Annotated in this window: 54 protein-coding genes and 1 tRNA gene; all 55 read right to left on the bottom strand. The window is 39.2% G+C overall.

From position 1 onward, the window contains the following. Positions 1–1,667: hypothetical protein (locus DXD92_RS03435; protein ID WP_199696569.1), on the bottom strand; the 1,667-nt coding region annotated here is incomplete at its 3' end. A gap of 23 nt (positions 1,668–1,690) precedes the next feature. Then, positions 1,691–4,825 carry a hypothetical protein gene (locus DXD92_RS03430; protein ID WP_243104831.1) on the bottom strand — a complete coding sequence of 1,045 codons (3,135 nt, stop codon included), beginning with the start codon at positions 4,823–4,825 and terminating at the stop codon, positions 1,691–1,693. 6 nt (positions 4,826–4,831) lie between these two features. Next, positions 4,832–5,890 (bottom strand): hypothetical protein, encoded by a 1,059-nt coding sequence (locus DXD92_RS03420; RefSeq protein WP_118640076.1) that lies wholly within the window; start codon positions 5,888–5,890, stop codon positions 4,832–4,834. Between the two features lie 2 nt (positions 5,891–5,892). Continuing rightward, positions 5,893–8,556, bottom strand: a complete 2,664-nt coding sequence (locus DXD92_RS18445; protein WP_158581756.1) for a LysM peptidoglycan-binding domain-containing protein — start codon at positions 8,554–8,556, stop codon at positions 5,893–5,895. A 1-nt stretch (position 8,557) separates the two neighbouring features. Then, complete coding sequence (locus DXD92_RS03410) at positions 8,558–15,868, bottom strand: tape measure protein (RefSeq protein WP_118640075.1); 7,311 nt, start codon at positions 15,866–15,868, stop codon at positions 8,558–8,560. Beyond that, positions 15,865–16,242 (bottom strand): HK97 gp10 family phage protein, encoded by a 378-nt coding sequence (locus DXD92_RS03405; protein WP_118640074.1) that lies wholly within the window; start codon positions 16,240–16,242, stop codon positions 15,865–15,867. Before DXD92_RS03405 ends, DXD92_RS03410 begins: the two co-directional genes overlap by 4 nt. 17 nt (positions 16,243–16,259) lie before the next feature. Continuing rightward, positions 16,260–17,225 carry an N-acetylmuramoyl-L-alanine amidase gene (locus DXD92_RS03400; protein WP_118640073.1) on the bottom strand — a complete coding sequence of 322 codons (966 nt, stop codon included), beginning with the start codon at positions 17,223–17,225 and terminating at the stop codon, positions 16,260–16,262. A gap of 6 nt (positions 17,226–17,231) precedes the next feature. After that, positions 17,232–17,798, bottom strand: a complete 567-nt coding sequence (locus DXD92_RS03395) for a hypothetical protein (RefSeq protein WP_118640072.1) — start codon at positions 17,796–17,798, stop codon at positions 17,232–17,234. Between the two features lie 23 nt (positions 17,799–17,821). After that, positions 17,822–18,226 carry a hypothetical protein gene (locus DXD92_RS03390; RefSeq protein WP_118640071.1) on the bottom strand — a complete coding sequence of 135 codons (405 nt, stop codon included), beginning with the start codon at positions 18,224–18,226 and terminating at the stop codon, positions 17,822–17,824. A 112-nt stretch (positions 18,227–18,338) separates the two neighbouring features. Beyond that, positions 18,339–19,004 carry a hypothetical protein gene (locus DXD92_RS03385; protein ID WP_118640070.1) on the bottom strand — a complete coding sequence of 222 codons (666 nt, stop codon included), beginning with the start codon at positions 19,002–19,004 and terminating at the stop codon, positions 18,339–18,341. 397 nt (positions 19,005–19,401) lie between these two features. Next, positions 19,402–19,719 (bottom strand): DUF7253 family protein, encoded by a 318-nt coding sequence (locus tag DXD92_RS03375; protein ID WP_118640068.1) that lies wholly within the window; start codon positions 19,717–19,719, stop codon positions 19,402–19,404. 35 nt (positions 19,720–19,754) lie between these two features. Beyond that, positions 19,755–21,635 carry a phage major capsid family protein gene (locus tag DXD92_RS03370; RefSeq protein WP_118640067.1) on the bottom strand — a complete coding sequence of 627 codons (1,881 nt, stop codon included), beginning with the start codon at positions 21,633–21,635 and terminating at the stop codon, positions 19,755–19,757. A gap of 20 nt (positions 21,636–21,655) precedes the next feature. Next, on the bottom strand, positions 21,656–22,954 hold the full coding sequence (locus DXD92_RS03365) for a phage portal protein (RefSeq protein WP_118640066.1): 1,299 nt from the start codon (positions 22,952–22,954) through the stop codon (positions 21,656–21,658). A gap of 18 nt (positions 22,955–22,972) precedes the next feature. Continuing rightward, positions 22,973–23,476, bottom strand: a complete 504-nt coding sequence (locus DXD92_RS03360; RefSeq protein WP_118640065.1) for a DUF7211 domain-containing protein — start codon at positions 23,474–23,476, stop codon at positions 22,973–22,975. Positions 23,477–23,504: 28 nt separating this feature from the next. Next, positions 23,505–23,759: a hypothetical protein gene (locus tag DXD92_RS03355; RefSeq protein ID WP_118640064.1), complete on the bottom strand. Its 255-nt coding sequence runs from the start codon at positions 23,757–23,759 to the stop codon at positions 23,505–23,507. Positions 23,760–23,770: 11 nt separating this feature from the next. Beyond that, entirely contained in the window at positions 23,771–24,016 is a 246-nt protein-coding gene (locus tag DXD92_RS03350; RefSeq protein ID WP_118640063.1) for a crAss001_48 related protein, read from the bottom strand. 8 nt (positions 24,017–24,024) lie between these two features. Then, positions 24,025–25,758: a terminase TerL endonuclease subunit gene (locus DXD92_RS03345; protein ID WP_118640062.1), complete on the bottom strand. Its 1,734-nt coding sequence runs from the start codon at positions 25,756–25,758 to the stop codon at positions 24,025–24,027. Positions 25,759–25,819: 61 nt separating this feature from the next. Then, entirely contained in the window at positions 25,820–26,878 is a 1,059-nt protein-coding gene (locus DXD92_RS03340; RefSeq protein ID WP_118640061.1) for a hypothetical protein, read from the bottom strand. A 6-nt stretch (positions 26,879–26,884) separates the two neighbouring features. After that, on the bottom strand, positions 26,885–27,427 hold the full coding sequence (locus DXD92_RS03335) for a DUF7211 domain-containing protein (protein WP_118640060.1): 543 nt from the start codon (positions 27,425–27,427) through the stop codon (positions 26,885–26,887). Beyond that, positions 27,420–27,776 (bottom strand): phage head-tail connector protein, encoded by a 357-nt coding sequence (locus DXD92_RS03330; RefSeq protein WP_118640059.1) that lies wholly within the window; start codon positions 27,774–27,776, stop codon positions 27,420–27,422. The genes DXD92_RS03335 and DXD92_RS03330 overlap by 8 nt, the downstream gene beginning before the upstream one ends. A 15-nt stretch (positions 27,777–27,791) precedes the next feature. Then, positions 27,792–28,229: a hypothetical protein gene (locus DXD92_RS03325; protein WP_243104830.1), complete on the bottom strand. Its 438-nt coding sequence runs from the start codon at positions 28,227–28,229 to the stop codon at positions 27,792–27,794. Further along, the gene (locus DXD92_RS03320; RefSeq protein ID WP_330427563.1) at positions 28,213–28,554 is read right to left on the bottom strand and encodes a hypothetical protein; all 342 of its coding nucleotides are present in this window, start codon (positions 28,552–28,554) and stop codon (positions 28,213–28,215) included. Before DXD92_RS03320 ends, DXD92_RS03325 begins: the two co-directional genes overlap by 17 nt. Positions 28,555–28,856: 302 nt before the next feature. Beyond that, positions 28,857–29,114, bottom strand: coding sequence for a hypothetical protein (locus tag DXD92_RS03315; protein ID WP_118640058.1), 258 nt, complete (start codon positions 29,112–29,114; stop codon positions 28,857–28,859). A 3-nt stretch (positions 29,115–29,117) separates the two neighbouring features. Continuing rightward, on the bottom strand, positions 29,118–32,195 hold the full coding sequence (locus DXD92_RS03310; RefSeq protein WP_118640057.1) for a helix-turn-helix transcriptional regulator: 3,078 nt from the start codon (positions 32,193–32,195) through the stop codon (positions 29,118–29,120). A gap of 1 nt (position 32,196) precedes the next feature. After that, positions 32,197–32,826 carry a DUF2800 domain-containing protein gene (locus DXD92_RS03305; RefSeq protein ID WP_118640056.1) on the bottom strand — a complete coding sequence of 210 codons (630 nt, stop codon included), beginning with the start codon at positions 32,824–32,826 and terminating at the stop codon, positions 32,197–32,199. 15 nt (positions 32,827–32,841) lie between these two features. Further along, positions 32,842–33,132: a hypothetical protein gene (locus DXD92_RS03300; RefSeq protein ID WP_118640055.1), complete on the bottom strand. Its 291-nt coding sequence runs from the start codon at positions 33,130–33,132 to the stop codon at positions 32,842–32,844. Positions 33,133–33,155: 23 nt separating this feature from the next. Further along, a tRNA-Ile gene (locus DXD92_RS03295) sits at positions 33,156–33,229 on the bottom strand. 241 nt (positions 33,230–33,470) lie between these two features. Continuing rightward, positions 33,471–33,917 (bottom strand): NUMOD4 domain-containing protein, encoded by a 447-nt coding sequence (locus DXD92_RS03290; RefSeq protein WP_158581755.1) that lies wholly within the window; start codon positions 33,915–33,917, stop codon positions 33,471–33,473. 615 nt (positions 33,918–34,532) lie between these two features. Continuing rightward, positions 34,533–34,967, bottom strand: coding sequence for a helix-turn-helix domain-containing protein (locus tag DXD92_RS03280; protein ID WP_118640052.1), 435 nt, complete (start codon positions 34,965–34,967; stop codon positions 34,533–34,535). A gap of 241 nt (positions 34,968–35,208) precedes the next feature. Continuing rightward, the gene (locus DXD92_RS03275) at positions 35,209–35,478 is read right to left on the bottom strand and encodes a hypothetical protein (protein WP_147399283.1); all 270 of its coding nucleotides are present in this window, start codon (positions 35,476–35,478) and stop codon (positions 35,209–35,211) included. After that, on the bottom strand, positions 35,450–35,779 hold the full coding sequence (locus tag DXD92_RS03270; protein WP_118640050.1) for a hypothetical protein: 330 nt from the start codon (positions 35,777–35,779) through the stop codon (positions 35,450–35,452). Before DXD92_RS03270 ends, DXD92_RS03275 begins: the two co-directional genes overlap by 29 nt. Before the next feature lie 173 nt (positions 35,780–35,952). Then, positions 35,953–36,336, bottom strand: coding sequence for a hypothetical protein (locus DXD92_RS03265; RefSeq protein ID WP_118640049.1), 384 nt, complete (start codon positions 36,334–36,336; stop codon positions 35,953–35,955). Positions 36,337–36,338: 2 nt separating this feature from the next. After that, on the bottom strand, positions 36,339–36,755 hold the full coding sequence (locus tag DXD92_RS03260; protein ID WP_118640048.1) for a hypothetical protein: 417 nt from the start codon (positions 36,753–36,755) through the stop codon (positions 36,339–36,341). 15 nt (positions 36,756–36,770) lie between these two features. Continuing rightward, on the bottom strand, positions 36,771–37,403 hold the full coding sequence (locus DXD92_RS03255) for a hypothetical protein (protein ID WP_118640047.1): 633 nt from the start codon (positions 37,401–37,403) through the stop codon (positions 36,771–36,773). Positions 37,404–37,470: 67 nt separating this feature from the next. Then, the gene (locus DXD92_RS03250; RefSeq protein WP_118640046.1) at positions 37,471–37,830 is read right to left on the bottom strand and encodes a hypothetical protein; all 360 of its coding nucleotides are present in this window, start codon (positions 37,828–37,830) and stop codon (positions 37,471–37,473) included. Between the two features lie 392 nt (positions 37,831–38,222). Further along, positions 38,223–38,567 carry a hypothetical protein gene (locus DXD92_RS03240; protein WP_118640044.1) on the bottom strand — a complete coding sequence of 115 codons (345 nt, stop codon included), beginning with the start codon at positions 38,565–38,567 and terminating at the stop codon, positions 38,223–38,225. 4 nt (positions 38,568–38,571) lie between these two features. Continuing rightward, complete coding sequence (locus tag DXD92_RS03235; RefSeq protein WP_118640043.1) at positions 38,572–38,850, bottom strand: hypothetical protein; 279 nt, start codon at positions 38,848–38,850, stop codon at positions 38,572–38,574. After that, the gene (locus DXD92_RS03230) at positions 38,847–39,068 is read right to left on the bottom strand and encodes a THUMP domain-containing protein (RefSeq protein ID WP_118640042.1); all 222 of its coding nucleotides are present in this window, start codon (positions 39,066–39,068) and stop codon (positions 38,847–38,849) included. Before DXD92_RS03230 ends, DXD92_RS03235 begins: the two co-directional genes overlap by 4 nt. A gap of 6 nt (positions 39,069–39,074) precedes the next feature. Continuing rightward, a complete protein-coding gene (locus DXD92_RS03225) occupies positions 39,075–39,257 on the bottom strand; it encodes a hypothetical protein (RefSeq protein WP_118640041.1) in 183 nt (60 codons plus the stop codon). 189 nt (positions 39,258–39,446) lie between these two features. Continuing rightward, positions 39,447–39,755, bottom strand: a complete 309-nt coding sequence (locus DXD92_RS03215) for a hypothetical protein (protein ID WP_118640039.1) — start codon at positions 39,753–39,755, stop codon at positions 39,447–39,449. 269 nt (positions 39,756–40,024) lie between these two features. Beyond that, positions 40,025–40,315 (bottom strand): DUF3307 domain-containing protein, encoded by a 291-nt coding sequence (locus DXD92_RS03210; RefSeq protein WP_243104829.1) that lies wholly within the window; start codon positions 40,313–40,315, stop codon positions 40,025–40,027. 24 nt (positions 40,316–40,339) lie between these two features. Next, positions 40,340–40,561, bottom strand: coding sequence for a hypothetical protein (locus tag DXD92_RS03205; protein ID WP_118640038.1), 222 nt, complete (start codon positions 40,559–40,561; stop codon positions 40,340–40,342). Between the two features lie 123 nt (positions 40,562–40,684). Continuing rightward, positions 40,685–40,969, bottom strand: coding sequence for a hypothetical protein (locus DXD92_RS03200; RefSeq protein WP_118640037.1), 285 nt, complete (start codon positions 40,967–40,969; stop codon positions 40,685–40,687). A gap of 66 nt (positions 40,970–41,035) precedes the next feature. Then, positions 41,036–41,665 (bottom strand): DUF5052 family protein, encoded by a 630-nt coding sequence (locus DXD92_RS03195; protein ID WP_118640036.1) that lies wholly within the window; start codon positions 41,663–41,665, stop codon positions 41,036–41,038. Positions 41,666–41,837: 172 nt separating this feature from the next. Beyond that, positions 41,838–41,981: a hypothetical protein gene (locus tag DXD92_RS18440; RefSeq protein ID WP_158581754.1), complete on the bottom strand. Its 144-nt coding sequence runs from the start codon at positions 41,979–41,981 to the stop codon at positions 41,838–41,840. Then, on the bottom strand, positions 41,978–42,235 hold the full coding sequence (locus DXD92_RS03190) for a hypothetical protein (RefSeq protein WP_118640035.1): 258 nt from the start codon (positions 42,233–42,235) through the stop codon (positions 41,978–41,980). Before DXD92_RS03190 ends, DXD92_RS18440 begins: the two co-directional genes overlap by 4 nt. A 263-nt stretch (positions 42,236–42,498) precedes the next feature. Further along, the gene (locus tag DXD92_RS03185) at positions 42,499–42,753 is read right to left on the bottom strand and encodes a DUF6440 family protein (protein WP_158581752.1); all 255 of its coding nucleotides are present in this window, start codon (positions 42,751–42,753) and stop codon (positions 42,499–42,501) included. A 155-nt stretch (positions 42,754–42,908) separates the two neighbouring features. Next, on the bottom strand, positions 42,909–43,322 hold the full coding sequence (locus DXD92_RS03180; RefSeq protein WP_118640033.1) for a hypothetical protein: 414 nt from the start codon (positions 43,320–43,322) through the stop codon (positions 42,909–42,911). Positions 43,323–43,336: 14 nt separating this feature from the next. Next, positions 43,337–43,468 carry a hypothetical protein gene (locus DXD92_RS19155; protein WP_279220634.1) on the bottom strand — a complete coding sequence of 44 codons (132 nt, stop codon included), beginning with the start codon at positions 43,466–43,468 and terminating at the stop codon, positions 43,337–43,339. Between the two features lie 50 nt (positions 43,469–43,518). Beyond that, on the bottom strand, positions 43,519–43,818 hold the full coding sequence (locus DXD92_RS03175) for a hypothetical protein (RefSeq protein WP_118640032.1): 300 nt from the start codon (positions 43,816–43,818) through the stop codon (positions 43,519–43,521). A 23-nt stretch (positions 43,819–43,841) separates the two neighbouring features. Further along, on the bottom strand, positions 43,842–44,327 hold the full coding sequence (locus DXD92_RS03170; protein WP_118640031.1) for a hypothetical protein: 486 nt from the start codon (positions 44,325–44,327) through the stop codon (positions 43,842–43,844). A 20-nt stretch (positions 44,328–44,347) separates the two neighbouring features. Then, the gene (locus tag DXD92_RS03165; protein WP_118640030.1) at positions 44,348–44,668 is read right to left on the bottom strand and encodes a hypothetical protein; all 321 of its coding nucleotides are present in this window, start codon (positions 44,666–44,668) and stop codon (positions 44,348–44,350) included. 66 nt (positions 44,669–44,734) lie between these two features. Beyond that, complete coding sequence (locus tag DXD92_RS03160; RefSeq protein ID WP_118640029.1) at positions 44,735–45,034, bottom strand: hypothetical protein; 300 nt, start codon at positions 45,032–45,034, stop codon at positions 44,735–44,737. A gap of 269 nt (positions 45,035–45,303) precedes the next feature. After that, the gene (locus DXD92_RS03150) at positions 45,304–46,206 is read right to left on the bottom strand and encodes a hypothetical protein (RefSeq protein WP_118640027.1); all 903 of its coding nucleotides are present in this window, start codon (positions 46,204–46,206) and stop codon (positions 45,304–45,306) included. A 135-nt stretch (positions 46,207–46,341) separates the two neighbouring features. Next, on the bottom strand, positions 46,342–46,788 hold a 447-nt coding region (locus tag DXD92_RS18885; RefSeq protein ID WP_243104828.1), incomplete at its 5' end, for an IS66 family transposase.

Genomic DNA, 46,788 nt, shown 5'->3' with positions numbered 1-46,788 from the left:
TTTGTGTCCGTTGCAGTTCCAACGATTGCAAACATATCACCAATCCGGCAACCATTACGGATACCAGATGTGCTGGACCAAGTTTCTTCGCGATTAATCGTTCCATATCTTGTCCACTGAGACTCGGTGAAGGCGTCTCTAACCACATTTGCCACAAGACTATATCCCTGTGAACCAGTAGCCCCAGTAGCACCTTTATTACCATATACACCTATGACTCGTTTCGTAGTATCAACCATTGTCCCATTTGTATAAGTAATTATCTCGTAGTTCCAGAGATATTTGTTGCTCTCTGTCATTGTCGGAACCGTAGACGACCACGATGTAGGAACAGTCGAATTGGATGAAGAAACCGCGTAATGCTCCACGATCCCCTTAATACCATTTCCGGTTGATCCGGTATCACCTTTATCCCCTTTACTTCCCCGATCACCATATGATCCAATAATGCAAGGCGCAGTTGTACTTGCTACGGTTCCATCACTGTATTTTACAACTTCATAATTCCAAAGATACTTCTTAGCCGCAGACACAGACTGGACAGCTGTTGTCCATCCACTCGTCGCCGTTGTAACTCCGCTGGAAGATGCCGTTGCCAAATAGTAGTTAACTACAGATCCGATGCTCTTTCCGTTACTGCCATCGGTTCCATTTGTACCATTTGCACCCATACGGCTAACGCTATATATTGTGGATGTCGTATTGTCAGAGTAGCTAAATATAGTCCTCACCCACAGATATTGTCCGGCTGAAACTGTTGGTATAGATCCAGACCAAGTACCGGTCGGAACCGTTGTTCCAGATGTACTTGCCTGATATGTAATTGCTGTCGACTTAATTCCTTTGCCAGTATCTCCAATCAAATCATCAGGATGCGGAGTCCATTCTGTCGCTTTTGTTCCCTTTTCGAGTTTGACATTTGTGATGGCAATATCTCCGGACGCATTACTAAAGCTGAATGATAACGTTCCACCATCAACTGTTGCTGTTGATACTATCTGTGTCGTATACTGCTTATAGACCGTACTTAATGATATGTCTTCGCCGTAGTCCGCAAGAGATCTCGACGGTTGTATTTTTTGCCCAGCAACCGATGCTTTTGCAATAAACGAAACTGTGTATGTTGTATTTGCACCCCATACCTTTTCGACATTCCAATATATCCGTTTTCCAGAAACAGGCGTTACTGTTAACGCTTTACCATAGACAGAATCGTCAACAACGTTCATTGTAGCACCTTCAGCAACGATATATTTTGTCCCATCACTCAAGTTACTGTTTCTGACTAGATTCCACCCAAATCCAGCTCCTTGATTGGCAACCGCAAATGAGAATTTCTTATAGATCGTAATTCCATCAATAATTACAGGAATACTTGCCTCACATGCTACCGCGATCACCGCTGTTGTTTTAAACGTAATTGTCGGAGATGCCGTTCCGTTATTTGAAACCGATGCGGAAATACCAGTTGGACATGAAATTGTACCAATTATAACCTTCGAACACCGAATATTACCCTGATAGGCCATTGCCTGAGTCGTACAAGCGGAACCAATTGGTGCTCCAGACGTATTTCCCATAAAAGTATAGGTTTCACTCGTCAATACTGCAGAATATGCATCCGTAATATCGGCAATTGTAACCTGGCATGATGCTTTAGCCGCCATTTTGAATTTCCTCTCTTTCTTCATTACTCAAGCTGGCATATATACGAGCCAATATTCGTGATATCATCTGCCGTTATGGTAATGCTTCTCGCTGTAGCTTTCGCTGTTGTAGAAGTGCCAACATACCATCTGATTGTTCCGAGTGATCCGCAAATGCCGCCATCTGTGATATCCTGCTCAACCCCACCTTTAAAAACATGAGCAGTCAATGCAGTGCTACCTCGACTGTTTTTAAATGTAAAACCATTACTTCCGGTAATACTTATGACAATTCCATCCTTGCCAGCGGCTCCAGTTGCTCCGACTTCACCCTTCATTTTTGACCACTTATATGCAGTAACAGTAGTCGGATCATTTTTGTTGAAATCAACACAAGTGCCAATATATTCGCCACTATCTTCTCCTTCGTTTCCAGTAAACGTTTTACCGGCATCGTTCGAATATTTAATGTGCAAATATGAGGTTTTACCATCAGCACCCGTCGATCCTTGGATTCCCTGTTTTCCCTGCTCTCCCTGGATTCCCTCAAGACGATGCCATGTATACTTTTTCGGATCTGTTGAATCAGCCTCTGTAAAATCTGCATAAGTCCCGATGTATGTATCAGCTATCTCACTCATCTGACTCGATGCTGTTGGATTTGCAACTGAGCTGTATTTAATATGGAAATAAGTTGTCTTTCCATCTTTTCCAGGTTCTCCCTGAATTCCCTGTTTTCCTTGCTCTCCTTGAACCCCCTGCAGTCCCTGTGGGCCTTGATCTCCTCTAATTCGTGCCCATGAGTAAGATTTAACAGTTGTTGGGTCGTCAACCTCGAAGTCAGCACATGTTCCAATGTAGGCGCCCATAGTTTCTCCATTCTTTGATGTGAATGTCTTTCCGCCATCATCTGAATATTTGATATGAAGATATGAGGTCTCACCATTTGCTCCATTCTCGCCAGGGATTCCTTTTTCGCCTTGCTTTCCCTGAAGCCCCTGAAATCGGTACCATTTGTACTTTTTGGGATCGTTCGAATCTTCTGATATAAAATCGACATAGGTTCCAATATATGTATTTGGTGTTTCACCGATCTGACTTGAAGATGTCGGATTTGAAACAGCCGAATACTTAACATGAAAATAGGTTGTCGCTCCGTCTTTACCATCCTTGCCCGCAACTCCCTGATCTCCCTTAGGTCCAGTTGCGCCTGCTTTAGCTACAGCAAACGAGAATTTCTTATAGAATGTCATGCCGTCTACTACAATTGGTATAGTCGCCTCGCACGCAGAACTTATGATTGCTGTTGTTTTAAAAGTGATTTTCGCAAGAGATGTATTGTTGTTTGTTACCGTTGCGGAAATACCTGCTGGGCATACAATTGCGGATCGATTCACCGACACTTTTGAACATTGATTTTGCCCACAATATGCTGCAGCCTCTGTCGAACAAGTCTGTCCTGCCTCGGCACCGGAAGTGCCTCCGATGAACGTATATGTCTCACTTGTTAAAACAACTGAATAGGCATCAGTAACATCGATCACTGTGATCTGATCTGAAGCTTTGATGAGAGAATTTAAAATGAATTCACATTTTAAAGTGACTTTGTTTTCGATATCGTCAGGTGTGAGTGAGAAAGTGAATCCATCACTTCCAATTCTTGAGTCATTTGCAGAAATCACTGTAAATGATGTTTCATTGAATTTCTGCATCGACCATCTAACACTAACTGTACTACTTCCGAATACGGTTTTAAGACGGGTAATAGAAGTAATTCTCTCGGTTCCATGATAGATCACAGCCGTGAGTACCATGGCCTGCGAATCATTCTTAAAGATATTTCCCCTAGATGACTCAATTGACAGACTTGTTGTTACTTCCTGTCTAACTTTATTAATGTCATTCTGGATACCATTAATGACATCTACCAGATTATTTCCTTCTTCTGGTTCTTCCGGATCAGGGTCAGAACTACCACTTACACCAAAAGATATACTTTTTGCTGAAATTGCAAGCTGGTATTCCCCATTTTGATCTTTATAGTATTTGAGATAATTTGCCTTATCACCAATTGCCAGCTGGCCCTTTGTATCCATATAGATACCTCTGGTCGTGTTATCAGCACTATTTTTTACTCCAGAATATAAAGAATCCTCGGTGATATGGAAACCACCAATGGTAGCTCCAAATGCAACGAGGTCTTTTACATCAATTTTAGTAGCCGTGATTGATTTTGCTTGAATCACACTACCGTGAATGCTGTTATATTCTGTTTGTTGAGTCTCAACACTTTCACCGTTTGTATTGAGTTTATAGTAAAGCCCATCCTCTCCCTTGATAACGAGCTTATCTGCAACAATTGTATTGCCTTCAATCAAATCACCTTTAATGGTTACACCAACCAATTCTCCAGTAATTGTCTGGTCTCCGATAACAAGGTCTCTGATAATACCAGATGTGGCGTAAAACTGCTCGATTGCAGCTTTCCCGATGTTCGAGAAATCAACATTTGCAAATTTGGTATCAAGATTTTTAATCGTCGCGTCCGTTGATTCGAATTTCTCAGTAGTTAAATCTTTAAACTCGCCATATGTAGCTTCAAGATTATTTACTTTAGCATTAGCCGCATTTAAATTCTCAATACTCGCATATTTAATATCGGCTGCTTCTGCCGTAAGCATTTTCGCCTTAACATTCTCGATCTCAGCAGAATTAGCAGTTAATTTCCCATCAACTTCAATATTCTTTGCTTTGAGATCATCGATTTCCGCAGCACTTGCCGTAAGTTTCTCCTTGATTGTCACATTATCTGCTGTAAGATCATTGATTCTGGCAATCTCTGCTTCAAGCTCTTTCGTGTTTACTTTATCGGCGATAACTATTTCAAACTCTGAGATCTTGCTACCCATCTCCTTGACATCTTTGTCACTTGCCGATGGAGAGGAAATATTTCCAGTAACCAGGGCAGTGTGATTCTTAATCGTAACGATTACCCTGTCGCCGTCCGACAACACTGTAGTTGCAGATATCGGAGTCAATAAATCTGACCCATCAAGACGAACATAGTTTTTATTGTCGTATTTGACAATTGTTCCATAAGCACTCGACTCGGTAAGTTTTTGTTCATCATTGCTGGTAACCTTGACGAGTTGATCTATAAGATCACTTGATAGAATCACAACGTATCACCTCCATAATTTAGTTGTAAAAACAGCTTTTTCTGTTACTGGACATCCAGGCTCACATTTAATTGTCTGACTAATTACCTTTGCCTTAATATTAGTGAGTTTTGCTCCCTTATAATCAAGTCGGACGCAATCCCCAATTCGAACAGGGCAATAGCCATGGGTATATGTCACTGTGCATTCCAACGAAGACAAATCTCTAAGCAATTGTTCAGCATATTCATTGATCTGATTTTTCGTTGGATTACCGATCAAATCCGGATTGCTCACCCTATGTACTATTTCTCTTCCACGACTCACTGTCGATGTAGAGCTGTTTGGATCATCGTTCACCACTCTGGCATAATACTTGTCATACCCTTCGGAATAAATAACCTCAACCACATTCGGAATTCCATATAGATCTCGATCAATACTGATATCTGGGTATAGAATCGAGCTGTTTCCGTCGTTGTATGTCCATACGGGCTGAAGTGATGCTGTGTCCTGATTCGGTGCAAATAAAATACGCCCTAACTCATCTAAGTCAAAGGAATACTTTGCATTAGAGATTAAGGCGCTTATATATGCCAACCATGTTTCATCTGTTTCGGCGACAAAGTTTGAAAATAATGGTTCTGAGTTGGTTGCCGCAACTACTGGAGCTCTCACATGTGTCCTAGCAAGTCGATAGCCATTTTCCATAATATTTTCGCCTTTTAATAAGAAAAAACCTATCGGTGGCTTATTTTCTTTAAGTTCCATTAATGGTGTATAAGCATCCACCGATATATCCTCTACCTTTCCATCAAACTTTAATGATGGCGTTTGGACTAAGAATGTTCCCAATGGATGCTTATCTTTAAAACCATTTTGAATTGTAACGAGATATGCTCGAATATAGCATTCTCCAACCGATTCCGTCATATCAATCGAAGCTGACCCAAGAGTCTCAGCCGATGTATCACGCGTTATTGAACATGATTTCACCGTGCGAATCCTCTCAGTATCTTTCCATGTCCCTGGGTCAACGATATAATACTCAAATGATTGCTGCATCGATGCGGACCAATCAACCATATTCAGATACCTCCCTCAACTCGCGTGATATCGAGTGTTACTGGAATCGTAAGTACTTTGTGTGTCTGGCTGAATGAAACGGAAATGTTTGCCCAGTATCCGCTTCCGGATGGTTCTCTTACATATACATCGCCCATCCAGATCGCAAGTCTCCGTAGAGCATATAGAGTATCAACATCTGATTTCTCTATCTCGACTTTCCAACTCGCAGTCTCACCGAGCTGTGTGCCATAGTAACTCACAGGTCGTTTTCTTCCCTGATACTTTATAAGCGAAACATCGGCGCTGTGATTATCAGACACGTCGATATTATATGGCAGTCTTAAAAGAGATCCAGACCATGGTTTCTCGCTTGTCTCTTTTCCGTCAGTAACGTCAAATTCCTGCCACTCCTCATCCCATTGAATAATGACTGCTTTCTCATTCACCGGATAGCCAGGCATATCCGTATAACTTACAGCCCCTGTTGAAGTGCTTGTCGCCACGATACGATATCGAGCATAATCGAGTGCCGGATGCGGATCAGTAATGTAAGTATTCTTTCCATTTGCAATTCCAGTTGCTAGTTCTGTGAACGAACCATCGAATTCACGTCTATATACAGATAGCGTGATGCCTGACACCGGCTTACCAGTTTTGGCAACCCTCGCGCAAAAATATACAGTTGATCCATTTAATCTTCCAGAGTACACTGTTTCACCAGTTGTTGTCACCGCTCCATTCACCGACGTTCCATCAATTGTCGAAATTTTAGTTGTCGTTGGAGTATATGTTGACCCATTTTTTGTAACCTCATAATATTCATAAGGGTAATACTCGCAATATGGGCGTATATACGCAGTCAACGTGTCTTTGTTTATTCCAATTTCAGCACTTGGCTGGTATGTTTCATCTTTCCAAGCGACCAGTATGTCAACTGATGATGTTGCGGTAAGACCAGAATTCATAGAAGCTATGCATGAAATTGTATAAGTAACATTATTTTCGAGGTCTATGTTTCCTGCTGAGAAAGCAATAGTAAGCTGATCTGTTGTATCAAAGTATTTTGAATAAATCTGCTCGCCTTTACTTATCATCTTCGAACAGCCAGCTTCGTCAACCGTCTCATATGCACTTTTTGTGGTTATTGTCAGATAATAGCCGATCGGTGCCTGCGTCTTAGGACCGGTCAGTCCTTTAAGATAAAACGGAAACGAAGTAATCTCATCAAGCGCTTCACCTTTTGAGTTTGTTATATTTAAAGACATGGTCGGTGGCGTATATACGTCGATAGTTCTCTGGATAGACCATTCTCCGTATTCCTTTGTTATGCCAGCTGTTCTAACTCTCCACTGAATTTTTGTTCCTTCAGTATACCCAGATGTCGAAACCGAGTATGTACTTGTAAGATCCTTTTTATCTTCATCCGTACTCTTCCTAATGGTTTTTGTCTGCTTATTACTTCCGATTATCAGCTCCAATTCCGCATACGTCTCACTTGACCCATCCTCGGCATTATGAACCCAATACAATGTGAGCGGCTCCCCAGTAATCGCCGTTGTTGTCGATGACCACGTTGTAGGAGCCACCGGTGTTTTTCCAATTACTATAGACTTCGGACTTGTCCATGCAGATTTGCCTTTGCTGTTTGATGCCCGTACACGGAAGAAATATTCATTTCCGGTTTCAAGACCAGTTTTCTCGTAATGGTTGAATTCGATTCCGCTTACCGTGCTCGTTTTATCCGATCCATCGAAATAACTTTCCTGAGTAGCATATTCGATATCATAGCTAGTCGCCGTCGTAACGCTATCCCATTCAAGATATATCGATGTTTTTGATGTTGCTTTAATTGAAGTTATTCCTATTGGCGCTGATGGTGCGGTTGCTGTATTGCTTGAATAATCTGTCCAAGAACTGTATAACTTTCCTCGATATGCTCTACAACGTACCTTATATTCCCCGCCAGCCGACACCGTACAAGAATAAGAAGCCAGCGTAGTCTTTAATTCAGCATTTCCAGTGTTAAAGATTGTTGTGTTATCTTTAACGATTTGGAACTGAATTCCGTCTGCCGCTGGCTTTGTTGATGTGTATTGTGCCGTGACCGTGAGTTTATACTTGTCATCAATCGACACACTCAGATTGCTTGGTGTTACTGGAGGGGCGTTTGTGAAATCATAGGTAATTGCTGTTGACCACTTGCCAGTCCAGTAACTCACCTGGGCATTATTTACTGTATGGGTTTCTGATATGGCTTTAACCCAGAATCTTACCTTTGTTGCGTTTGATGGTGCTGAATATGTACTCTGTCGGACATTTTCAGCAGTCGATGTTATGTTACCAACAAACCAGACACCATCTCCAGTTGCATATTCCCACCAAACGCTATAACCGTTTGTATTTGCTCTACTCCATTTCCATGTTGCGAACAATGTCCTATCTGTTCCGGCCTGCAATCCAAAATATTGCACAGTCGGCTTAGTAGGTGTTGAAGATGTGGGAGAAGTTTTTGGTGCAGAGGTTCCATTTACATCGAGATTAATAACCTGCCCAGGATAGATTATAGGATTTGTTTTCGATATCCCATTTTTATCCGCAAGCTGAGTCCATCGGGTGCCATCTCCAAGAAATCTTCTGGCAATCCCCCAGAGGCAATCTCCCTTAACAACTGTATACGTAGCCATCTTACACCCTCCTTCCTATTCTCGCCGCTTTAACAATAGTGCTTATTGCGTCTGAAATATTGCTTCCATCGTCGTAAGTTATTCCGTTAATTTGATATGTTGCATGTTCCATGTTACCAATGTCTTTTCGCAACTTATTGATCGCTGATATAACTTCACCTATATCCCCATTTTGATTTTTATAATTCATGGATGTATTGATGTCGTTGAGACTCGCTCTGATTCCAATAGTTTGTCCTGTGCTAAACATTCCATTTAAAGCACTGATTCCACTTCTCGCATTACTTAAGTCAACAACCGGACTAATCGTTGGCTGTGCGTCAATATTGCTATCAATCATACTCAGCATCTGTGCCAAAACACTCTGAGTTGTGCTTGTCGCGGTATCAGCCATTGTTGAAACAGATTTTTTGACCTGTCCTCCGAACATACTTATACCCTGAGCAAATCCTTGTGGCACGTAAGAACCGATCTCTTTAAACACTCTCGATGGGGAATGAATTTTCAGATTCTGTCTCGCAGCGTTTGAAGCCGCAGATGCCATCCGGGCAGCAGCCGAAGCCGCACTTTGAATATTCGCTCTGATTCCAGATGAAAATCCACCAGCCACATACGAACCCGCACTATAAAAACTACTGTAATAGCTTCGCATATTTTTGACCGCTGACGATAAGCCTGACGTGGATCCTGATACAACATTATCATTTTTGCTTTTTATGCCTGAGACAAACTTGTTCATTAATGTCGCACCGATCCCATGAAACATGCTTGCTTTACTACTGAGATTTGAATTCATCTGTGTAGTCAACGCTGTTAATGTCGATAAAATCGTCGCGGTTACTGGTTTCATTCCGTTGAGTAATGACTCCAGCATTTTTTTTCCAGCAGATTCCATTTTTCCAGAAGCGCCATCGAATACTTTAACAAAATCGTCGATATTAGCCTCTGCAAATTTATTTACAGAATCGACGAATGAACTAACGCCGCCAGAATACATTCCAGCAGTGCTGTTAATAACCTCAACAATGGACTTAGCTGCTTCGACCGATGAAAGAATAGATCCTGCATTCAAACCATTAACAGTTTCAGAATAGTCTATCATCGCTTTTCCAAATTCTGTTAATTTTTCTCCAATTCCAGATATACTGTCAACACTGACTAGAAGATTTAGATTGGCCGGGATAGATTCGATGACGGAAACCATCGATTTAACGCCAGGAACAGAGGCTGATATAGCGCTAGGTTTTAATCCAGTTACTGCCGCGGCATACTGTTGCATTCCTTCGCCAAATGGTACTAATTTCTGACCAAAATTTCCAAGATCTTTTCCACCTTGGAATAATTCCCATATACCGCCTTCTGTCGGTATCGCTTCTGCCACACCTATCAGAGAATATGCTGCACCTGCAGATCGGATAATGGCAGTTTCGTCAATTCCCGTTACGGCTTCTGCATATGATTTCATTCCTTCGCCAAATGGTACTAATTTCTTACCGAAATTCCCGATTTCTTTATCACCATTGATTATCGTCCAAAATCCGCCTTCGGTAGGTAACGAATTTAGTATTCCAATAAGTGAATTAGCCGCAACAGCTGATGTTAATATTGATCCAACACTAAGTCCATCCACTGCTTCTGAATACGACTTTAAACCATTTCCAAATGGTATCAGTTTTTGACCAAAATCCCCAATCTCTTTTTTGCCATCAATCAGAGACCAGAATCCACCCTCTACCGGAATTGACTCAGCCACATCTATTAGGGCTTTCGCTGCAACGCCCGAAACTAATATCGGAGCCACACTAAGTCCATCAACCGCTTCAGCATATGATTTCATTCCCTTTCCAAATGGTATCAGTTTTTGACCAAAATCCCCAATCTCTTTCTTTCCATCAATTAATGTCCAAAATCCACCTTCGGTAGGTATTGACTCAGCAATACTAATCAATGATCTTGCGGCTATCGACGATGATAGAATTGATCCGACACTAAGTCCATCAACCGCTTCAGCATATGATTTCATTCCCTTTCCAAATGGTATCAGTTTTTGACCAAAATCCCCAATCTCTTTCTTTCCATCAATTAATGTCCAAAATCCACCTTCGGTAGGTATAGCATTTGCTACATCAATCAGTCCATTAGCTGCTATTATCGACCTCGCTATTGCTTGCGTATCTATCTCTGCCACCGCATCGGCATATGACTTCATACCATATCCGAACGGTATTAACTTTGTACCAAACTTACTTAAGTCCTTATCGCCATCAAATAGGCTCCAGAATCCACCTGTTATAGGAATTGCATTTGCCACATCAACTATTGCACTCGCTGCATCTGCTGACCTAACGATAGACATGGCATCAAGATCAGCAACAATATTGGCATATAATCTCATTCCTTCGCCGAATGGGATTAACTTCTTACCGAAATCTCCAAGATCCTTGTCACCATTGAATAAACTCCAAAATCCACCTGTCATAGGAATTGAGTTTGCAATTCCTATTATGGCATTTGCGGCTAATGTTGATGATATTATTGAACCAGTGTCTATCCCAGATACCGCATCGGCATAATATTTCATTCCATACCCAAACGGTATTAATTTCGTACCGAACTTGCTCAAATCTCTATCACCATCGAATAAGCTCCAGAAACCTCCAGTCACGGGTATCGCGTTTGCTACACCTATGATGGCATTTGCGGCTAGTGCCGACGATAATATCGCACCCGTATCGATATTAGATACGGCTTCAGCGTACGATTTCATGCCTTCACCAAATGGAATTAATTTCTTGCCGAAATCTCCGAGGTCTCTATCGCCATCAAATAAGCTCCAGAAACCTCCGGTTACTGGTATTGCGTTTGCTACAGATATCATCGCATTCGCAGCCGCTGTTGATCCAATAATCGCAGTAGTATTGACTTCTGATGCAATCTCTCCATAATACTTCATACTATATGCAAATGGAACAAGCTTATTTGCAAACTGATCAAGATCTTTACTACCACTGAGTAATTGCCAGAGTCCGCCTTCCGTCGGTATTGCATTTGCAACTGCAACTATCGCATTTGCGGCTAGAACAGAAGTTAGTATGGAACCGGTATCTATTCCACTTACGGCTTCACCATACTGCTTCATGCCTTCTCCGAATGGTATAAGAGCCTTTCCGAACCGGCTAAGATCATGTTTTCCTGAAAAGAATTGTGCGACTCCTCCGGATGATGGTAATACATCTACAACCTTAACAATAGCTTCCGCCGCCGCTGCTGAATTCTCTATATCTCTAGTGTTGAGGCCACTTACGGCTTCTCCATACTGCTTCATTCCTTCGCCGAATGCTGTAAGCTGCTTTGAAAATCGAGAAAAATGATCATTTCCACTGAAGAAAGAAGCTATGGCATCGACAACATTAGTTCCTGCCAATATGAGTATAGTCGCGGATAATGTCTGAATACTTTCAAGTAATGACGAATCTATCTGTTTAGCCCCTTCAACGAAGGTTTGAATATTCAGCATAAACATCGACAAATCGTTTCCAATTCTTGGTAGTGTCGATATAACACCTTCAGCAACTCCGCCTATGATCCCGCCGGTAAACTGTCCAATTGCTGTTCCTATTTTTTGTAGAAAATCGCCACCTTCGGTAACAAGCCATTCAAGGCCAGGAATTTGTGCGATTCCACCAACTACTGCTAAAATCCCAACTAACTCTGCTAAAACAGCGCCAACCCCAGCCAAGCCAGCCATGGCACTTGGTATAAGCGATGTGATTCCTGCTAACGCGTAAATAAGCCCGGTTAAACCAGAAACAGCTAATACACCGATTAATAGATTTTTAGCATCGAGTCCATTCAACGCACTAAAAATTCCTTTTATTACAGAATCGATAAGATGTGTTGCCGCCGCTATCAATTCTGGTGCATGTTCAGCAACTCCATTAATCAATCCTATTGCAAATATTAGCAATGAATCGACAATTTCTGGTGTATATTTCGCTAATGAGGACAGGGATTCAGATATAAGCCTAAGAAAACTTTCTGCCAACTGTGGTGCGTATTCTCCAAGAACGGCTGCTAATTGTACAATTCCTTTTCCAATGATTTCCGTGATTTCTGGTACAAGTCCTAAAATTCCTGTCGTGATAACGCCGAGTCCGGCAACAAGAGCCGTTGCGCCAGTTATGACACTGGCTGATAACATTGAAAATCCAGCTGCAATGGTTGTCAATCCGATCCCAATGCCTACGGTTGCCGCTGCAAATAAAGCAAACGCTCCTGCCAATCCAAGAAGAGTTGGAACCAGAGGCTTTAATATTAATCCAGCAGCACCAAACACCGCAAATGTAGATCCGAGTGTAATTAATGATTGTACAATGGCATTCGCATCCATGTTTCCTAGTGATTCCAGTACGGGAACAAAAATTCGAAGTGCGGCTACTGCAACTAAAAGTGCAGAGGCTCCCTTTTTAGATCCATTCATCGCTTTTAGTCCTATTGAAAATTCAAGCAATGACGTGCCAATGACAGTAAGACCTTTTCCTATCGCTGTCCAGCTCATGCCTCCGAAAGATTTTATTGTTGGAATAAGTGCCGCAAGTGCAGCTGACATCAAAATCATTTGACCTGCAAACTTCGTAATCGATCTCGAATCTGTATCCATGATCTTACATGCTGTCATGAGTATTGTAGTCAGTCCAAGTATACCAGCACCGCCTTTTTTCATTTCGTCCCATGACATTGATGCAATATATTTTCCAACTGCTGTGAGTGCTCCTATGGCAACAGACATCAAAATCATTTGACCTGCAAACTTCGTAATCGATTTACTTTCGGTATTCATAAGCTTTGCGGCCGACACTAATATCGCTACAAGTCCAAGTATACCAGCACCGCCTTTTTTCATTTCGTCCCACGACATCGATGCAATATATTTTCCGGCAACTGCCAATGCAGCAACAGCAGCTGACATCAAAATCATTTGACCTGCAAACTTCGTAATCGATTTACTTTCGGTATTCATAAGTTTTGCGGCCGACACTAATATCGCCACAAGTCCGGCAACTCCGACAAGTCCTTTTTCAATCCCATCCCAATCAAGAGTTGCAAGTATTTTCATTGCGCCTGCTAAAATAACAACAGCAGCTGTAAGACCAATCATCTGAACGGTTTTGACAATTGAAGCTAAACTAGACACGATTCCAGATAGCGGTTTAGTTGATCCACTGTCGATCTTGCTCAAAACAGCCATTGCACCGGTTAATTCAACAAATAATGTTCCAACACTCAGCAGGGATGCTCCGAGCTTATCTGAATCTATTGTTGCTATTACAAACAGTGCTGCGGCAAGAACTCCGACTGCCCCAGCTATCTTGAGTAAGGTATCTGCCTGCAAATTCTTTTGGTATGCCTCGAGAGTATCTTTAACACCACCTAAAATATCCTGTACGCTCTCAAGAAATGACATATTTTCGAAAGTGTCTGATAGTGTATTGACAAAATTATTTATAAGGACAAGAAATCCACTAAAAAGGCCACTATTGAATACTTCGAACATATTCCCTTTTCCGAATGCCTTCGATATGGTTTTTCCAATATCTTCGAAAACATTAACGACTGCACTTCCAATTCCTTTAATCACGCCAAAAAATCCCTGTAAAAATCCTGCAATTCCCTGCAATGTCATGGATTCATCAGCACTTTGCTTTAAGGATTTGCCAAACTCTTTAACCTTTGAAATTCCAGTCGATAATGTATCTATTATTTTAGAAACAACTTTATCAAATAAGTTGCCATCTATTACTGATTCTCTAAGGTTTGCAAGATACTCGCCAAGTGAACTCGTAAAATCTAATAAATCAAAGTTGAACCCTTTAAAATTACTAGCAAACTCTCGAATTCCTTTTACTCCTGATTTCATAGCTTCAATTCCGATATCCAAAACGGAGAAGATACCTTTGAACGTTACCTTTAATTTTTCTCCATTGGAGTCGCTTATTATAAGGCTTTCGGTGAATTTTCTAATGTTTTCGGTAATGTTGTATAACTGTTCAGAAGTCGCTTTCGGAAAAATTTCTCGGAAAGCTTCCTTGATCGGCGATATAACTTTTCCAAGTGCAGTGAAAGAATTTTTAAAAGATTCGATCATCGAGGAACGTCCTCCAAGATCAACCCATCCTTGTATCAGATCATTTCTGGCATCTGCTGATTTGTTAATCATATCGCTCAGAGTATCGGACACACCAGTCCAAAGCTCTTTTGCCTCTTCAAAGTCACCGATAATGAGCTGCCACGATTTAGTCCAACCGGATCCGAGTGCTTCCTGTAAAGTATCGATAAGCTGTGAAAATGTCTTAACTTTTGTTGCCGCATTTCCGGCTGTTCTTGCCAAATCAGCCATCTGCTTCGCTTCTTCTTGAGTGTAGCCCTGATCAACAAATTTCTTTACTGCGGCTTCATACTCCTCGGTAGTATCGGCAGCGGTGGAAAGTTGCTCGAGTGTCTGGGTAAGCACCTCAGTTGTTATCCAACCCTCCTGCAAAGATTCTCTAAAAGATCCCTTAGCAGCAATTGCTGCTTTTGCCCCTGTCTGTAAATGCTCAGATGTTCGAATAAGCGCATCCTGAAATACTTGTCCGCCCATTCCTGCATTAACAACCGAATTCCAATCCTGTAATTTTACACTACCAGCTGCAATAGCCTGAGAAAGCTGATACATAGCGGTCGACGCCTGCTGTGATGTTGAGCCTGATACTGCCGCTAAGTTTGCGATACCCTGAATCGACTTAACAGAAGTATCGAGTTTAACACCAGCCGCCGTAAATGTACCAATGTTTCTTGTCATCTGCGTAAAATTGTATATCGTTTTATCGGCATATGTATTCAACTCATCCAATGCGGCATTTACTTGAGCGATATTTGTGCCATCCTTCTGAGTATTTGCCAGGATGGTCTGAACAGCATCCATCTGAGTTTCATATTCAGCAAAACCATCTTTTAATGGTTGCAGCGTCAATGCTTCACTTATCTTCTTTCCTGCCGAGTACGCCTGATTTGTAAGATTTACCAGCACAGTAGCACCCATAACTCCAAGTGCTGAAAATTTTGCTTGAACGGTTTGTATTCCTGCCCCAAGTCCAGATAGATCTATGCCTTTCGCAGCCATTCCTACATCTTCAAGCCCTTTGGAGGCACCAGATAAATTAAGTTTCTGTTTAAGCTTATCAAGAGTAGACAATGTTGTTGCAACTCCACTCTCGAATTGCCGATTATCAAATCTCATCTCCAAGACTCGATTGTCAATAACTTCACTCATGCCCTAGTGACCTCCTCCCAAGCTTCTTTTGCAATTTTGTCAAAAATAGGTTGGATTGCTGGATTTATGTAATCCCTTCCTTCAACCCAACCACCAGTTCCGGTTCCGTGTCCGTATTGCAGTATAACGGCGATATTAACCCCTTTATTAATGTTCGAGTTAGTAAAGACTAACCGTATGGCAGAATTAGTTTTCTCTATCCTGTATCCCCAAGACGTAGCCGTTTGTCCTGTGTCAATAGGCGTAGCTGCAGAAAGGGCAGCAACACCTTCTTGCGCGTATTTTTCCAATACACTAATTTTTGTTGTATCTTTAATCCGCAGCAAATATTGTGTTGCTTTTGAAAAATCACCCTTATGCCGAAAACTAATCATTTTGTTTTTTTTACCCCTTAAATCTTTTTTGCAAATGCAAGTGAGATCCAGCCAGCACCGGACTTCAGCTTGCCCCATCCATTCTTTTCTTCAACGATCGTGAATGTGCCAATTCCTGTGTGCTTACCGGTTAAGGAATAATTCGTACCAGCACCAGTACGAATGCAAAGATCAGGAATACCAACATATACCTGATATTTGCCGCTATTCGCCGTAGGTTTATTAGCGGATGTGCCACCGATATGTCTGAGAATTGTGCACCATTCTTTTTCACCAATATAGATCCATCCAGCACCGCTCTTCAGCTTGCCCCAATCTCCAGACACTTCTGTTATGGTGAATTTTCCCTTTTTTGTATAACCTTCGAATGTACTATCTTTTGTTGCCTTTTCACGAATGCTGAGATCATCAATGATAACCTGCACCTCAAAAGGTGTCTCCGGATAGTCTTCCGATTTAACGCCAAGCTTAGCGTTTACTTCATTGGCGATCTGACCAAGCCGGCTATAAATGTATTCTCCTGGGCACGCCTTATTTTTAAACCACCGATGGACGGTCATATTCTGTTTGTCCACCTGACCAATAAGTGATTTGTCCGCTCTCCACTTAAGTTCTCGAATTCCATTTCGTCTGCAAATGTCCACACACAGCGCAATAAGTGAATTATAGACTTTACTGTTAATCGCATACGGATCGGTTCTATCGCTCGCGCATTCGATCGTGATTGCTCTATTATCGTTTGATGCACTTGAGGAGCACCAAGATCTATCCCCCTCTGGGACAAATAATCCAATTCGTCCGTCAGTTCCGATGCCATAGTTTGCACTTGCCTCAGCGCTTGGATTGCAAAGCCAATTTCCCATATCTTCTACAGAGGCCTGCGCGGTATAACAATGGATGGTAATCGTATCAATTTTGTGATTTCTCGGACTATTACTGTTCGGAGAAATTCTTGTATAACTAACCAGTGAACTATTACTCATGTTACTTCACCCCTTTGTATTTAACTTTTTCCTACGCGCAGCATTAATTGCCGCATTATCTCTTAAAATTTGCTGTGTACTCCTTTTAGGTCTTGGAGTATTCTTTTTATTACAAATTTTTATTAGCGTAATTAATCTATTGAGATGCCATTTCTCAAATTCAACAGGAATTCCATATGTTATCATCCAATAGTAAATTATTTCCGACGTTATCGGTTCGCTAGGTCCACCACGACCATTTCTACTTTCATGTATATCTGGTGTGGCACTCATAGGTGCATAGATGTATTCTTTTACCATCTCAATATCTTTCTGCGATAAATTGGAATATGCTCGCGGATCAACTTTCTTATTGATGGTCATGCATCGTATGTAATCTAATGTTTCTTCTGCTGTTTTTTCTTTATTGGAATAGAATGGTTTACACCATTTTGACTCCCATTTCGAAAGAGATATTAAGGAATGCTCCAGTTGTAAAGTCTGCTCGTTCATCGGTGGAACAGTCACAAACTCCTCTTTGGATTCATCCCACAACTCGGTCTGTCTTATGGCAGGTACTATTATCTGAAGCATTCCATCCTCCTTGATTTTCTTCGTTATTTATCTTCTTCAGAAGCTTTCTGAGCTTTCATTTTTTCTGAAATCTCTGCCGGCACAATGCCGTTAATAAATTCGACTGCCGCATCTGTGTTCGTTGCAAGCTCCATAAACAGAGTAGAATAAGCCTCTGTCTGCATAAACGCCTCGGAGATTTCTTTCGATTTTTCAAACCGTTTGCCATCCGGGCTTTTGATACCATATGATTTAAGGATCATATCCTTAAAGATTTTGACAAGTGCCGGGGTGTCCTGAGTTGCAATAATTTTGTTTACCATTTCTGTAAAACCGCCGACTGTTCCGAGTTCCATCTCCATAAGCTCAGCTTTTGACAGATTGAAGTAGTAACTTTCTTCTCTTTCAACTCCATTGAAGTCAGCGTATTTGATATCTTTTTTTAACATATGATTCTCCTTTCGAATGTCTGTTCTTCTTTTTACATAAAAAAAAAGCCCCAGCTATCTTTGAAGGGGCTTTTTGTAATCTCTTAAATCCTATGAGTATAACCAACTCACATTAATCTCCGGAAGCTTTCATCAACTGTGCGATTTCATCTGGAAGCGGAAGTCTTGCTTCAGCTTTATCACTTCCATACAGAATGTCTTCAAGAGCTTTGAGTTTTGTTGGATCTGCTTTTGTGGAATCAATCTCGATCGATGCTGTCGGGTTATGTCCAGCCACAGATACCGGAGTTGTCGAAACATCCCAAGAGAATGGATTAACATCTGGACTATCGTTGAGCGAGTTATGCTGCTTCTCTGTAGGAGATGCGGTTGCCCCATAGATCAGATGTAACTTATAACCATGACTAACATCATCAGTATCATTTCCGATCGCTGTTCTATAAGACAGACCAAATGTTTTACGTTTCTGCTGTCCGATGGTTACACCTTTAGCAATCTCGGCAGATCCGTCGCACTCGGCGAATTCATCCGGATATGTATACGCCTCAATTGTTGCAGCATACTCCTCAACAGATCTCAAATTTAAATATTTAATATCATCCGCATATAACGGAGATGCCTCAGCGCCAGATGGCTTATCAGTAATGGACGATACGCCATTCCAAGCAACGCCTTTCGGATATGTTCCACCAATAGCCTGAGTGTAAAGTACAGTTTTACTAACACCAGCCTCATACAGACGTTCGCCGGTGTTATCCCAAACAAGTGTGTTAGGCATTTAAGTTTCCTCCTTATTTTTTTTTTATTAGTCCTGTCACGCCCAGCTTTAATCCCAAACATCCTATCCGTGACGGCCCTCCAAATGTAGGACTAATAGTATAATGTTAATGAGTCGTGATTTAGTTTGTCGGAATTGTAGTGACGATCATAAGAACAATATGGAAGTGACAACAATTTGTCGATAACCGGATTGTCCGGCATTTTATCAACAACGATGATGTTATAGCGAGTGTTTTTTAGATATGTAGAATCATTTGCTTTTTTCGTATCGATTTTCGATTTTGAATATATAATCGCCGGGTAGCTAATCTTTAGCGCCTCCGGAGGCTGGTAATACACATTCGTGCTTCCCAGCAATGTTTCGAGAAGTACCTGCAAATCCATTCGTGTACCCACTACTTATAAACACCTCCAATGCTAAGTATCAAACGAGGATACTGTACTTCGATATCACTCACTTTCCATTTTTCGCCCATCCATTCGATGTAAGCGATTGACGAGCAATGTTCTTTTAGATACGGATCAGCCAAAATGCTTATCTGGTTAGAAAGGGTAATGTCATCATTCACCTTTTCGGAGGTATTCTGTCTTTTCCAATGAGTGCTGCTCACATCACCAAAATATTTTCTTTCGATTATTTGGTCTTCTACCCATAATCCGGGTTCAATTTCACCTGTTTGACAGAATCCTATTTTTCCATACCATTTATTCATTACTTGTCACTCCATTTTGATTTTTGGGCAAAAAATTAAGCCGCCTCCTGAGTCAGGGAAGCGGTCTCGCCAACGAACTCGATTGCTACTGCACCGTATGGCTTAATCATTGCACCAGAGCAACGAGTCTCGATAAGGTATTTCATTTTGTTGTAGTCGATATCGAAGTCGTCAAACATGTTGACAGAACCACCCTTGTCAGCACCAACATTGTAATCGACAAGGTTTACATAGATTCCGCCCAGGATATGTGTCTTAGTAGAAACTTCTCTCTTAAGACCTTCCATAACCGGTACCGGAACGATTTTGCTTACGCGCAGTGCAGTTGCGAGTTTGTCGATAGTATCATAGATAACACGTCCGTTGTTATCTTCCAGCAGAAGGCAATCGGTCAGCATATCCTCACTAAGGAACATTGTCGGATTTCCGGAACCCTTGTAGTTCTTTCTGGATTTCTTGCAAGCCACGATAAATGCCTTTGCTTTTTCTGCATCCGTGGTATCTTTGGTGATTGCAATCTCAGATTTTACAGTATAGACATCATCGTCGGTCCAAATCGGACGAATGTTCTGCTCGTTGATTTTTCCATCAACGGAGCTGCCTCTACCATCTCCAACAAGGATTGCCCGGGCAATTTCCTCGTCCAGCATCATTCTCATTTCTGTTTTCAGCCAGGAAATAACGTCGATCTCTGTAATGTCAATAACATCATCTCTGTCCAGAGACTGGTGTTTGTAAACAGTAACCGGAGTCGTTGTACGTTTCAGCATAGTGAAAACTTCATCTTTTTTCTGGCTGCCTTTGATATATCCCTTTGCTCTCGCCTCATCCTCTGTGATATCTGCGAACACAGATTTGATTCTGGAGAACGGGGTTTTATGTACAGAATTCATGACATCAGAAACCCAGGTTGTATCTCTTTTGATGAAGCCCGGAGTATTTTCAAGCGTTTTTGCATCCGGGAAGAGGTAGTCAAGATGGGTGATATTGTGCTGCAGAAATGTATCCGCAAGGCTGCCATTCCGCTTTGCCTCATCCATAATCTCAACAAACTCGGCATGGCTGAGGGTGTTTTCATCATTTTCCATTTCATTTGCATCGAAAGCGTTGTGTTTCATGTTGTCGTTTCCTCCTTCTTCGTCATCAGCGGTATTTCCAGCGTCTTCGAGCGCCTGACCGATAAGTGCATATACTACCGTTTTCTGCTTTTCAGTGAGAGTATTAAAGACGTCTTCAACTGTCTCTTCTTTATCGTCATCTGCGCTGGGTTTTGCCCCGGCGGTATTATTCTCTTTCGAATCTTCTTTTTTGGCTTCATCAGAAAGAGCATGTTTGATTGCTTCACAAACTGTGTTTCTCTGTTCATCAGTAAGTTCGTTGAACATTGACGCCAGATCATCTGTTTTTTTAGTTTCCACTTTTTCTTCCTCCTTATGTTTGTTCTCAGAATGTAATAATCCGTCAACCGACTCCATACATTCTCCAGAATAGATATACCCCTCTTCATAAGAATCTTCACCATGCATCATGACGGATTCGATCACTGCCCCGGGATTGGCACCTGCAAGAACTAAACTAAGCTCACGAATAACTCCATGAATCACATCGCATCCCTGCTGCTTGAGCATATTCGCATAAATAGACAGGCGATTCACATCACCGTTCTGGACAAGTAATTTTGCATTCTGGCCAGCCTCTGTATTGTTAAAGGTTCCATATGCATATACTCCGTCCTCTCTATTTTCAAGTAAGGCATGTCCCAAAACCTGATCTGGGCTATTATGCTGATGGTTCCACACTAACGGCACGATAACACCATCGCATTCTGCGAATGCATTTTTCTTGATGACTCTGCCATCGGAACATTTCATATTTGCTTTTGTAGCCCAGCCGCCAAAATCATATTTCTTTTCCATTTTGATTTTGCCTCCTGTTTTTATTCGTATCTTGGAATCTGTGATATGGGTGTGTTCATTAAAGACTCAATTGCTCCAGCCTCGTCACCACGTTGTTCTTGATCTAATTGTCCAGACTGCTCTTGCAGCATATCCTTTGACTGGTTCAGATTGCTATTTATCAACATGTCTGCTTTTGGGTCATTGGACGGCTTCATTCCAACAATCTGTCTAATCTCGTTCGATGTCATAATTTCATTTCGAGTGAACTTATCAGCAATGTCTGCTATGTTATTAATCGGGACAAGCTTAAACGGATCGCGGAAGAATTTGATTGTCTGTTTCTGAGATCTTGCTGTTTTCGTTAAGAACTTTCGTTTCATTTCATCAACGATCGCAGATATTATCGGCTCAATTGTGCGATTATTGTAATTTAGAAGCTCCTGCTCGGTGGCAGTACCATCCAGAATTGACTGAGAAATGCCTAACTGACTGTATAGCATGGTTGTCAAATATTCGATCTGTTTCATAAGATTGTTATCGAGAGAACGGTTTAGCTGAGTGATTTTTTCCGTTCCATCGGCATAAGCGATTCCATATTTAGATCCAGCAAGCTGCTCTTCGATCTCCCTACGTCTTTTCTCGGCTTCTTTTCGTCGAGCGTCAGATTTGATAACATATGGAAGCTGAATGATAAGATCTAATTTTCCAGCACCACTCTGCTCATCGACAACGTCAAGAATATTTAATTTTCTGATAAGCCGTTGCATAGTAGAGTTATGCTCGTTCATAACGGCATAAAGTGGATTTTCAATAATAGCGACATCTTTCTTCGCCATAATGATTTCCTCTTTTTGACCCGTTTTTTCGTTATAAACTCTAATCTTAACAGTTGTAGGTCTCCATTCGGTGATTTTTCCAGTTCGCATACTCAGTATATCGAACGAGGATGATGAAGCAGGATCAATACTTGTATCAATTGGAACCAACGCAACACATCCTTCATCAAGCATCGATAGAACGGCGTCTTGTATAAAGGCGCGCCCTGTTTGGTCCAAATTCGCCTCGAGATTTAGACAACTGTTTAGTGGCGAATCTATAACAGAAATAAAACGACCATTGTCATCTACTCGACAATGGTTAATATTGATTGATGAAACGTCCATCGCTATTCTGTTATAGATAGAGGTAACTATGGTTCTCTCATTTCCTCTTGTTAATTTAGGTCTATCAGGTCTCACTGAACTGCCGACACCCATATCGGCGTAATTATAAGTCGGATCACGATTCATAAAGGCATTCCAAGAATGCTTTAACCTTGTAAAAAAACTAACTTCCATTTTGATTTTGCTCCTGTTCTAAGCGGCTATTACTTTTTTAACTGCTTTTCTACCAGTAGCAGCAAGGGTTGAATCAATGTCCGAAATTCCCCTATTGAAAATTTCCTGCATTTTTAAATTTTTATTGATATATGCCTGTGTCTTCGTGGACTTTGTCTGAAGAGCGCGTGCTCTGGCATGATATTTTCCAGCTTTGTATGCGTACCTTTCAGATCTCTTCTGAGATGCTAAAAAGCCGTACTGTTTCTTATCATATTTTGCAGATTTTCGATCAAGCTTGGCAGCCTTCACATCGTTCCGTAAAATCTGTTTATCTCTTTTTTTCTGTAACTTGGCATTTTTGCTTTCAAGTTTTGCAATTTTATTGAGAGATTTTGTTCGGTGGCTGTTCAGAGATGCAATAGCTTTATTACGTCCTTCAGAGCTGGTCGCCTTAGATAAACTTTTAGTGGCCCTACGGACTCCCCATTTCATTCCGAGGACGCCGTAGTGGTAAAGTTCATCGCTGTTATATACTTCCATAATGTTTATTTCGCCTCCTCACCTATGATTATCTGTTTAGATACTTTTCAAAAGCCTTCCTTCCTTTTTTTTTAATGTTTTTGGTAGTGGCTTTCTTCATCTGCTTCAAATTTCTTTTGATGATATCTCTTGCTGGTTCGTTTTTTTTTTTTTTTGTAATATAAAGATACTCCGGCATGGTTATATACATCTTTCGAAACTTTCTGATCCTTATTATGCCGGTCACCTCCGACATAGTATCTCTTAGAAGTTTTCGCTTGATGTTTCCGTAGTATCCAGCCATATCAAACCTCCCTACAGATCAATATTTTCAATAGCCGCCCGGATTTCCAGCATTCTAAGATACTCTCCCATATATCTTTTCTGTTCCATCAATTTTGAAATTGGAACCGTAGGTGTAAAATCAAGAACCCCAGCTTCATTTTTAACTAGCATTTTATGCAGCTTATCATATCGAATTTTTGTCTGATAATATTCTGCTTTGAACCGATCTTTATAATCCTCACTGGTCATAAGATCAATTGTATCTTTTAACTCCATATTTCCTCCTATTCAAATGCGTCTTTATTTAACTTATAGGCAACGTAAGCGTCCATCAATGCCGCAACGCAATCGATTTTATTTTCTCTTTTTCGTTTGTATAATTTTCTATTACCGTTCGTATCCTCCATGGTAATGCAATTTCCCATGGCAAAGGACATGACTTCCTCATCGAACAGTAGCATTCGTTCTTCGGATAATGTTTTTAATTCCCCGAGTGGTACCGATTCTGTTTTTGCTCCCTGAATTACCTTTTCGATGCCATACGGACCATTTTCAGTTTCCCATCTGGTCACAAACTCTTTAGCGTTATACGGATCAAAGCCAAATGCTCTAACATCGTACTGGCAGTCGATGATGTGCTTGTCCAAATCGTCATAAACTTTCATCATATCGAGAATTGCTCCATCGAGAACGATCAAGCTGCCCTCCTTCATAAAATAATCGTATTTTGATCGCATAGCGGAAGGTAGTTTGGCCAAGGTCAATGAAGATATATAGTTTCGAGTTTTGATTCCGAAAGTTCCATTTCTCAATGGAAATAAGAACGTAAACGCACAAAAGTCATCACCCTGAGATAAATCCGCACCCAAAGAACATGGAAGGCTCCAGTAGTCTCTCTTTCTGTGAACTATAGTCTCTTCATATGCGAAGTAATAGGTAAATCCCTCCATTGGAATTCCAAAACGTTTTGCAAGTATATCATTTCTCGTTGCAGGAGCCTGTTCGGCTCTGTCAACATCAAGTTGATATACTTCGTACTTAACAGTCTTTCCGAGATTCGGATTCGCCTTGATCCACATAGCAGGATCTGCAACTTCATCTACTGAATCCAGCTTATACCACCATATCGAGACATGGGGATTGGTATACTCATTTCTAAGAATTTTTGATAATTCCATTTTGATTGTATCGCCACTGCCGTTTCGTACAGTTCCCTCTGAACTGATAGCGACGATCAAATAATCATCGTTCTTAGAAGCGCCCTGTTCCAGCGCTCCAATTACATCCTCGCGGACATCTCCAGAAAGCCACTCATCCACGGTGTTGATTTTGCTATTAAGTCCCTGAAGCTTATCGATGCTCATTGGTCTTATCTCAAGCAAGGAACCTGTCAAGAAATTTTCAACACCCTTTTTAGTGCTCGCAAGTTTTTGCCGGTTGGCTCTGGAGCCTGTTGTATTCTGTAGAGATCCTTCTGTTAAAAATTTAAACAATGGCCCTCGTGATCTCGTGATTGAAGTTCTGATTGGCGATAATACTTCTTCCGACTGTTTCATCGTTGGCGCAGTTGTTACCTGATGGGTTGTCGTAGTATCAACATTCAAGAAATAACTCTGAATGCATGATGCGTACATGGACTTCGCGGCGCCTCGAGCGACTATCAAGTATTGCTTATTAATGAGCCGCTTTTTAACTGATCTTCTAACGTATTGTCCTTCATCTGGATCATATACACTTTGTTCAACAAAGTAATACCATCCGAAAATTTGTTCTGCCCAAAGTTTAAATGAATCAAGTAAATGTAAATCTTCGCCATCAGTTAATGTGAGCTCATTCTCACAATAATTAATAAAGCCCTGGATTGCTTGGTCGTCATACCAAATTCCAGGGTTTGCTATAAGATCATCTATTCGATTCATTTCCATCTCAATTTCTTTGCAGATGGGGATTTCTCCTCTAATTACGGCGTCTCTGAAACGCCCATAGTATTTGGGAGTTGCAGTGTTTGACAACGCCATAATTTAATTCACCTACTTCATTTATTGTTTCTTAATTCCGTTAGCAAAGATATACCCAGGCTTATTTTAAATAATCCTTGGTTTTAAGTTCTACATATGAACTGCATTCCGATATTGTTTTATTGCCCATCTTTGTGATCAAGCCTAATGTATTAGCTACTGTTTCTTTTGCGATTCTTTCAGCATTATATTTTTTATACATCTGACTTACTATTTTAGGATTTGTTTCAGATACTGACTGTAATTTCACAGAATCGGTATCAAACACAATCATTGGTCGTTTTGCATGATAACTGGAATATTCTTTATCGTTATAATCCAACAATGCATTATAGCCTTTTTTCTTTAATTCTGAATAGAATCTATCCTGAGCAGCTACTTCCTGCGAATTGTGATTTGTCAGCGAAAGATTTAAAGCTTTATAAACTGCTATTTTTTCACTTTTAGACATCTTTGCAGGATCTTTTTGCAAAGCATTCTGGGCTTGCTTGAATAAAATTTGTTGTTGACCTCGTCTCATTTTACTTTTAGAATCTTCAATAGATGCTACTACATTCTTTTTGAATTCTTTGTCTTTAAGTAAACTAGCTGTTATATATCCCGCGTTCTCATCTGATGGAACTCGTAATTTCTTAGTTGAAGTAATCTTTAGCTGATAAACTTTCATATTATCACTATATGATCGTAATGCTTTTGCATTTGCTAAATCACTTTCCCTTCCAGAAGCCTTTGCCTGCTTTTCTGCCTGTTTTGCTGAAGAATTTGCTCTACTTGTAAGGTTTTTACCAAATAAGCCTATGTATTTATCTGAGTCGCTTTTCTTATATGTTGCATAAAAAGCAAAGTTTTCGAAATCTTTGCTGCTCTGTATTCTTTGAAACGTGGTTCCTTTTTTCAAATATGTGTCGACATATTGCTTGCCCGTTATTTTGGTTTTGGCTATATTGGTAAGTTCAGTTGCCTTCATGCCGGCCAAAGAGCTAACCCTCTTTATGGTCGGCTCATTTCTGTTTGTATAGTATCGTTTAGCCCCAGCCGGGGTGACGGAGCCATCCGCATACTGATATCGCCGAACTCCCCACTTCTGTCCTTTTATACCGTGATGATAAAGCTCCTCCATCGGCAATTACCCCCTGAGTTCTTTTATCGCCAATGCAATTCCTAAGGCAGAGCTCGTGACCGCTAAAACATTGCCAGCAGTTTCAAGTGTTCTGCTAGCGTACTCTCGACCCTTCGACTCTTTCTGTGGATTAAATATATCGTTATACTGTCTTTCCAGCATTGCACGATTTATCTGTGATCGCATCTCCTGTTCAGTCATGCTCGCAAGGTCCATTTTTGGAATTTTACGGTTTTTAGTTGATGTATCTACTGCACGTTTTAAATCTCCAGAAAGATTTCGGCCTGAATCCACCAAGCGCCTAGTTCGCTCAGCATCTTCTTTTACATAACGTTTTGCATCAAATTCAAGATCGGTTCGTCCGTTCTTTTTGGATTTTTTATAGTATTTTCCACTCGAGTTATCATATTCATTAAATTCTTTTTCACGCGCGTCTCTCGCATATCGTCTCTGTCCGGCATTCGTTAGAGAACCGTCTTCATTCTGATATCGTCGGACTCCCCACTTCTGCCCTCTTACGCCATGATGGTAAAGTTCGTTATTATACATTTTGATTTTCTCCCCCATTCAGTTCAGCCTCGAAATTAAGTCTCCACTCAAGTTCGGTAATCATTTGTTTGATTGCTTCAGTTACCGCTGTGCTAAGCGGCGGATCAAAAAGTAGTTTGACTTTCAGATAGACATATGTTTTTACAGACTCATAATCCTCGTTATCCGTAAGAAACTGGTTCCATGTCGAGGTCGCATCTTTGATGCTAAAACCGTTCTTAGGTCCGACTCCCATCTGCCTGAGAATCATAAAGATACTATTGATATGCATCGTGATTACTGTATCGAATACATCATAGTCTTCTGTGATTCCAAGCATTTCCTTTACTGAAGTTAAGATACTTTCCATATTTCACCTCCCATATTAGTGCTTCCATGGGCAAGTATCGTTTTTTCTTCTTTCGGGTACTTCTGCCGCCAGAAAACTGTCATCTCCATAGTGAATTGCATTATGCGTATCATGCGTAACACAAATTAAATACTCTGGATTTAGCAAATAACCAGATGCTGACTCTATATCTTTTAAGGATATCGGATTCATATGGTGTATAAGTATTTTTCCGTATATTTCATATCCATCAAGTCCAAGATCACAACCGTTATCTCTCATGATGATTTGATTTCGAATTCTCTTCCATTCTTCAGATCTATAAAATTTCTGATTTGCATACCGATCAAAACCGAATGTAGCCTCCCCAACTTGCCCATCTAACCGCAAATACTCAAATCTTTCTTTGAACGTCGGCAATTTTATGAGTTCCGAATATTTTCTAATGATATGCGGTTCAATCTCTATACTCATCAGGATCACCATAACCAGAATAATTGCGCATAGCCTTAAGTGCATTTTCGTAGAGAACTTTGACCTCTTCTGCCGATTCTGCAGCTTTTGTCTTTGCGTTTAATAATTCCGTTTCCTTTTTAAGTTTCTCTTTCTCAAGTTCTGCCTTCGTCGTTCCAAGTTTTAAAAAATGAGTGATTACCTGAGAAGAGGCAGTTCCTTCTATAAGCTGACGCTCTGCCAGATCGACTGCAAGAGCTATCATCTGGTTCTCACGAGCCTCTGGAGATAATGCCGGTCTCATCTTCTTAGATCTTTCGGATGAGTTTGACGTTACTTTAGGCATTATTAATGCCTCCTCTCTAGTGATTACTATTTGTTTCATCTGACTTTTTGTCAGTTATACGATACTTAATAGGGTCCACAATAGCGCACAAAACCAGATTATTATGAAAGGAGAATTTATGTACCATTAAATCAAAGCAAAAGAAAAATGTAGCGCCTACGCCATCATGGACTTTATTAAATACCGTATAGGAAAGGCCCTGGAGGAACCAAGGCCCAAAATATCAATTAACCCGCCGGGGAAAATTTAAAGACCCGCGCGATGCAGGAGGGGGGGTAATTTTACAGACCCCTCCCCCTTGTCTAAATTATAAATGGAACATCGTGCTTCACTTTTTTATAGATCCCAAGTGGGTTATAGAGAATAATTTCGTCAATCGCTCGTTCGATTTCGTTATCCTCTTCTTTTTGTGACATGTCATCGCTAAGTTTGGCAATTCTGGCTAAATAAGCTAAACTATAGTAACCTTTTTCCTCGTCAAACTGTCTCCAAGAAGAGAAGTCTTCGATGGGATCAAAAGGATTATCGATTGTTGTCAACATAACTTTCGATTCTGTCATCAATTACACAACTCCTCTCAAATGTTTACTAATTGTTGATGGTGAAACACCAAGTTTCTTTGCAATGTCATCTAATGTATAATTAGATGCTGCCATTGCCTTAGCCCTATTTATCTGAGCCTGACTCAAAGTATTGACAAGTTTTGGTGTTGCACGCTGACGAAGCTTGTCAATGTCTGTTGCAGCAAGAATTCTTTTCAAAGTGTTCTCACTTATTGCTCCAGCTTGAATTGCTTCCCATTCCTTATCAGTGATCTCAATGTTTCTATCTCTTCTTGAAATAGAACCAACTTCCTGTCGATATTTATTCAATGCCTGCTGACTCAGTTTTCTAAGTGTTTCGCCTTTAAGTTCTTCGCCGTTTGCCTCAAAGTATGCTTTTTTCTTAGTTGAAATCTCAGCATTTGCTTTTCTTTGCGCCGATCTTTCTTTAATCTTATTAAGATCAGAATTATCAAGCTTATCCATAAGAGATTTAACTTCGACAGCGTATGTTTTCTTTGCTGTTGACGAATATGGAATCTTTCCAGTATTCACCATTTCGATACGAGCTTTGTTGCCGAGGTTCTTCATCTCATTGGCATAGTCTGCATAAACAAGTTCCATCGTGTGTCTATACTTCGAAACTAGGGTATAAGCATCGTCAGTCTCTGCCATCTTCGTGCTAACTTGCGTACGTTTTTTAACCCGGTAGTCAATGGTCCCATCTCCACTGGTATAGGATACCTCTCCAGTAGCCGGGTCTCTCTTCTCTACTGGGTTATACTTGGCATATGCTTTTGCATCTTTAACATCGTACTGTATAGTCTTTCCTGTGGTGGTTTTAACAGTCATGATGCCGGTCTTCTTATCATAGGTACGGTCTGGGTAGTATAAATCCTCCGCCGTCTTCCATATCTTAGCCCCATCTGGCCTGGATGGGTCGTAATCTTTGCTACCGGGGATGTTTATATGGTATGATCCCTGTCTTTTATCAACACTTGCCTGTCCTTTCGCCTTTGACAGAATCGTAGAAGCACCACCATAAACTTCATTACCATTCTCATCAATATGAGCCTGATACTTTTTCTTAAGGGCGGCAATATTGTTATCCTTTTCACTCGCTTTGTAGTCAAGCTTATGCTTTTCAGCATCGATAACAACCATGCTATGCTTTACCGCGCGGGCAAGCTCGCTATCAGTCGCTCCTGCGAGAGTCATATCGCTAATAAGATTAGAAATTACACCCATCTGAATACCGGTATTCTTCATCTTAGGATACTCATGACCATTCCGATAGTAATGTTCTGTTCCATCGGCATCAACTTTTACTGTTCCGCCATAATCCAATTTCGGATCGAATCCTTCAAGTTCCTTAAGCGGTGGTTTGTTAAGAATCTTGACCTTTCCTTTTGGATCATGAGTAGGAATGCACATGACAGTATCACCATCGAAGTCCGCTCCCGACAACTGATCTGCTATCTTATGATTAATTCCTACCGCATCAACGACATCAGTACCAAGCATTTTTCTTGCAAGCGCGTTTTTATTATTGACAGTAAGGATTGGAATCTCAAACCGACCACCATGTGGATAACGAATGAGTGCAAGCTTTGTTCCATTCTCATAGTTTGGAGCATACACTTCGTTATCCTTTAAGGTATTGATCGGAATTATGACATGATAACGCTGTCCAGGAAGCGCTGCCGCTTTCAGATGTACGGCCGCTGAATCGCAGGAATCCGCAAACTTCTCAAGCATGTGCTTTTTGATAGTCGGATTTGTAATTGACATATACTCGTCAAACTCTGCAAGCTTATCTTTTTTAGCAAGATCAAGCTGCTTCTTAGCCAACGAGAGCGACTGCTTTGCAAGGAACTGAGATGGAATTGCGTTTGCCCATTCATCCCAGTCGCCTTCATCAGCTCTTTTATTGATAAGGCCAAGCTTTTCTTTCCCTGTCTTTTTATCCGTATACCAATACTGGCCACCCTTGTCCGCATCTTTGATGGCTGAGCCAAACGGATTGTCAGGATCATCTTTTTTAATCGGCTTAAGAACAGTGCTTGTCTTATCGCCAAGAGCCGGGGTTCCTCGCTTTTTATTCGTATTGAATACAACATCAACACCGTCCGGCAAATCATCAGAGTATACCGCCATACCTTTAAGATAATGGGTTCCGTCTACAAGAATACGAACCTGCGAATATCTGGAATCTCCAAGAGATAAATCCTGGCAACCTCTACGAAGCTCGATAACTCCATCTTTATCAACACCTTTGAATCCATCGCTTCCTACATCATCCGCATAGCGGACCATAAGGCGCTTCGAATCAAGACTTGTTGGGTATGTAAATTTTTTATGGAAAGTTTCCCCATCATTCTGCGATTCATAGTCTTCGATCGTTTTTACCCGGCTATAATCGTAAATTTCTTTATGTTCCGTCCCAGGCTTGCAGAGAACTTTCTGGATTGTCTGCTGACCTTTCGTATTTACCTGTGGAATTCCGCCAGTGTATACGGGACAACCTTCAGCTTTTTCAAGATAATCCAAGGCAAGATTCAGGCGTTCTTTGGAAATTCCAAGAGATGTTTCAACTCCCGATGTTACATCGAGCATACCCTTTTCGTTGAGCTTTTCTCTAAGAAAGTTTACCGTATTCATTGCCTGATTCATCCGATCTTCAGAACTTGGATTCAGAAGTGACCTTACGGTCGATTCAGATAATCCCATCTGTTTTCCAATCTCTGTGGCACCAAGTCCATCCGCTTTGAGTGATTTTGCTCTCTGAACCTGATCGAGACGTCTTTCATATCCAGCCCAGCTCACCTGTCTACGATATTCGGTAGAGGTAAGGCCCATTGACTTTGCAATCGCATTGTCACCGGTCCAAACTTTCCCATCATCGTCGGTATATGTAAAACCGGCTTTCTTGAGCTCGCTGATTCTTCCAAGGAAATCACCAGAATGCTGATATGGATTCTCACCTGATCCATACGGATATCTTCCGCTGTGGCGAGGTGTGCCATAATGCTCAAGATAGTCATCTTCTCTGTCGGATATGCCAAAATATGATAATATCTCATCTGCAATCGAACTCATGTTAATATACCCCCTCGCTTACTTTATCCAGAAACTCGCTCTTTCGAACGATTTCGTCCATCGTCTTAAGAAGCTCTTCCGTCGTTGGCTTGTGATATAAAATCTCATTGTTCTGATAGATTCTGAGTTCTTTATCGATTTCTCCCGGTTTCACTTTGTATTCCAAACAAAAAAGAGCAGCGTATACGATTAACTGCTCCATCTTTGCTGGCTGAGTTCCAGACTTATAGTCGTGAATTCTCAGAAAATTATTTCTGAAAGAAATCGCATCCGCTGTTCCAAAACAATGGTTTGAATAATATAATGGCTGTTCCGGAGTAAGCTTAAATCCGATAGCATCATTAACGTAATTCAAAAAATTCTCATAGATGCGATCCATATCAATAACATCTCTAGGAATTCCATCACCAAGAACATGCGATAAGACAGTTAATCTATCTCCTTTTTTAAGTTTTAAATTATTACGAATAAGTGTTTCTGCCAATTCATGAAGAGATGTACCCATTGCCGGGGCATATATACTTACTCGTTTTTGAAGTAATTCTTCTTCTGTATATTTCAGCCAATAAGGCTGTGAGGGTGCAAGGAATGCGTGTTTACCTCTAAGATCCGAATGATTATTGAAAATCATTGTAGATAATCCTCCTTATTCGTTGAATCTTTGTCGAAGCTCAGCCATCACCTCATCCTTATTTTCAGGATAGATAAATGCTGAATGTGACATTTTGTTCATCTTATTCACGTAATAGTCCTGATTCGGCTGGTGCTTAGCCGTCGCGCATTTCTTTACCTCGAGCGTGCTCCATTTATCTCTATAGAGAATGAGCAAGTCAGGAACTCCCTGTAAATATGAACTGTCATTTTTCAGTACCATACATCCTGGGAATTCTTTCTTTAACTCTTTAATTAGATTTGCCTGAAATTTACTCTCTAACATAACGGAGCCTCCTTAAAAACATATGGGCCTTCTGGGTCACGATCCCAGGACCTTCCGGTTATGAGCCGGATGCTCTAACCAACTGAGCTAAAGGCCCAAAATATAAAGAAGCTGCTCTGGCATATTTTCGTTTGGCGACTGATGTTCTCTATCTTTCAAAGCGAAGGTATGAAATATAAATGATTAAAATTCACGGATGGGAGGAAAGGTAGCCCAAATTCCGCTACAATATGCCAAAATAAAAAGTGCCAACAAGCAACTTCTTCTCATAAAAGGGTATGTTTTTAAAGCGCACGGGGTAGGTGGTGCGTAGGATGTGAATATAGATTTAGACTTAATTACTCGATAAATTCGAAATGATATCCGAACTTATTAGAATTAAATGGATAGCCGACGCATCTGCTGATCCTTGATCTACTAAGACCAATGCATTTGCTGGCTTCAGATATCGAGTCGTAGACTTCTCCTGTTTCCACGACTCTAATTTTCTTACCCTTTGTTTTCGGCTCTAAGGTAAGATTGTTTGCACCGACATGCTTTTTGCTTCCATCATTATAATGAATATAAGATGACATGACATCTCCATGCAAAAATGATTCAGCGACCAATCGTGATACTTTTTTCTTTTGCTTTTTATGATTCTCATAAAGGTACACCATAGCATTACCCTGAAAATCATAAGAAATAGTTTTAACACGACCTGTCTTTGAGTTTTTAACTCTTCCAGCATCACTAACTTGATATACATCGCTGGTTCCAACGGGTTTCCACTGTTCTTCTTCCACTCGCTCCTCCTTCCGAATATTCTGGTTATTTGTGGCGAAATAAAAAGAAGAGGTTTATGTCCCTCTCCCTCATAATAGGCTATGTTTTTTTCGCGAATAAAATAAAAGGGCCTGAGTATTTAAACCCAGACCCAAATATTTCTTATTTTTCAATTGCAGGATCAAATGTACATACCATAATCAAACCTCTTTTAATGAATCAAATTACACCATATACAAAATCGCATGTTATTTGCAGAATAAAGATGTCTTCCACATTTGTTACATCTTTGCCTTATCATAACCATAAAATAGAACCTCCTTGAAATGCGGTTTTCTTTTACTCATAATAATATGGTAAAACAATCCACCCTTTTAACACCGCATAGCCTAATAAGTGTTTATACATTCTCTTTTTTGTCATACCACAAAATGCTCTTCCTGCTGAATTTATCATAGATTCATACGGAAATAATGCAATCATAACTTCTCGTAACGTTGCTCTTGTATACATATTTAAAAAAATCAAAATCTGGGTCAAATAATTGTTTTTTAATTTTTCTTTCCATATTCCATTGTTTAGATCGAATATCATATGGAATAAATGATGTGTTCATATTATCAACCTCCAAAATATTAACCATAGATTAATTCATTAATGCTACACTTCAAAGCTTTCATAATTTTCAGCAAATTATAAACTGTCGGAATAGATTTTCCGGTGCAGTATCTGCTTATCATAATTGACGATATACCAGTCTTTCGTGAAAGCTCATATTGAGTCATTCCAACCCTCATAAGCTTGTAATATAATCTTTCAGAAAAACGCTGATTGAAATCCTCCTCTGACAGTTCAATGCCTTCGGTTTCATCAAATATAAGATAAATGCTTCTGCTCATGAAATCATAAATATATCTTTTGCCGCCCCCCGTCTTTAGTGCTATTTCCATTTGACCACTTGGATACCAATCAACAATATCTTCCGCAAGTTTCGGATATTCCTCAACAAATGAATCAAATACCGGTCCCCAATAATCTTTTCCTTTTTTCATTTTGCTCGCCTTTCTCATGATTTATTTTCTGCTATACAAAAATAAAAATTTTTCACAGTTCCTATTTCATTTCAAAGTAAAAATTAAACTCTATTTTAATTTCTTAAAGTCTATTTTAATTTTTTCCCTTATACAAAATAAGAAAAATAAAAATTTTTAGCCAAAATGATTTATTGCTATACAAAAATAACCCGATTTTGGCATTTTCTGCTATACAAAAATCATTGACTCCTTATTTTCTGCTATACAAAAATACACGTCACTCGTCAAAATCTCCCTCTAAATTATCGCTCCATTGATCGTAAATATCATCCGGCAGCTCATTTTTATTATGTTCAGTTGTTCTAAATCGTGTAAGATTTCCCATAGTTCTCACGCTTTTCATAATATAATCTGCTTGTGTCTCTCCATCGATGGCGCATAATTTTACGAATTCGTCATAAAATTCTTCGGGAACCCTGACGTTCAACTGTCTAGTTTTCCTCTGCCCTTTTATAGGTCTACCACGCTTTCGTTTTATCTCTTCCAATACTATCCCCTTTCAGCAAAATATCATCACAACAATTATTGAATAATCTAAAATATCCTTCCCTATAATTCACGGAAGCACGCGCGATTATATTCCCATCTGAATCATAGATATCAGCAAGAGGTTGTCCACAATCAGGGCATAATAAATAATGTCCAACCACGCCACTTCTCATATCACTATGCTCTAACATCGGGTAATTATAATCATATTGAAATTTACAGCCACAACTGCATTCACTTTCGAATAATTCTCCTCTGATTCTATCATGAAATTTCCCATAGGTCTTAATTCTGATCATTTTACAATATCCTCCACACTCTCAATCAATATTTTCTTAAAAATATCTTTTTGTTTGCAACTTCCGTCAGGATACTCATGCGGATGTTCTATGGTGTTTTCACATAAATTGAAAAATACACAAGATAAACATTCACAAATTCTATATACATTTGACTTCTGCTTCACGAAACATCAATCCTCCAATTCACCATGTCCTCCAATTTCTTTACCATCGACAGAAATATGATAATCGAAATCTTCATCCTGAATATCTTCCCAGCTTTCTTTCGCACCCGAGTTTATGAATTTCCGCAAAAGTTCTGGGATTTCGTTAATAAAATCTTCGAGTTCATCAAGATCTTCGAGCTGATCATGCCCATACAGTCGATCAAGATTCCCTTTCTTCACACCCGTGTAGCATAAATCCCACCCAGATCCAGATCCGCTATCGATAATTGTATATATGTTACCATTAAAAATAACTGTAGCATTCATATCCCAATAATATCCATCATTGTATCCGGATGATTTAATAATATTAATCTCTTTTCCATCAATAGTTTCTTTTAAAATCATAACTATTTCTCCTCTGATATATTACATAGTTTCATATAAATCTTGTTAAGTTGCATTGCCACATATGAAACTATAAACATTGTTCTTTGATAGTATAAATTCTCAATATTTTGTCCACACCCATATATCGAATTGGCATCTATCGCTGCTTGCTTGCGAACTTCTTCGAATGTTTCAATAAGCATTACATATCGCATACTATTATTCATATTTTCGTCCGCTGAAAAATCGGTACGCTTTAGCATCGATTTGAGTACCTGGTTTGTATACATTAGTCCTTCTGTTTGAAAAAGATGATTGTGTTTTTGCCATACATCATCTGGCATGTCTTTACAGTATTCGCAATATCCATCGACGGTCTTTATATTGTCTTGAATCTCCTTCTCGATAATCTCTCGGGCTTTCGTGTATTTGCTCATAAAATATCAATCCTTTCAAATCCCAGCATCATAACAATCAGCCAAATATGTCGTAATAACTCGCTGCAGATCATTTTTCGCACGTTCCGTAGCATCTGCCAATTTTCGATCATAATATGTGTTACATATAGTTAACCTATTAAATATTCCTTCAAAACATAAAGCATCACGATGAATAGGTGCACTTTTTCCCATGAATATCATCGCATCGCCATGGCCAGCCTCAGATAATTTCTCTAAATATGTCTTCAAAGAGTCAACCGTAAGACATTCTCCATCAAATTCATCGGTTCTTCTGGCTTGTAATTCATCTTCTTTTAGTTTTTCTAAACAAGTTTTACCTGTTTTCAATAATTTAAGCACATCTCCAAATGACGGCAGTGAGATACAGTCTTTTGATTCCAGATAGATTTTTACATCGTCACTATTCAACTCGTACTCGTCTACGTAGAAATAAGTTGGAACAGCAATTTTGTAATATTTGGGCAATATTGGAAAAATCATAATCGTAACCTGCTTCTCTGGCCAAATAATTTTAGTAAATCCATTAGAATCATCAACCTCGAAATTGCCACACTTTTGCTGAACAAGTTTTCCTAAATAAAATTTTTTTAAATTATTGGCATTCGTATAAATATTAATAACCATAATATCAATCCTCCATTTTTCTATAAAAAGAAAAGACCCAACGCATTTTCAGCGCTGAGCCTTAATCTCAATTAAGTGATACATAAATCGCCACTTCAAGATTTTTCACATATCCATAAATCTCGCCACATTCAGTAATATCAGATCGTAATTCAACCTCATTGAGCCATATGTCTTTGGCGTTAGCTATTCTCAACGGTTCCCTATGTTTTTCACAAATAAATTTAGAATATTCTAAATAATATCCATTCTTTCCGGGATATAATTCATAAAATTCTTTATTCCATTTTTCATACATAGGATTAACCAGATCGACAAATACATTTCGCCGTGCCACGAACTCCTTAATAAGATAATTTTTAACCTGCTCTCCTAATACCGAAGCACCCAATCCTTTAAATGTGAAATTAGCCACCATCGTTGCCATAATATAATCACTCCTTTCATTAGAGTCTATGTAAATAACGCGGCTATTCTTTCTGCCCATTAAGAATCTTTAAAATATCATTGAATGATCCCAAGCAAACACATGACCTACCTTCAAGTATAAACTGAAGTGTAGCCGCTGTGACCGAATTATTCGTATAGTAATAATCTGGGAAATTTGCTGATCCGTCAAACCAGACCACTGGCGGTAAATAAAGTATTCTGACTAGGATATTCTGCGTATGAAAATAAAACTCGTACCCATTAAACATTGGACGATATACAAGATAGGTGCAACCAGGAACTTCGAGAAGACGCTTTGTATAATATAGAAACTCATCGCTTGTTTTATAGCACATGTAAATATCAATGATCATGTTTTCCATTCCTTTCCTATTTATTATCTCCCGAATATCTTTTGCGAAGTATTTCCTTGTATTCGTTAAACCACTCTTCCACATGGCAAACATCTATCTTGATTGATGTACCCTCTTTGGTTTTATAACTATCCCAGAAGCTGTTATCGATTTCCTCTTTAATATTGCAAATTATTTCTTTGAGAGGAACCATTTGTGTAATATTATTCTTGGGTATAATCTCAACTATAAAGTTGCCACTTTCCACATACTCCATCTGAATAATCACCATATCTCTATCCTCATCTTTCCTATGGGTTGGATTATTGATATACTGATCTGACCAAACTTCAATCCTCGAATCTTCTCTTGTCTTTATCATAATTTTATTCCTTTCTGAATGAGTTTCTTCCTATTATAATAGGGGTTTTAGAATATTGACGATCAGTTATTTTCAGAACTCCTCTTTCCTCAGCGATTAAAATAGTTGCCAAAGCCATAAGTGTTATCAAGTATGATCTATTTTGATTACGCGGAGAACAATAAATAAACTGCATGTTATTGTCTGCTGCTTCGTATGCATCTCTAAGAAACTCTTTCTGACTATTCGTCAGAGGTGCAGCACTCCAAATCTTTTCGACATATTCCATAATATCAGTTTTCATTCTTTTATCCTCGCTTCCGCGCCAAATCTATAGTGCACAACGGCATCTTCAAAACATGGTTCCTCTGTAAAGTTTCTTTCTCGCATCCCGACATGTATTTCGATATCGTATTGGTCCACATTAATCGTGCCGCCGTATTTTTTATTTATAAATTCGGCTATTATCTTTTTAACATCTTCCTCTGTAAGCTCGATATCTATATATCTATTAACGTTCATTCCACATCATCCTCCTTGATTTCTGTTGACTGGTCTGCAATGTATCACAATGCCATTTAAAGGAGTTATGATTTCATATTCATATTGGTGAATATCAATGTCCGGAATATTTTTCCGAATCTTTTCAAAAAGCATATCCGAAATATCATCGGCTGTAAATTTGATAATCATATCACTAACAATTTCCATCTTCATTCCTCCTGTAGTCTTCCACGTTGAATCCAAAGCACCATTTAATCATTTTCTTCTGAAACCAATTAAAATGATAGTCTACGAATATCAAAAGGCTATAAGTCTCTCCAATTTTTATAGTAGAACCATTTATAATATCAGGTTCTACTGTCCCAAGATGATATCCATGTGTTTCCATAAATCCTCCTATCGATCCATATAAATATCAAGCACTCCGAATTTATAATGGCAATCTTTATTTTCTTTGCTCATATCTTCAAGAATTTCGATAATAAATTTGCCAAAATTAGATCCTTCTTTATAATAAAAATTTAACATTTCTACCGCTTGGTATGTAATAAATCCCATTGCACTTGAATCAGTCTTCGTAGCTTCGATTTCTAATGGAATAATTTCCTCATCTTTTAGATTAGAAAGCATTTCTATTATTTCAGTTTTTCCAAGCCCTTCATCGATTGGCTTCTCCTTTAAAATAACATCATACTTATCTTTCATATGCTAATCCTCCTATTCATCCCAAAATATATTCAAACAGTCCATAATAGCTGCTATGAGATTCATAAATGCAACATCAAACTTTTTAAATATGATACACAACATGATGCATACAAGGTTTGCTACCAGCAATATTTTCCACATTGTCTTTTCCATTATTTTAGCTCCTTCTCAAAGCAACGATAAAACATACTGATTATCATTGTCTAATGTCCACCACCAAGGAGATTGCAGTCGTTGTTTTCTTTTTACTTTACCCATTTATTCTCCTATAAAAAGTAAACGAGTGATACAAAATAATGCAAAACTTGGTCAGTTACATATGATATTTTTTGATATCTCGCCTTTAGCGGATCAATAATACAGTGTGTCACAAAAACAACTCCAAGCTGCCAAGTTAATCCAAAGGCAAGATAAAATGGTAAACAATACAACGCACAATGTACGAACAAATGATACCAATTACTTCCTTTGGTCTTTGCAATAAAATCATTTTGTAAAACATAATCACCAACCAAGTGACAAAATACTAATAAAATTACCTTATTCATATATTCCATACTTGACATACCTCCTACTCTCGCTTAACATGGACATACCGAATAAAGGTCCTGAACTTCTTTCAGACATTCCATCATCAAACCATAATCTGTAAATCTATCAATATCTTTGATAACTGCCGTGCTGCCGCATACATTAATAAAGATACATTCTGCATTTTCACAATAGTCTACAGTCACACGCTTGTTATTCGTGCATTCATTGGCTTCAAACATCTCATTCATCTTTTTAATCCAGTTTTTCATTAGAAATCCCTCCAAATAATTAATTCAGAATATGGCAGATTTTTTACCCATCGACCATTTCATAAATATCCATCAAAATATCAAAAGTAAATGTTATACTTTACAATTCTCTTCCAAAATCTTTTATCCCTCCTCTAATTCTCCGAAAAGCTCTTCGTATTTCGCAAGATCTGATTTTATCAATAGTTCCTTTACCTCATCTTCCGTCAGAACCTTGCCATATGTTGATACATCTTTTTCGTAAGTCAGAAACCAATGTCCTTTTTTAGTCTTATACAGTTTTGTGGATTTGGCGCTATATGAGACATTTTTCCCAAGAAAATATCCAGGATAGTTATATTTGCATTTTTCTGAGATTAACTCCATTTTATCAGTGTCGTATTTTAATTTATCAATCACAAATATCATATTTTCGTCCCTTCTCGTCCGTTGTTACAGAACGGCAAGCTATACAATTTCGGTATATTTTTGCTATTAGTCCAATAATTCTTTGTCAATAATCTGAAAGTTAGCTCTATGAATATAAAGTGCTTTTCCGTCAATCATTAATTTTGTCGTTTTCGGCAGATCTTCGCATACCTCATAATACACACTATCACCAGAATAAGCGCAAATCGGATCACCAAGCTGAGACTGGATGACGACTACACGAGCCTTACCGAAATAATTCTTAAATCTATTGACAACGCTTGCAATAATAACATTCTCTCCAAGACTACCATCAGTTTTACTATTAATTACTTCTGGACTTTGAAAATCCACATCAGGATTTAATCCCTTTTCCGCAAAGATCATTGTAGTACCGCAGTTCTCCACTTCCTTACCATCAATTGTAACCGTAACTACGCTGGATAATTTTTTCGTATAGCCCCAACTGCCGTCTGAATACGTTTCTTCTTTTATAACATTTGAGTCCAAGTCAATTTTCTGCCCACTCATATCCATGAATTTTTCGCCTTCATTCGTATAAAATGAAGCATTATATGTATTACCAGTGATAGAACCATTGAGATCGTTTACTTCGCTATTCAACCCTTCACAACCTGTGAAACAAATTGTAAGAATAGACACTACTAAAAATCCTGCTACTAATTTTTTCTTCATGTATATTTTCCTCCATTAGAATTCCTTTATTATGTTCTTTTCGCGTTGTTTTATCGCCTTTTTCATTCATTCTTTTCGTTATTCCAGACATAACTAACATGAAAAATATCACGACTGTATTTCAGCAACCAATATCAATGGTTACAAAACAAAAGAGCCTTTATTCAAGGCCCTATTCAATGTCTTTCTCTGATATTATAGATTGCTCTCCGGTATCCTCCATCTCTATCAGATATTCTTCTGTATCCTCGTACACCTCTAAGATAATGGCATACTGTCCTCTGAATCTAATCTCGTCTCCTTCATAAAATATCATTTCTTTTCCTCCTCGTTATAAATTAGTTTAATCCCGCGTGTATCTGGAATTTTGAACGCCTTAATAAGCCGACCGCACTTAGGGCATCTTTCAGGACTGATCGCTGATTGATGTATATAGTGTGCTTTATGAATATCTCCCTCTTCTGCATCAGCCGCATATACTTTTATTGGCGGTTTAGGATTATAATCGTATTCGAAATGTTTGAAGATGTACCCACATTCACAAACTGGTTTAAAAGTTACTATCGCCATATGTGTTCCTCCATTCGAGCTTTTTCAATTAACGCATGTCCCTTTTCAATGCCTGCCTCATATCCTTCAGAATATCCGCAACGAAATATAGCGCTGTTTTCTTCAGCAGTAACTAATTTTTCAGAAATTACTACGGATGAACTCGTCTATAGTTTGAAATATAAATTCATCAAGTGTTTCGGTGACCGACATATGTACATTATTGATGGTTTTCTCAACCTCGCGAATATAGTCGGCATCCGATGCTTTATTAGAAATATCCATCACTTCTTCTCCTCCACCATTAAAGAGCCATCCGCGTTGTATCTCGGACAAAGACTGTTTAATGAATTTTCGTCATATACGAGTAAATAGTGCACACCGGTCTGCTCATCAACATAGTCAGCAAGTTTATTTGTCATCCCGATTCTCCACATTCCCTGACTATCATTTTCTCTGAAATAGAACGAATTGGCATAAACACCAGTTCCACATCCAATCAGCATTCCAATAACAAGTCCGATTACGCAAAATAACATAATTCTATTTTTCTTCATTTCTATTTCCTTTCCTTTCTCATTTTTATAAAGCATCCAGCCAGTCTTTGCTTGGACTATGGCTCTTAAATATCATGTAGTGTATTTTCCACGTATGTTCTCATATCTCTGTTTGATGAAGTTGATACATCTTCTCACTATTCATACACCCCATTTTCGATAGACACTGGAGAATTCCATGCTCCATATTCTTTCACAATTTTTCTGGTTTTTAGATCGACTTTGAGGTATCCTTCTAATGAGGGAAAACCTCCGTCGTAACCTTTAATATACAAATATTCATCTACGACCTTAGCTCCGGTAACGCTCATCGGTGAATCCGCATAATATGGATCACCGATTTCATGCGCCATATCGTATACAGATTCAGCTTCATTGTTCTCGGCATGTTCGAGTGCCTTTATTGCCTTCTTTATCGCAAGCGTATAAATAATAGTTCCAGCATCCGGATTAATAAGGTAATAGTCTGCGAGAAGTATTTTTAATATCTCTGCTGTTTCCTTATTTGTTAGCTCGCCATCGCCATTCACAATATCATTCAATCTTCCCATTTCTAATCCTCCTCCTATTTCTTATTTTTCATTAAAATAAGATTAATTGCGATTGCAAACAAACCTGCCGCAATAAGATAAGCTGGATCATTTCCGCCATACAGAAATCCGAGTACACATAATAAACCTAAAGTGCATTCAATCATTCCATCTAATCCTCCTTACTTATAGTCGCGCGATTTTCCAGTCCTTTATTTTAATTGTGTTTTTCCATCATTTCACGAAGGTTAATAGCTGGAATAATACAATCCCTTGCGAAATATCGTTCAGCAATCTCTTCCCACTCTTTTTCAGATCGGGCAATTTTGATTGGCTCTTTCGGATTTCTTTTCTTAAGCTCAGAAATATATAAATAACAGCTCCGGACGAATATTGCAGCATCTTCTGAAGAATATCCATGCACGAAGACCAACTCGTCCGTTAGTCCAATGATAGCTTTCTGAAGATTTCTGTCATCTAATTTCTCGACCTCAGTTTTACTTACATTTTTTATCATATTGTTAGCTCTTTTAAATATTTTTAATATACAATGGCATCTCTCTCAGCTTTATAAACAATATCATTCATGGTTTTTTCACATTTTTCACTACAAATATAATTTTCATAGTTATACTGCAGTCTATTTGTCATATGCCCACAAACGCAGCATGGTTTTGCCTGATCCGTTAAAATATAGCCGTCTGGTGTTTCTTTCTCAAGCTCTTCTTTTAACAATCTTTTGAACTCCTCCGCATATTTCTGCGAGTCTTTTTCATATTTGATGCGCTTATTATTCCATGCGATATAGTCATTTGGGTATTCAGCCTTATACTCTGGTGCTACGAGATTATGCTTTTCCAGAATGATCAGACCACCTCTTATTCTGGCTTCAGTTTTTCTTGATAATGATTGTCCATTCATATATTTATATAATGATCCTATCCCAACACCGGCAAGTTTTGTAAACCGTACCGATCCGAGATTATATTTTTCTAAATATTCATGAATAGTATCTCGTGTAAACATATCTATTTCCTCTCTATATTTTATACGGACATGTCTTTTAGGTCTTCCTTGAGAAGAAGGAGAAAGTCTTTCAAATCTTCAAGAGTAAATCCTTCCTTATTGCAGGTATTGGTTCGACCTAAGTGTTTGTAGTAATTAATAATTGTACCACTGGCAAGATGAATGATATAAAACTCGTCATCCGCATAGTAAAGCAGGAAATCTTCTGTGTTTTTTACACCCTGACACATGACTTCAATGTCAAATATTTCATCAGAGGTGAATACATTCCGGAATACTTTTACAAAATCTTCCCGTTCAAAATGGTACTGTGGAAGATCATCGAGATATTGACTGTACATATTTATTTCCTCCATAAATAAAGAAAAGAGTCTGAATATATTTCACTTCAGACTCTTTTGATATTTTTATTCGACAATGCCACCATGTTTCTCGATCAATTCGTTTACAATATCAATTGGGACATATGAATATACATTACCCATTTCTTTAGGGTCTTGCACATAATCACTGATAAGATCATCTAATTCGCTTGGAAAGTTAAGCTGTACACTTTTATATGGCCACGCTTTATTTTTGCATGGATCGCAGTGATGAAAGACGGATGCGCCTATTGAGATCTTAAATCCATCTTTACATACGAGTCTGTAGGTAACGTCTCCATTCTCTATAAAAATCTTTTTTAAAAACTTATTGATTTTGTCCATAATAGACCTCCTAAACAATAAAAAAAAAGGAGTACTCATAAAGAGTAACTCCTCAAAATATCAATCAATGCTATCGATATTATCAATCATATAGTTTGTACGAATCCTAAGATTTTCCAAAAAGTCTTTCGAAATATTGTCAGATGGTGCCAGCCATATTGAAATGGCGAAATATCTATCTGCCCCTTTCTGATCTCTATTGTCTTCTTTTCTCCAGGAACTCTTTAGAAAATATACAGATAGTCTCCGCCTAAGTTTTCTTATAAATTTCATTCCGACCAGTCCATATCAACTTTCTGAATATAACAGCTCTGATAATCCACAAGCATAACCGAATCTTTTTTAAAGTTTATAATACAAGGCTCATTCGCATCAACATACGTGTCATATATAGCTGTTTTCCACATTGCTTCATTATATTCACCAATGGTGGACTTATCTGTCGAATTGTATTCTTTATATTGCTCGTTGTTTTCGAACAGAATTATATTACTGCCTTGCTCGTCATCATTGCTTAAATACGACAGAATATAAGTTCCCTCTTCAATTTGATCCGATGAATATAATCCGGGCTTAAGGATTTCGCCGTCATTTAATATATTTTTATCTTTTCCTGTAGACGATTCGCCAGTTAAAGATCCATAAGACTGATCCATAATTAGAACATTGCCATCCGAAATATTTACTGAGCATGTTTCATCTGGATATACATATGTGCAGTAATATGAATTTGCTTGGATAGCATCATCCTCTTCTCCGATTATGGATCTGGGACTCGTGCGATAATATCCCATATAGTCATCAATAGTCTCAAAAATGATTATTTCCATTGAAGAATCTTCGCCCCTGTTCGTGAAAGTATAGCTTCCAGCTTTCAAATCATCTCCTACAATATATATTCCAGATGCTATACTTGATCCATCATTTTCATACCAATCGGTGTCAGTCACGACATCTTTTGAATCTGAGACTATGCTTTTGCTTGATGATTCCGTTTCTTCTTGTTTCGTTTCTACTGAATTTGATGATAGATCATTATTGTTTTCGATTACACCGCTGCTATCTTGGTGCGTTGTATCGGTCGACACTGATTTCTCAGTTCCTTGGCATCCTGTAAAACAGATAGTTGTTCCTAATACCAAACATACAATGATTGCTCTTTTACTTTTCATATAAAGCCCTCCTTTTATTGGTATTATTGTATCATACTTTCCACAAATATAAAAGGAGGTAAGCGCAAAATATTGCTACGTTACTCATGAATTACGCTTGCACCAAAATGATAGATGCAAGCGTTTTACTCTATTTTAGTTTTGACAGTTCGTTTTCGCAGTCTCGCTCCATGGGGCAAGCTGTTCCAACTGTTCATCTGACATTTTATCGTCTGGCCGCTGTGATAAGAGATATGTCAGATATTTATAGGTATTCAGATCATTCGCTTTTGCCATCTCGACCATTGTATACACAATAGCACTGGAGGCAGCTCCTTTCGGACTGGCACTGAACAGCCAGTTCTTCCGGCCAACAGTGAATGGTCTGATTGCATTCTCGCTAAGATTGTTGGATAAACTGCAATGACCGTCTTCCAGATAGGTCATCAGGGTGTCTTTCCGATTTTGGGCATAGTTTACCGCTTTCGCCAAACGGGTTCCCTTGTTTGGGCGCTGTTGATCCAGCCAATTCCAGAATGCCTCCAGTATCGGCTTCTCCTTTTCAAGACGAAATTGTTTTCTCTGCTCCGCAGTGTGATTTTT

The organism is Blautia sp. TM10-2 (assembly GCF_003480845.1).
Taxonomy (GTDB): Bacteria; Bacillota; Clostridia; order Lachnospirales; family Lachnospiraceae; genus Fusicatenibacter; species Fusicatenibacter saccharivorans.
This window is presented reverse-complemented; position numbering and strand designations above follow the sequence as displayed.

What these genes read in the sequence shown, in the direction of transcription:
- DXD92_RS03230 (WP_118640042.1), bottom strand. Translation starts at nt 39,068, where the DNA reads ATGAACGTTAATAGATATATAGATATCGAGCTTACAGAGGAAGATGTT.
- DXD92_RS18440 (WP_158581754.1), bottom strand. Translation starts at nt 41,981, where the DNA reads ATGATATTTTATGAAGGAGACGAGATTAGATTCAGAGGACAGTATGCC.
- DXD92_RS19155 (WP_279220634.1), bottom strand. Translation starts at nt 43,468, where the DNA reads ATGATTGAATGCACTTTAGGTTTATTATGTGTACTCGGATTTCTGTAT.
- DXD92_RS03365 (WP_118640066.1), bottom strand. Translation starts at nt 22,954, where the DNA reads ATGGAAGTTAGTTTTTTTACAAGGTTAAAGCATTCTTGGAATGCCTTT.
- DXD92_RS03370 (WP_118640067.1), bottom strand. Translation starts at nt 21,635, where the DNA reads ATGGAAAAGAAATATGATTTTGGCGGCTGGGCTACAAAAGCAAATATG.
- DXD92_RS03235 (WP_118640043.1), bottom strand. Translation starts at nt 38,850, where the DNA reads ATGAAAACTGATATTATGGAATATGTCGAAAAGATTTGGAGTGCTGCA.
- DXD92_RS03315 (WP_118640058.1), bottom strand. Translation starts at nt 29,114, where the DNA reads ATGACAGAATCGAAAGTTATGTTGACAACAATCGATAATCCTTTTGAT.
- DXD92_RS03175 (WP_118640032.1), bottom strand. Translation starts at nt 43,818, where the DNA reads ATGATAAAAAATGTAAGTAAAACTGAGGTCGAGAAATTAGATGACAGA.
- DXD92_RS03205 (WP_118640038.1), bottom strand. Translation starts at nt 40,561, where the DNA reads ATGAAAAACTGGATTAAAAAGATGAATGAGATGTTTGAAGCCAATGAA.
- DXD92_RS03350 (WP_118640063.1), bottom strand. Translation starts at nt 24,016, where the DNA reads ATGGAGTTAAAAGATACAATTGATCTTATGACCAGTGAGGATTATAAA.
- DXD92_RS03310 (WP_118640057.1), bottom strand. Translation starts at nt 32,195, where the DNA reads ATGAGTTCGATTGCAGATGAGATATTATCATATTTTGGCATATCCGAC.
- DXD92_RS03345 (WP_118640062.1), bottom strand. Translation starts at nt 25,758, where the DNA reads ATGGCGTTGTCAAACACTGCAACTCCCAAATACTATGGGCGTTTCAGA.
- DXD92_RS03395 (WP_118640072.1), bottom strand. Translation starts at nt 17,798, where the DNA reads ATGCTTCAGATAATAGTACCTGCCATAAGACAGACCGAGTTGTGGGAT.
- DXD92_RS03195 (WP_118640036.1), bottom strand. Translation starts at nt 41,665, where the DNA reads ATGAAGAAAAAATTAGTAGCAGGATTTTTAGTAGTGTCTATTCTTACA.
- DXD92_RS03160 (WP_118640029.1), bottom strand. Translation starts at nt 45,034, where the DNA reads ATGGACAAAATCAATAAGTTTTTAAAAAAGATTTTTATAGAGAATGGA.
- DXD92_RS03320 (WP_330427563.1), bottom strand. Translation starts at nt 28,554, where the DNA reads ATGCCTAAAGTAACGTCAAACTCATCCGAAAGATCTAAGAAGATGAGA.
- DXD92_RS03360 (WP_118640065.1), bottom strand. Translation starts at nt 23,476, where the DNA reads ATGGAAGTATATAACAGCGATGAACTTTACCACTACGGCGTCCTCGGA.
- DXD92_RS03330 (WP_118640059.1), bottom strand. Translation starts at nt 27,776, where the DNA reads ATGGAAAGTATCTTAACTTCAGTAAAGGAAATGCTTGGAATCACAGAA.
- DXD92_RS03225 (WP_118640041.1), bottom strand. Translation starts at nt 39,257, where the DNA reads ATGGAAATTGTTAGTGATATGATTATCAAATTTACAGCCGATGATATT.
- DXD92_RS03390 (WP_118640071.1), bottom strand. Translation starts at nt 18,226, where the DNA reads ATGTTAAAAAAAGATATCAAATACGCTGACTTCAATGGAGTTGAAAGA.
- DXD92_RS03255 (WP_118640047.1), bottom strand. Translation starts at nt 37,403, where the DNA reads ATGGTTATTAATATTTATACGAATGCCAATAATTTAAAAAAATTTTAT.
- DXD92_RS03270 (WP_118640050.1), bottom strand. Translation starts at nt 35,779, where the DNA reads ATGATCAGAATTAAGACCTATGGGAAATTTCATGATAGAATCAGAGGA.
- DXD92_RS03355 (WP_118640064.1), bottom strand. Translation starts at nt 23,759, where the DNA reads ATGGCTGGATACTACGGAAACATCAAGCGAAAACTTCTAAGAGATACT.
- DXD92_RS18445 (WP_158581756.1), bottom strand. Translation starts at nt 8,556, where the DNA reads ATGGCTACGTATACAGTTGTTAAGGGAGATTGCCTCTGGGGGATTGCC.
- DXD92_RS03410 (WP_118640075.1), bottom strand. Translation starts at nt 15,868, where the DNA reads ATGAGTGAAGTTATTGACAATCGAGTCTTGGAGATGAGATTTGATAAT.
- DXD92_RS03400 (WP_118640073.1), bottom strand. Translation starts at nt 17,225, where the DNA reads ATGAGTAATAGTTCACTGGTTAGTTATACAAGAATTTCTCCGAACAGT.
- DXD92_RS03180 (WP_118640033.1), bottom strand. Translation starts at nt 43,322, where the DNA reads ATGGGAAGATTGAATGATATTGTGAATGGCGATGGCGAGCTAACAAAT.
- DXD92_RS03185 (WP_158581752.1), bottom strand. Translation starts at nt 42,753, where the DNA reads ATGTTATTTTGCGTAATCGGACTTGTTATTGGAATGCTGATTGGATGT.
- DXD92_RS03305 (WP_118640056.1), bottom strand. Translation starts at nt 32,826, where the DNA reads ATGATTTTCAATAATCATTCGGATCTTAGAGGTAAACACGCATTCCTT.
- DXD92_RS03240 (WP_118640044.1), bottom strand. Translation starts at nt 38,567, where the DNA reads ATGATAAAGACAAGAGAAGATTCGAGGATTGAAGTTTGGTCAGATCAG.
- DXD92_RS03340 (WP_118640061.1), bottom strand. Translation starts at nt 26,878, where the DNA reads ATGGAGGAGCTTTATCATCACGGTATAAAAGGACAGAAGTGGGGAGTT.
- DXD92_RS03170 (WP_118640031.1), bottom strand. Translation starts at nt 44,327, where the DNA reads ATGTTTACACGAGATACTATTCATGAATATTTAGAAAAATATAATCTC.
- DXD92_RS03190 (WP_118640035.1), bottom strand. Translation starts at nt 42,235, where the DNA reads ATGGCGATAGTAACTTTTAAACCAGTTTGTGAATGTGGGTACATCTTC.
- DXD92_RS03300 (WP_118640055.1), bottom strand. Translation starts at nt 33,132, where the DNA reads ATGTTAGAGAGTAAATTTCAGGCAAATCTAATTAAAGAGTTAAAGAAA.
- DXD92_RS03375 (WP_118640068.1), bottom strand. Translation starts at nt 19,719, where the DNA reads ATGAATAAATGGTATGGAAAAATAGGATTCTGTCAAACAGGTGAAATT.
- DXD92_RS03335 (WP_118640060.1), bottom strand. Translation starts at nt 27,427, where the DNA reads ATGTATAATAACGAACTTTACCATCATGGCGTAAGAGGGCAGAAGTGG.
- DXD92_RS03150 (WP_118640027.1), bottom strand. Translation starts at nt 46,206, where the DNA reads ATGAAAAGTAAAAGAGCAATCATTGTATGTTTGGTATTAGGAACAACT.
- DXD92_RS03165 (WP_118640030.1), bottom strand. Translation starts at nt 44,668, where the DNA reads ATGTACAGTCAATATCTCGATGATCTTCCACAGTACCATTTTGAACGG.
- DXD92_RS03200 (WP_118640037.1), bottom strand. Translation starts at nt 40,969, where the DNA reads ATGATATTTGTGATTGATAAATTAAAATACGACACTGATAAAATGGAG.
- DXD92_RS03215 (WP_118640039.1), bottom strand. Translation starts at nt 39,755, where the DNA reads ATGAAAGATAAGTATGATGTTATTTTAAAGGAGAAGCCAATCGATGAA.
- DXD92_RS03280 (WP_118640052.1), bottom strand. Translation starts at nt 34,967, where the DNA reads ATGAGAAAGGCGAGCAAAATGAAAAAAGGAAAAGATTATTGGGGACCG.
- DXD92_RS03420 (WP_118640076.1), bottom strand. Translation starts at nt 5,890, where the DNA reads ATGGTTGATTGGTCCGCATCGATGCAGCAATCATTTGAGTATTATATC.
- DXD92_RS03210 (WP_243104829.1), bottom strand. Translation starts at nt 40,315, where the DNA reads ATGGAATATATGAATAAGGTAATTTTATTAGTATTTTGTCACTTGGTT.
- DXD92_RS03405 (WP_118640074.1), bottom strand. Translation starts at nt 16,242, where the DNA reads ATGATTAGTTTTCGGCATAAGGGTGATTTTTCAAAAGCAACACAATAT.
- DXD92_RS03260 (WP_118640048.1), bottom strand. Translation starts at nt 36,755, where the DNA reads ATGAGCAAATACACGAAAGCCCGAGAGATTATCGAGAAGGAGATTCAA.
- DXD92_RS03250 (WP_118640046.1), bottom strand. Translation starts at nt 37,830, where the DNA reads ATGGCAACGATGGTGGCTAATTTCACATTTAAAGGATTGGGTGCTTCG.
- DXD92_RS03385 (WP_118640070.1), bottom strand. Translation starts at nt 19,004, where the DNA reads ATGCCTAACACACTTGTTTGGGATAACACCGGCGAACGTCTGTATGAG.
- DXD92_RS03325 (WP_243104830.1), bottom strand. Translation starts at nt 28,229, where the DNA reads ATGAGTATAGAGATTGAACCGCATATCATTAGAAAATATTCGGAACTC.
- DXD92_RS03265 (WP_118640049.1), bottom strand. Translation starts at nt 36,336, where the DNA reads ATGATTTTAAAAGAAACTATTGATGGAAAAGAGATTAATATTATTAAA.